This window comes from Paraburkholderia sp. (genome assembly GCF_028283785.1).
Taxonomy (GTDB): Bacteria; Pseudomonadota; Gammaproteobacteria; order Burkholderiales; family Burkholderiaceae; genus Paraburkholderia.
On sequence record NZ_JAPWKB010000012.1, the window covers coordinates 147501 to 205171 of the forward strand.

The 57671-nt window shown below is 62.2% G+C and carries 38 protein-coding genes, 1 tRNA gene, 3 pseudogenes and 2 riboswitches; of the genes and pseudogenes, 26 read left to right on the forward strand and 16 right to left on the reverse strand.

Features of this window, described 5'->3' with window-relative positions:
- Positions 1-236: 236 nt before the first annotated feature.
- Positions 237-1301, forward strand: coding sequence for a glycosyltransferase family 4 protein (locus tag PW947_RS12430; protein ID WP_299632007.1), 1065 nt, complete (start codon positions 237-239; stop codon positions 1299-1301).
- A gap of 252 nt (positions 1302-1553) precedes the next feature.
- Here PW947_RS12430 and PW947_RS12435 read toward each other — a convergent pair whose 3' ends face one another.
- Positions 1554-1856, reverse strand: coding sequence for an H-NS histone family protein (locus tag PW947_RS12435; protein WP_299632936.1), 303 nt, complete (start codon positions 1854-1856; stop codon positions 1554-1556).
- Positions 1857-2159: 303 nt separating this feature from the next.
- Here PW947_RS12435 and aqpZ point away from each other — a divergent pair, with 303 nt between their 5' ends.
- The 3 genes from aqpZ to PW947_RS12450 all read left to right on the forward strand — a co-directional run bounded on the left by aqpZ (position 2160) and on the right by PW947_RS12450 (position 4413).
- On the forward strand, positions 2160-2900 hold the full coding sequence (aqpZ, locus tag PW947_RS12440) for an aquaporin Z (protein ID WP_299632009.1): 741 nt from the start codon (positions 2160-2162) through the stop codon (positions 2898-2900).
- A gap of 211 nt (positions 2901-3111) precedes the next feature.
- A complete protein-coding gene (locus PW947_RS12445) occupies positions 3112-3825 on the forward strand; it encodes a histidine phosphatase family protein (RefSeq protein ID WP_299632011.1) in 714 nt (237 codons plus the stop codon).
- Between the two features lie 315 nt (positions 3826-4140).
- On the forward strand, positions 4141-4413 hold the full coding sequence (locus tag PW947_RS12450; RefSeq protein ID WP_299632013.1) for a PXPV repeat protein: 273 nt from the start codon (positions 4141-4143) through the stop codon (positions 4411-4413).
- Between the two features lie 129 nt (positions 4414-4542).
- Here the strand turns inward: PW947_RS12450 and PW947_RS12455 are convergent, their stop codons facing one another.
- Together PW947_RS12455 and PW947_RS12460 are read right to left on the reverse strand one after the other, a co-directional pair.
- The gene (locus PW947_RS12455; RefSeq protein WP_299632015.1) at positions 4543-5364 is read right to left on the reverse strand and encodes a Cof-type HAD-IIB family hydrolase; all 822 of its coding nucleotides are present in this window, start codon (positions 5362-5364) and stop codon (positions 4543-4545) included.
- A 168-nt stretch (positions 5365-5532) separates the two neighbouring features.
- A complete protein-coding gene (locus PW947_RS12460; protein WP_299632017.1) occupies positions 5533-6417 on the reverse strand; it encodes a BadF/BadG/BcrA/BcrD ATPase family protein in 885 nt (294 codons plus the stop codon).
- A gap of 169 nt (positions 6418-6586) precedes the next feature.
- Between PW947_RS12460 and PW947_RS12465 the strand changes: the two genes are divergently transcribed.
- Both PW947_RS12465 and PW947_RS12470 read left to right on the forward strand, forming a co-directional pair.
- Complete coding sequence (locus PW947_RS12465) at positions 6587-7189, forward strand: DNA-3-methyladenine glycosylase I (protein ID WP_299632019.1); 603 nt, start codon at positions 6587-6589, stop codon at positions 7187-7189.
- 412 nt (positions 7190-7601) lie between these two features.
- Positions 7602-8027: a hypothetical protein gene (locus tag PW947_RS12470; RefSeq protein ID WP_299632020.1), complete on the forward strand. Its 426-nt coding sequence runs from the start codon at positions 7602-7604 to the stop codon at positions 8025-8027.
- Between the two features lie 157 nt (positions 8028-8184).
- Here the strand turns inward: PW947_RS12470 and rpsU are convergent, their stop codons facing one another.
- Together rpsU and PW947_RS12480 are read right to left on the reverse strand one after the other, a co-directional pair.
- Positions 8185-8397, reverse strand: a complete 213-nt coding sequence (gene rpsU, locus PW947_RS12475; RefSeq protein ID WP_074262890.1) for a 30S ribosomal protein S21 — start codon at positions 8395-8397, stop codon at positions 8185-8187.
- Between the two features lie 299 nt (positions 8398-8696).
- A pseudogene (locus PW947_RS12480) lies at positions 8697-9639 on the reverse strand (aldo/keto reductase).
- 314 nt (positions 9640-9953) lie between these two features.
- Here PW947_RS12480 and PW947_RS12485 point away from each other — a divergent pair.
- The 7 genes from PW947_RS12485 (at position 9954) to PW947_RS12515 (ending at position 19240) form a co-directional block, all read left to right on the forward strand.
- Positions 9954-11120, forward strand: a complete 1167-nt coding sequence (locus PW947_RS12485; protein ID WP_299632025.1) for a flagellin — start codon at positions 9954-9956, stop codon at positions 11118-11120.
- 421 nt (positions 11121-11541) lie between these two features.
- Positions 11542-13071 carry a flagellar filament capping protein FliD gene (fliD, locus tag PW947_RS12490; RefSeq protein WP_299632026.1) on the forward strand — a complete coding sequence of 510 codons (1530 nt, stop codon included), beginning with the start codon at positions 11542-11544 and terminating at the stop codon, positions 13069-13071.
- Between the two features lie 14 nt (positions 13072-13085).
- On the forward strand, positions 13086-13385 hold the full coding sequence (locus tag PW947_RS12495) for a flagellar protein FliT (protein ID WP_299632027.1): 300 nt from the start codon (positions 13086-13088) through the stop codon (positions 13383-13385).
- A gap of 281 nt (positions 13386-13666) precedes the next feature.
- Entirely contained in the window at positions 13667-16015 is a 2349-nt protein-coding gene (locus tag PW947_RS12500; protein WP_299632028.1) for a tetratricopeptide repeat protein, read from the forward strand.
- 45 nt (positions 16016-16060) lie between these two features.
- Positions 16061-17215: a DegT/DnrJ/EryC1/StrS family aminotransferase gene (locus PW947_RS12505; RefSeq protein WP_299632029.1), complete on the forward strand. Its 1155-nt coding sequence runs from the start codon at positions 16061-16063 to the stop codon at positions 17213-17215.
- A gap of 49 nt (positions 17216-17264) precedes the next feature.
- Positions 17265-18386, forward strand: coding sequence for an ATP-grasp domain-containing protein (locus tag PW947_RS12510; protein ID WP_299632030.1), 1122 nt, complete (start codon positions 17265-17267; stop codon positions 18384-18386).
- Positions 18383-19240: a class I SAM-dependent methyltransferase gene (locus PW947_RS12515; protein WP_299632031.1), complete on the forward strand. Its 858-nt coding sequence runs from the start codon at positions 18383-18385 to the stop codon at positions 19238-19240. The genes PW947_RS12510 and PW947_RS12515 overlap by 4 nt, the downstream gene beginning before the upstream one ends.
- A gap of 176 nt (positions 19241-19416) precedes the next feature.
- Here the strand turns inward: PW947_RS12515 and PW947_RS12520 are convergent.
- Positions 19417-19492: transfer RNA gene (locus PW947_RS12520), tRNA-Arg, on the reverse strand.
- Between the two features lie 338 nt (positions 19493-19830).
- Here PW947_RS12520 and PW947_RS12525 point away from each other — a divergent pair.
- On the forward strand, positions 19831-20796 hold the full coding sequence (locus PW947_RS12525; protein ID WP_299632033.1) for a c-type cytochrome: 966 nt from the start codon (positions 19831-19833) through the stop codon (positions 20794-20796).
- A 71-nt stretch (positions 20797-20867) separates the two neighbouring features.
- Here the strand turns inward: PW947_RS12525 and PW947_RS12530 are convergent, their stop codons facing one another.
- Both PW947_RS12530 and PW947_RS12535 read right to left on the reverse strand, forming a co-directional pair.
- Positions 20868-21431 (reverse strand): nuclear transport factor 2 family protein, encoded by a 564-nt coding sequence (locus tag PW947_RS12530; protein ID WP_299632035.1) that lies wholly within the window; start codon positions 21429-21431, stop codon positions 20868-20870.
- Between the two features lie 148 nt (positions 21432-21579).
- Positions 21580-23670 (reverse strand): UvrD-helicase domain-containing protein, encoded by a 2091-nt coding sequence (locus tag PW947_RS12535; protein WP_299632038.1) that lies wholly within the window; start codon positions 23668-23670, stop codon positions 21580-21582.
- Between the two features lie 1258 nt (positions 23671-24928).
- On the opposite strand from PW947_RS12535, the gene PW947_RS12540 reads away from it, so the two are divergent.
- From PW947_RS12540 to PW947_RS12575, 8 genes are all read left to right on the forward strand, one after another.
- Positions 24929-25981: an oxidoreductase gene (locus tag PW947_RS12540; protein WP_299632039.1), complete on the forward strand. Its 1053-nt coding sequence runs from the start codon at positions 24929-24931 to the stop codon at positions 25979-25981.
- A gap of 176 nt (positions 25982-26157) precedes the next feature.
- Complete coding sequence (locus PW947_RS12545) at positions 26158-26508, forward strand: hypothetical protein (protein ID WP_299632041.1); 351 nt, start codon at positions 26158-26160, stop codon at positions 26506-26508.
- A 205-nt stretch (positions 26509-26713) separates the two neighbouring features.
- Positions 26714-26815, forward strand: a riboswitch (glycine riboswitch).
- 20 nt (positions 26816-26835) lie between these two features.
- Positions 26836-26987: riboswitch (glycine riboswitch) on the forward strand.
- A 77-nt stretch (positions 26988-27064) separates the two neighbouring features.
- Complete coding sequence (gcvT, locus tag PW947_RS12550) at positions 27065-28186, forward strand: glycine cleavage system aminomethyltransferase GcvT (protein WP_299632043.1); 1122 nt, start codon at positions 27065-27067, stop codon at positions 28184-28186.
- 70 nt (positions 28187-28256) lie between these two features.
- On the forward strand, positions 28257-28637 hold the full coding sequence (gene gcvH / locus PW947_RS12555) for a glycine cleavage system protein GcvH (protein ID WP_299632045.1): 381 nt from the start codon (positions 28257-28259) through the stop codon (positions 28635-28637).
- Between the two features lie 71 nt (positions 28638-28708).
- Entirely contained in the window at positions 28709-31645 is a 2937-nt protein-coding gene (gene gcvP / locus PW947_RS12560; protein ID WP_299632046.1) for an aminomethyl-transferring glycine dehydrogenase, read from the forward strand.
- Positions 31646-31769: 124 nt separating this feature from the next.
- The gene (locus PW947_RS12565) at positions 31770-32927 is read left to right on the forward strand and encodes an alginate lyase family protein (RefSeq protein ID WP_299632047.1); all 1158 of its coding nucleotides are present in this window, start codon (positions 31770-31772) and stop codon (positions 32925-32927) included.
- Between the two features lie 41 nt (positions 32928-32968).
- A complete protein-coding gene (locus PW947_RS12570) occupies positions 32969-34357 on the forward strand; it encodes an L-serine ammonia-lyase (protein WP_299632048.1) in 1389 nt (462 codons plus the stop codon).
- A 138-nt stretch (positions 34358-34495) separates the two neighbouring features.
- Complete coding sequence (locus tag PW947_RS12575) at positions 34496-36220, forward strand: thiamine pyrophosphate-binding protein (protein WP_299632050.1); 1725 nt, start codon at positions 34496-34498, stop codon at positions 36218-36220.
- A gap of 110 nt (positions 36221-36330) precedes the next feature.
- Here PW947_RS12575 and PW947_RS12580 read toward each other — a convergent pair whose 3' ends face one another.
- Together PW947_RS12580 and putA are read right to left on the reverse strand one after the other, a co-directional pair.
- Positions 36331-37479, reverse strand: coding sequence for a branched-chain amino acid ABC transporter substrate-binding protein (locus PW947_RS12580; protein WP_299632052.1), 1149 nt, complete (start codon positions 37477-37479; stop codon positions 36331-36333).
- An 87-nt stretch (positions 37480-37566) separates the two neighbouring features.
- Positions 37567-41515, reverse strand: a pseudogene (putA, locus tag PW947_RS12585) (trifunctional transcriptional regulator/proline dehydrogenase/L-glutamate gamma-semialdehyde dehydrogenase).
- A 290-nt stretch (positions 41516-41805) separates the two neighbouring features.
- Between putA and PW947_RS12590 the strand changes: the two are divergent.
- The gene (locus PW947_RS12590) at positions 41806-42003 is read left to right on the forward strand and encodes a hypothetical protein (protein ID WP_299632054.1); all 198 of its coding nucleotides are present in this window, start codon (positions 41806-41808) and stop codon (positions 42001-42003) included.
- Positions 42004-42032: 29 nt separating this feature from the next.
- On the opposite strand, the gene PW947_RS12595 is transcribed toward PW947_RS12590, so the two are convergent.
- Positions 42033-44276 (reverse strand): primosomal protein N', encoded by a 2244-nt coding sequence (locus PW947_RS12595; protein ID WP_299632056.1) that lies wholly within the window; start codon positions 44274-44276, stop codon positions 42033-42035.
- Positions 44277-44779: 503 nt separating this feature from the next.
- A complete protein-coding gene (gene hemE / locus PW947_RS12600) occupies positions 44780-45883 on the reverse strand; it encodes a uroporphyrinogen decarboxylase (RefSeq protein ID WP_299632058.1) in 1104 nt (367 codons plus the stop codon).
- 191 nt (positions 45884-46074) lie between these two features.
- Here hemE and PW947_RS12605 point away from each other — a divergent pair, with 191 nt between their 5' ends.
- Entirely contained in the window at positions 46075-46890 is an 816-nt protein-coding gene (locus PW947_RS12605) for a transporter substrate-binding domain-containing protein (RefSeq protein ID WP_299632060.1), read from the forward strand.
- A 791-nt stretch (positions 46891-47681) separates the two neighbouring features.
- Here the strand turns inward: PW947_RS12605 and PW947_RS12610 are convergent.
- Positions 47682-49412: an AMP-binding protein gene (locus tag PW947_RS12610; protein WP_299632061.1), complete on the reverse strand. Its 1731-nt coding sequence runs from the start codon at positions 49410-49412 to the stop codon at positions 47682-47684.
- Positions 49413-49661: 249 nt separating this feature from the next.
- Between PW947_RS12610 and PW947_RS12615 the strand changes: the two genes are divergently transcribed.
- Together PW947_RS12615 and PW947_RS12620 are read left to right on the forward strand one after the other, a co-directional pair.
- Complete coding sequence (locus PW947_RS12615; protein ID WP_299632063.1) at positions 49662-52346, forward strand: hypothetical protein; 2685 nt, start codon at positions 49662-49664, stop codon at positions 52344-52346.
- A 350-nt stretch (positions 52347-52696) separates the two neighbouring features.
- Positions 52697-54562 carry a hypothetical protein gene (locus tag PW947_RS12620; protein ID WP_299632065.1) on the forward strand — a complete coding sequence of 622 codons (1866 nt, stop codon included), beginning with the start codon at positions 52697-52699 and terminating at the stop codon, positions 54560-54562.
- A 134-nt stretch (positions 54563-54696) separates the two neighbouring features.
- Here PW947_RS12620 and PW947_RS12625 read toward each other — a convergent pair whose 3' ends face one another.
- The 3 genes and pseudogenes from PW947_RS12625 to atpG all read right to left on the reverse strand — a co-directional run bounded on the left by PW947_RS12625 (position 54697) and on the right by atpG (position 57630).
- Entirely contained in the window at positions 54697-55122 is a 426-nt protein-coding gene (locus PW947_RS12625) for a F0F1 ATP synthase subunit epsilon (protein ID WP_299632067.1), read from the reverse strand.
- Positions 55123-55260: 138 nt separating this feature from the next.
- Positions 55261-56656: pseudogene (atpD, locus tag PW947_RS12630) on the reverse strand (F0F1 ATP synthase subunit beta).
- 86 nt (positions 56657-56742) lie between these two features.
- Positions 56743-57630, reverse strand: a complete 888-nt coding sequence (gene atpG / locus PW947_RS12635) for a F0F1 ATP synthase subunit gamma (RefSeq protein ID WP_299632069.1) — start codon at positions 57628-57630, stop codon at positions 56743-56745.
- Positions 57631-57671: the final 41 nt, after the last annotated feature.

Sequence of the window (57671 nt, forward strand, 5' to 3'; positions counted from 1 at the left end):
TGTTACGGCCGGTGTTTCGCGCTGTAACAACATTAAGTGTTTGAAAAATTGGTCGAATTAGCCACGGCGATAGCCATAATGGATTCTCAGGGATAACCCGAAGCGTTTGCTTCATTATCTTGAGGGCGGCGGCCATACCCCGTTTACCGCGCCCAACCGTCCGACAGGTTTTCGTCCAGCGTTGCGCAATCATCCGTGCGCCGTCGTGCGAAACCTTTATGAACAGGAGAATCCGCATGCGAATCGCACAAATCGCGCCGTTGTATGAAGCCGTCCCGCCGAAGCTCTACGGCGGCACCGAACGCGTCGTGTCTTACCTCACTGAGGCGCTCGTCGATCTCGGCCACGACGTGACGCTGTTCGCGAGCGGCGATTCCGTGACGTCGGCGAAGCTCGAAGCGGCATGGCCGCGCGCGCTGCGCCTCGATCCCACGGTGCGCGACGCGATGGCGCCGCATGTGTTGCTGATGGAGCGCGTGCGTCGTATCGCGCACGAGTTCGACGTGCTGCACTTTCACCTCGACTACCTGCCGTTCCCGCTGTTCTCGACGATGGACACGCCGTTCGTGACCACGTTGCACGGTCGTCTGGACCTGCCGGAACTACAGCCTATTTTCGATACGTTCACGGACGCACCGGTCGTGTCGATTTCCGATTCGCAACGTCTGCCGCTGCAACAGGCGAACTGGCTCAACACGATCTATCACGGTCTGCCGGACCAACTGCTGACGCCGCAGACGCACAAGAAGCCCGAATACCTCGCGTTCCTCGGTCGTATCTGTCCGGAAAAGCGCGTCGATACAGCTATCAAGATCGCTGCACAAAGCGGTTTGCCGCTGAAGATCGCCGCCAAGGTGGACAAGGTCGACCAGGAATATTTCAAGCGCGAAATCGAGCCGCTGCTGTCGCTGGCGCACGTGGAGTTCGTCGGCGAGATCAACGAAGCGCAAAAGCCGGAGTTTCTGTCGGGCGCGAAGGCGCTGCTGTTCCCGATCGACTGGTCGGAGCCGTTCGGCCTCGTGATGATCGAGTCGATGGCGTGCGGTACGCCGGTGATTGCATTCAACCGCGGTTCGGTGCCGGAAGTGATCGACCACGGCGTGACCGGCTATATCGTCGAGGACGTGCAAGGGGCGGTCGCTGCGCTCCAGCATCTCGACGACCTGTCGCGCACGGAAATCCGCGCGCAATTCGAACGCCGCTTCAGCTCGAAGACCATGGCGCAGAATTACGTCGAAGGTTATGAAACCTTGATTCAGGCAAGCAGCCGCCCGGTATTGCGCCAGGTAGCCGTGGGTTGATAGAACGCGTCGAATCGCGCGCCGGTTCTGAAGGAAAGCGTCATGTGAATCGTTTGCGCGACCGCGGTTATTACAGTTGCTGATCTATTCAACGCTTTATACAAAAAAGCCGCCTGTTTAAGGCGGCTTTTTTATTGCGTCAGAATCAGACATATTGCTTGTCTGAATCCGCCAGCGCACTCGTCAATACGATGAATGGTTATAGAACCTTCAAATCGCTTTCGGCTTGCTCGCATCGTTAACGGCGGACATTCAAACCTGGGCAATCAGATAGCGCTCGCGGTTCTTTCCCATGATCCATTTGGGCGGTTTGCCGCGACCGCTCCAGGTATTACCCGACTTGGGATCCTGGTACTTCGGCGGCAACGGCGCCTTCTTGGGCGGCCGGCCGCGCCGCACGGGCGCGGCAAAGCCGAGATCCTGGGCGGTCAACCCATACTCCGCGATCTTGCCGCGGATCTCGTTGATGATGGTGTCCAGCTCGGTGCGCCGAGCTTCGTCGGCTTGCGCCTGCAATCTGGCGATCTGCGCTTTGAGTTCCGCGTATTGCGACATTTCCATCTCCCCTTTCCTGTCGAACGGATTTGGTCGCAGATTAGCGCCAAACCCTGAAATTCGCAATGGCCATTAATACGAATGTTTCGACAAATTGTCTGATAAAAATTATTAGTGTTGAAAAGATGTCTTTCGCACTGTGCTTTAGCGTCCGCATATTCGCTACGGTAGTAGCAATGAGAGGCAAATGACAATTATTGACACCTGATTTCGAGCGCTTTCCTTAGAATTCCGCAGTCGTCGCCGAAATGGATCACGTTTCCGGGCGGTGCCGGCTCGTCGATCTTTTTAGGATACCCAATCATGCAGTTGTCAAAACGCCTGACGGCCGAATTGTTCGGCACATTCTGGCTCGTCCTCGGGGGCTGCGGCAGCGCGGTGCTCGCAGCCAATTTCTCCGGGCCGCTTCACGGTCTCGGCATCGGGTTCGTGGGCGTGTCGCTTGCGTTCGGCCTCACCGTACTGACGATGGCCTATGCAATCGGCCATATTTCCGGTTGCCACCTGAACCCGGCCGTCAGCGTCGGGTTGACGGTCGCCGGGCGCTTTCCGGCGCGCGACCTGTTGCCGTATATCGTTGCGCAGGTCGTCGGTGCGGTGCTCGGCGCCGTGGTGCTCGCCATGATCGCCAGCGGCAAGCCGGGCTTCGATCTGGTCGCGGGCGGCTTTGCCAGCAACGGTTACGGCGATCGCTCGCCGGGTCATTACTCGCTGGTCGCGGCGTTCATCTGCGAAGTCGTGATGACGGCGTTCTTCCTGTTCGTGATACTCGGCGCGACCGACAAGCGCGCACCGGCCGGTTTCGCCCCGATCGCCATCGGCTTGTGCCTGACGCTGATTCACCTGATCTCGATTCCCGTAACCAACACGTCGGTGAATCCGGCTCGTTCGACCGGCCCGGCGCTGTTTGTCGGCGGTGCGGCGATGGATCAACTATGGATGTTCTGGGTCGCACCGATCGTCGGCGCGGTGATCGCGGGTGTCGTGTATCCGCTGCTCGCAGCGGAGCGCCGGATCACGCAGGTGAGCGCGCCGTCGTTCTAGGCTCGCAGCCTCCGGGCGGGTGGTCCGGATAGCCGGATTAACCGATTTATCGACAGGAAAAGCGAATGCCCCGGCATTCGCTTTTTTCATTTCGGTCACATGAATCCGCTCTGGATTTAGCGTGATCCGCGCATCTGCTGCGCGCGCCGAGCCGTGCGTCAATCGGCCGCTGCTAGAATCGTCAGCCTCTATTCCTTGCCCAGGTGCCGTGATGAACCGTTCCCGCGTCTCGCTTCGTCGCGTTGTCTGCCTCGCGGCTGCGCTCGTTATCGTTGCCGTCGCCATCGCGCCGATGTCTGTTCAGGCGGCTCAAGCGACTCAAGCAAATGAAGCGACCGGAGCAGCAACGGGTAGCGTCGAAACGCTGGTGTTCGTCCGGCACGGCGAAAAGCCCACGGGCGGGTTCGGCCAGTTGAATTGCCAGGGACTGAACCGGTCGCTCGCGCTGCCGGCGGTGATTGCCGCCAAATTCGGCAAGCCGGACGCGATTTTCGCGCCCAATCCGGGCCAGGAAAAAGACGATAACGGTCAGCCCTATAACTACATTCGCCCGTTGGCGACCATCGAACCGACCGCAATTCAATATCAGATGCCGGTTCAAACGCCCTATGGCTTCCGGCAGATCGACAAGCTCAGCGACACGCTGCTGAAGCCCCGCTACCACGACAAACTCGTGGTGATCGCGTGGGAGCATCGACTGATCGAGAAACTGGTGCGGCAGATGGTCAGCGCGCACGGCGGTGCGGCCAGTGACGTGCCGAAATGGGAAGGCAGCGATTTCGACAGTATCTATATTGTGAAGCTCGACTGGCAAAACGCTTCGCCACACGCGACTTTCCGGCATGAACAGCAGGGTCTCGACGGACGGTCGGCGGAATGTCCGCGCGCGTCGTTGCCCGACGCCGCGTCGGGCGTTGCTCACTAATTGTGCAACCGGAGCCGGCCGGCGTATTAAGCGGATGGTTCAGATGTAAGGGCGGATTACGGTTGCGTAACACTCGCGGCCAACAAATCAGCCGGTCACGGCGCTCGCAACGCCGCGCGCACATCGTTGAAAGCCTTCTGAAATAGGGCTGCGAGCGATTTTTAGCGCGCAATCATCAAAAGCGGATCGGCAAAACGGCCGGCCGACGCGCTTCCGGCGATGCTTGCAGTCCGTAACAACTCGTCGCAGTGCGACGCCGCCTCGTTGCGTAGATTGGACCTGTACGACAAACACGTCGCCAACAGGAGAACCAACATGAAGCGCATCGTTACCCAATTGCTCGTTGCAGCAGGTCTGGCCGTCGGCGTGTGTGGTGTCGCGCAGGCACATACGGATCTGAACATCGGCCTGTCGCTCGGCGCACCCGCCTATGTTCGCCCGGCGCCGGTCTATGTCGCGCCGGAGCCCGTCTACTACGGCAACCCCGGTTGGGACCACGGATACCATCGCGATCACGGCTGGCATCGTGGCTGGGATCATGGTGATCGTCGTCACGGGGATCATGGTCGTGACGGCTGGCACGGCTAAGCATGTGGGTACTGATATGGTCGCGGTCTGGCTGATTGGCGCGGCGTACGCCGCGCGGTCAGACCGGCGGCGGGCCGCTGCGGCCCGCCGTAAGACCGCATCGGATCGCGGTCAGTAAGCCAGACGCGCTCAGGGCGTCAGTTCGTCGGTCAGGTCGAACAGCTTGCGCAGATGATGCGCAACGCCCGCTTCGAAGTTATTGCCGATTCTCGGCACGTTGGGCAAACGCGTGATCAGGTCGGGGTTGGCGTTGTTCATCATGAACGGGTGACCGGCCGTTTCGAGCAGATCGATATCGTTCATGTTGTCGCCGAACGCGACGCACTCCGACGCCGACATCCCCAGCCGATGCAACACGAATTGCAACGCGCGTCCCTTCGACACATCCGACGTCATCACTTCGAGACAATCCGGTAGCGAGTACGTCACGTACAGCGCGTCGCCGAATTCGCGCGCGAGATTGGCGGATACCACGGCGAGATCGGCCGGATCGCCGATATACAACGCTTTGGCGATGTCCGAGCCGTCGTGCTGACGGAGATCCGTGACCTCGTACGTGAAGCCGGAATCCTGATGCAGCCGAAGCAATTCCGGCGCATCGCGATCGATCAGCCACGCGTCGTCGGCGAACAGATTGACGATCACGCGACCGTGCGCGCCGGCAATCTCCGGCTGCACGAGACGTTTCACGCTTTCCGGCGACAGATTGTTCGCGTAGACCATTTCGTCGTCGGGCGAATGCACGCGCGCGCCGTTCGACGTAATCAGATAAGGACGGATGCCGAGAAGATCGCGAATACCCGCGACGTCGCAATAATGGCGGCCGGTCGCGATTACGAACTTCAGGCCGTCGGCCTCCAGTTTGCGCACCGTCGCGACGGTGAAGGGATCGACCTGATGATCCCCATTGAGCAGGGTTCCATCGAGATCACTGGCAATGACTGTGTACATGGATAGGCCGAGGGCAGCGTCAAACCATCTATTCTAAAGGCGCACGAACACCGATTTTCGCGATAAGGCGCGTATTCGACGTCATTGCACTGTATTTCGCGACATGGAGAGGTGCGCCGGTGAAGGCAGCGCAATGCTGATACCGGCGTAATTCCGGCGTCCGCCAGCTCACGCGACGCCGATTTTCACCGCTTCACGCTGCGCGAGTTGAAGCGCGCCCTGCGCCGAGTCGGCCAGCGGCGCGCGTAGCCGCGCCTGATAACGCTGCGGCACGTATTCCTGCATCAACGGACCGAGACCGCCGCACATCGCGACCGGCAAGCTGTCGGACGCATCGAGCGCGCCGATCATCTTTCCGACGTCAGCGCCTGCTTCGTTCAGCAGCCGCGCGGCGAATGGATGCGTGCGGTATTTGATAACGAGCGGCGCGAGGCTCGCGTATGCCGTCTGATTGGCCTCGCACAACCACACGACGAGGCTGTCGCGATCCGACGCGCCGACATGCGCGAGCAACGCGCGCGCGAAATCGTCGTCGGCCGCGCGGCCGTCCAGCACCTGTTGCGCGTGGACGATTGCGCGCAATCCCAAGCCCGCGCCACTCGCTTCGTCACCCGACGGAAAACCGTAGCCGCCCGCGATCCGGCACTCGCCGGATGCGTCCAGCGACGCGGCTATGCTGCCCGTTCCCAACGCGACGATCACGCCTGGCGCACCGCCGTGCGCGCCGAGCAAGGTCGTGTACGCGTCGCTTTCGACCGCGAGGCCGCTTACGTTCGGCGCCTGCGCACGGAACGCCGCGAGCCAGTCGCGATTGTTGACGCCCGCGAGGCCGCATCCCAATACACAGCGCGACCAGTCCTGTTCGATGCCGGCGCGCTTGAATGCTTCGGCAGCCGCCGCGCGGATGGACGACCACGCGCGTTCGATGCCAAGGCCGAGGCCGGACGGGCCACCCGCACCGCGCGCGAGTTCGCGGCCGTGAAGATCGCCAAGCACGACGCGCGTGCCGGTGCCGCCGCCGTCTACGCCAATCAGGAAGTGAGCTGAAGTCATCGGGTCAATATCAGTGGACGATTGCGTTAGCGTCGCAGGTTGCCGCCGTTCCGGCAACTAGCCGAATGGCCAGCTTGCGGCGAACCGGCGTTCCGCTATGCTGGCGATGCCGCGCGTCGCGGGCAAATTCGCGCGCGACGCGCCATCAAAAACCCGAGCAGGAGCCGATGTGACACAGCGATGCAACTGGGCGTCGAGCGAAGCGCTCGCACAGTATCACGACGCCGAATGGGGCGTGCCTTCCCACGACGACCGTCATTTGTTCGAGATGCTTACGCTGGAAGGTGCGCAGGCGGGTCTGTCGTGGTCGACCATCCTGAACAAGCGCGCGGGTTATCGCCGCGGATTCGCCGACTTCGATATCGACGCCGTGGCGCGTTTCACGCCGGCGCGCGTCGACAAACTGGTGGTGGACGAGGGCATCGTCCGGCATCGCGGCAAGATCGAATCGACCATCACGAATGCGCGCGCGGTTCAGCAGATTCAGGCGAAACACGGCTCGCTCGCGGCGTTCGTGTGGTCGTTCGTCGACAACACGCCGATCGTCAACGAATGGGATTCGTACACGCACGCGCCCGCATCCACGGCGGTGTCGGATGCGCTGAGCAAGGCGTTGAAGCGTTACGGCTGCAAGTTCGTCGGCACGACCATCTGTTATGCGTTCATGCAGGCAGTCGGCATGGTCAACGATCACGAAATCTCGTGCAGTTGCCGGGCTAAATGCATTGCGCTCGGTAAGCCTGCGGCGCGAAAAAAGAAGCAAACCGCGTAGTTCGCTTAGCGCGATGTCATGAACGGAAAGACAAACGACACGCGTCGGTAAAAATCCTGGGAACGTGCCATATCGGGGCGCTGTGCCTTGCTGCGTAAGGCTGTGCGCGATTTCCAGGCATATGGACGGCTATTTGTGACGTGGCAAAATCGACTGCCGTCGTTGATCGATGGCTTCGTTTTTACCGGTATTAGCCGTTATTGAGTGCAGCAGTGGCGAGTGGACGCGCCGCAGGCCGCCGGATGAGGCGTTATGCGTGCGTCGGATCGTTGGTGAACGTGTCGGCAAACCTCTGAATTAGACGCTTTTTCGCGTTCTAGTCGTAGGATTGCAAAACGTGAATCGTTCGATACTGCTGAACACGCACTCTACATATGAATGACCGCTGCGCGCCGCGCAGAGGAGAACCGATATGAACACTCTGCAATTCCTGACGCGGCAAGAGATTTTTGACCGGGCGGTCGGCCACCTGTTCACCCAGAGCCGTGCGGCGCATGTCGCGCGTGGGGCGAGCACCTATCGAGGCTATTGCGGGGGCTGCCCGGTCGGGAGTCTTATCCGTCCAATCGACTACGTGACGGCTATCGACGGTGTGCCGGTGCGGTATGTGTCGCGAAACGTCGAATCGGTGCCGACGTATATGGTGAACGGGGTGTCGGCGCTCAAACGCGCGCTGCTGCGCGCTCGCGTCAATGTCTACGATCCTGTCACGGTCGATCTGCTGAGTTGCCTGCAAAACGTCCACGACATGTCGGGCAAATGGGAATGGACCGAATCGTTGAATTCGATCGCGCGACAATTTCAATTGTCGGCGGATCGCGTTAAATCAGCGGCATAACGCGACGTTACAAACTTTTATCCCGACGACCCAATCGCGGTCGTCGCTAAAGCATCAACACACGAAGCGCACTCGCTTCCGGTTCCCCAAAAAGCAAAACGGCGATGTGACTTCTTTCGAAGCTCACATCGCCGTTCGGCGTGCGAAAAAAGCGTGCTTAGTGCAGCTTCTTCGGCAGTTGCTGGCTGCGCAGGCGCTTGTGCAGGCGCTTCACAGCTGCTGCCTTCTTACGCTTACGAGCCGTAGTCGGCTTTTCGTACGATTGACGTTCACGCAGTTCAGCGATCAGGCCATTTTTTTCGATAGCACGGCGAAAGCGGCGGATCGCCACTTCGAACGGCTCATTTTCTTTCAGAAGAATCGTCGTCATGTAATTCCTAACTAAATCGCTTGATACGGTTAATTGCGTGGCGGATCACACCACTCACGCGCCGGCCGTCCGTTCGTTTCGATTCACGGCGAACCACGAATGAAACGAGAGGCAAAGCGGCCAAGGAGGCCGGAAAAGAGAGGTGGGGAGTTCACCGCTTAACGCGGGCAGACGCATAGTGCAAACGCCGCGTCTGTTGCCGATCCGCCAATACAGGACGACGAAACCGACAAAAATCTCAATTCACTCTCGATCTTATCAGAAAAAAGTCTGGGTCGCCAAGCGTTTGCCGTTTACGTTCAAGCACTTGCGTCGTCCAATTGGCGGATGTCAGCGCCCGTCAACATCAGCTGGACAGCCGCTGCGAGGCTTTCGAGCTGCTTCAGCGATGTCGCGCTGGCGATCGGTGCGGTGACGCCCGGACGCGCGATCAACCATGCCAGCGCAATCGTCGCGGGTGTGCTGCCGTGCCGGTCGGCGACGTCGTCGAGCGCGGCGAGGATGCGCAGCCCGCGCGCATTCAGATACTTCTCCACGCGACTGCCGCGCGCATGCTTCGCGAGATCGTCGGACGAACGGTATTTGCCTGACAAAAACCCGCTCGCGAGACTGTAATACACCACCGACCCCAGATGCCGGTCCATCACCACCGGCTCCAGATCGCGCTCGTATTCCGCGCGATCGTAGAGATTGTATTCAGGCTGGATCAACTGATACGCAGGCAAGCCGTTCTGCTTTGCAACGTCCAGCGCTTCCTCGATCCGCGCGCCCGAGTAGTTAGATGCGCCGATCACCCTCACCTTGCCCGCGTCGATCAGCTTGCTGTACGCGCCGAGCGTCTCGGTCAGCGGCGTCGCCGGATCGTCCTCGTGCGAGAAGTAGATGTCCAGATAGTCCGTTTGCAGACGACGCAGCGACTCTTCGACCGCAGCCTGAATATTCACCGCCGACAACCCACGCCGATCCGGATGCTTCGCCACCTTGGTCGCGAGCACGATCCGGTCGCGCTTGCCGCTCGCCTTCAACCACTTGCCGATGATCGTCTCCGATTCGCCGCCGCGATTGCCCGGCGACCCATGCCGAATAGACGTCGGCGGTATCGATGAAATCGAGGCCCGCGTCGACCAGCGCGTCGAGGATCGAAAACGACGTGGCTTCGTCGATGGTCCAGCCAAATACGTTGCCGCCGAACATCAACGGGACGACGTGCAATTCCGAGCGGCCGATGCGGCGCTTTTGCATGGAGTTCTCCTGGGTTCGATGATGCGATTGACACACAATTCCAGCCAGATTCAGCGCCGCATTCACCTGTTTATTAGTGCCATGCAAACGCTGAAAACCAGAATACGCCGACTTTCCATTACTTGCAGCGAAGCCACCGAGTCAAGCTGGGCAAGGCTTTCGGGCACATTTCAAGAGTTTGTCTGCACAAAGTTCCTCAAGTTTCTTTTTGCCGGGCCGTCATCCTTTACTGAGGCGGCCAGCAATGCACGAGAGTGCTTCCGCCGATGCCAAACTTGGCGTATTGAGCAAAGGCTCATCTAGGAGAATTTTCCATGCTCGGAATTAATAGCAACATCAACTCGCTGGTTGCACAGCAAAACCTCAATGGCTCGCAAAGCGCCCTGTCGCAAGCCATCACCCGCCTGTCGTCGGGCAAGCGCATCAACAGCGCGGCAGACGATGCAGCAGGTCTCGCGATTTCGACGCGTATGCAAACGCAGATCAACGGCCTGAACCAGGGCGTGTCGAATGCGAACGACGGCGTGTCGATCGTTCAAACGGCATCGAGCGCACTGTCGTCGATGACCTCCAGCCTGCAACGTATTCGCCAGCTGGCCGTGCAAGCTTCGAGCGGTTCGCTGTCGTCGAGCGACCAGGCAGCACTGCAACAGGAAGTGACGCAGCAAATCGCCGAAGTGAACCGTATCGCTTCGCAAACGACGTACAACGGCAAGTCGATCCTCGACGGTTCGGCTGGCAGCATCAGCTTCCAGGTTGGCGCGAACGTCGGCCAGACCATCAGCCTCGACCTGAGCCAAAACCTCGGCGCGTCGGCACTCGGTGGCGGCATGGTTCAATCGGGCAACACGCTGGGCACGATCCAGGTTGCTGTCGATGCATCGGGCGCAGCATGGAACTCGAGCAGCTCCGGCTCGGAAACCACGTCGATCAACGTGCTGTCGGACGGCAAGGGCGGCTTCACGTTCACCGACCAGAACAACCAGGCTCTGTCGTCGACCGCTGTTACGGCGATCTTCGGTTCGAGCACGGCTGGTACGGGCACCTCGACGTCGAACGCATTCCAGACGCTGACGGTCGCTTCGGCTGCTACGAGCGCACTGACGGCGGCTCAACAAACCGCGTCGACAGACGAAGTCACGGGCATCAACAAGGTCAACGAACCGCCGTCCGTGTCGAACCTCGACATCAGCACGACGACGGGTGCAAACCAGGCAATGGTCTCGATCGACAACGCTCTGGCAACGATCAACAACGTTCAGGCAAGCCTCGGCGCCGCGCAAAACCGTTTCACGGCTATCGCTTCGTCGCAGCAAGCTAACTCGACGAACCTGTCCTCGGCTCAATCGCAAATCAACGACGCGAACTTCGCGCAGGAAACCGCGAACCTGAGCAAGGCTCAAGTGCTGCAACAAGCTGGTATCTCGGTGCTGGCTCAAGCGAACTCGAACCCGCAGCAAGTTCTGAAGCTCCTCCAGTAAGACTGACGAGGTGGCTTAAGCAACAGGTCCGGACCCGTCGCAACGCATCGCGATGTGTCCGGCAGTGGTACCGGGAGGCTTGCCTCCCGTACTGCTTTCCGTTCCGGCGGCTCGCAGTTTTTAAAAGTCGGTTCGTGGCACGCAGTTTGTAACGCAGCACGCAGCAGATAGTAAGCAGCACGCAGTATCTGCAGTCGTCCACCGCGATTTGAGCGCGCACTTACGACGTCGAAAGACGGCGATTTGCCACAGCGTTGTGGCAGAATCTCCGCGCGATCGTCCCGACGGACCCACTGCACCCGATTGCACCCGCAGTACCTTTTGCTTCGATGCCACCGCCTGTCGCGGTCCGCATCCCAGCCAGAATGTTTCGACCGCTCGTGTCACCACGGGCGGGATTCAGTGACGCACGGAGCGCTCGATGTCCACCATTTCCTCGACCTCAACCGCGGCCTCGACCACCGCCGCCCAAACGGCGCTTCAGGAAGCCGCCCAGTCCGTCATCAGCGGATCGACCGGCAATTCCACGATGGATGTCGGGTCGCTGGTGAGCGCACTGGTCAACGCGAAAACCGCCGGCCAGACCAGCCAGCTCGCAACCAAGACCAACACCGACAACACCAAGCTGTCCGCACTCGGCACGCTGTCGGCGGCCTTGTCGGCATTGCAGGCGGGCATGTCGTCGCTGACGGACGGCTCGTTGGCCTCGACCTACACGACCACCGCGAGCGGCACCGGCATTACGGCCACCGCCGGTACAGGCGCGGTCGCGGGCAACTACTCGGTCACCGTGTCGCAAGTCGCGGCAGCACAATCGCTGACCTCCGGCGCGTTCTCGTCGTCGACCCAGCTGGCAAGCTCCGGCACGTTGACGTTGTCGCTCGGCTCGCAGTCGATGAACGTCGCGATTAACTCCACCAACAACACGCTGAGCGGCATCGCCGCGGCGATCAACGCGTCGGCCAGCAACCCCGGCATCAGCGCGTCGATCGTCACGGGTACGGACGGTCAGCATCTGGTCTTGAGCTCGAAATCGACTGGCGCGTCGAACGTGATCAGCACGTCGGTCAGCAATGTCCTGGGCGAGCCGTCGAGCGGCGGCCTGTCGCAACTCGCGGTGACGTCCACAGCCGGCACCGGCAGCGCCGCGTCGACCTTCACGTCCACCGCCGACACGACTCACGCATGGACCCAGAGCACGGCCGCGCAAGATGCCGAGTTCACGATCGGCAACATCGCCGCGAGTAGTTCGAGCAACTCGGTGAGCACCGCGATTTCCGGTGTGACGCTGAACCTGACTGCCGCCGCGGTGACCAATCCGGCCACCACGCAAACCATTACGGTTGCACAGGACACGACCGCGCAAACCAGCGCAATCACCAATTTCGTCAGCCTTTACAACACGCTGGTGACGACGGTCGGCACGTTGACGTCGTTCACCAGCGGCGCCACCTCCCAAGGCGCGCTGCTCGGCGATTCGACGGTCAATTCGATCAAGAACACGCTTGCCAACATCGTCAGCGGCGGCGTGCAGAACGGCGGCTCGAAGATCACGCTCGGCTCGATCGGCATTTCGTTGCAGGCCGACGGCACGCTGTCCACCGACAGCGCGAAGCTGAGCAGCGCACTGTCGACCAATTCCGCAGGCGTCGCAGCGCTGTTCAACGCGACCAACGGTGTCGGCGAGCAGATCGATTCGAACATCACGTCGTTCCTCGCCACCGGCGGGATCATCGACAACGAAAAGACCACGATCAATTCGGATCTGAAAGCGATCACCGCGCAGCAGACCACGTTGACCAATTACACGGCGCAGTTGACGTCGCAATATCAGGCGCAGTTCACCGCGCTGAATACGCTGATGTCGAGTACCAACCAGAACTCGCAGTATCTGACGCAGCTGTTCGGCGGCACCAACAGCGCAGGCGCGCTGGCCACCGGCAAGTCATAAAGAGGACGCGGAACATGGACCAGAACGTCATCGTCGAACGCCTGCTGTCGCTGACGCAGGATATCGAAGCCGCCGCTTTCATCGCCGACTGGCCGACCGCCGCCGCGCGTTCGGCCGAGCGTGCGCCGCTGGTGCGCCAGTTGAGCCCGCAGCAGTCGCCTGCCGCGCTGGCGATGATTCGCCGGATTCAGGCGATCGACGCGCAGGTGATGAGCAGCGCCAGCGTGACCCGCATGGAAATGGAACGCGAATTCGGCACCGCCATGCAGCGCGTCAGCGCCGTCAGCCAGTATCAGGTGACCGCGCGCCTGTAACGGCGCCGGCCGGCGTGTCTGCCGGATACGTCGCAGCTACCGTATAACCAACAACAAGAACCACGCGCTGATTTCGGGGCGCGATCGTTCCTCAAGCCCGCCTCGTGCGGGCTTTTTTCTTGTCCATCGCACGGCGCGTCCTGCGTGACGCGACCTGCCGATGCGGGTGCGGAACACGCGCCGCCATCGGGCAAACTGGCGGGCCTTTTGCCGCTTTATCCGGGCATCGGCTGCGGATGGCGCCTTCCATAATCTCGTTAAATCGCCACTTTGCCGAGATCATGAGTTCAATCCCCGAGCAGGACACACCGGTCGAACTGACCGCCGAACAGCAGTTCGAGCAGGACATCGCGACCGTGTTGCAAACCGCGCTGGAGCAGCATCACGCGGGCGAGTTCGACGACGCGGAGGCGCTGTATCGCGCCATCCTCGAAGCGAAGGCAAACCACGGCGACGTCAATTACAACCTCGGCGTGCTGCTGGTGCAAACCCACCGTCACGCCGACGCGATTCCGCTTTTCGAGAACGCACTCGGCGTCAATCCGAACAACGGCCAGTTCTGGCTCGCGTATGTCGACGCGCTGGGCTGGACCGGGCAAACGGAAGCGGCCTGGCTGGCGCTCGAAATGGGCCAGCAGCGCGGTCTGAAAGGGCCGGCCGTCAACGGGATGATCGAACGCCTGTCGGACCCGAAGGGCTACGCGAGCGCGGTGGCCGCCGCCACGCTTCACGCACTGAAGGCCAAACAGCGTCAGGACGAGATTACGTCCGCGATGCAACCCGACACGGCCGCCGCCGGTCCGAAAGCCGCCACGTCCGGCTCGGCCAAGGCACCGACGCCTCAGGAGATCAACCAGTTTGCCGGTCTGTTCAACAAAGGCCGCATCGCCGACGCGATCCGCTTCGCGGAGACGCTGACGACGCGCTATCCCGCGCACGGGATGAGCTGGCGCACGCTGGGCGTCGCGCTGTATCGCAACGGCCAGTTGACCGAGGCATTCGAGCCGCTGAAGAAAGCCACCTCGATGCTGCCCGACGATACCGAAGCGCGCACGCTGCTGATCAACGTGCTGAACGTGATGGGCCAGCATGCGGAAGCGGAAACCGTCTGTAGTCGTCTGCTCGAACTGAAGCCGTCGAATGCCGAAGCGCACCGTTTGCTCGGCACCACGCTGACGTCGATGAACCGTTTGTCCGATGCGATCGAAGCAGGTCGCCGCGCGGTCGAACTCGCACCTGCCGTCGCGACCATGCACAGCACGCTCGGCGTTGCACTGCTGATCGACGGCCAGGTCGCGCACGCCGAAAGCAGCTTCCGCAGCGCGCTCGATCTGAACGCCCTCGACGACATTTCGCACAGCAACCTGCTGTTCTGCCTCACCCATCGCGCCGACGTGAAACCCGCGCAACTGTTCGCCGAGCATCGCGAATTCGCGACGCGTCACGAAGCGCCCGTCAAGGCAAACTGGCCGCAACACACGAACTCGCGCGATCTGCATCGGACCTTGCGGGTCGGCCTCATTTCCGGCGACCTGTTCCGCCACGCGGTATCGACCTTTCTCGAGCCCGTCCTCAAGCATCTTGCGGATGATTCGAGCCTGTCGCTGCACGTGTACTACAACTTCGTCCGCGAGGACGACGCGACCCAGCGTCTGCGCGGCTACGCGGCGAAGTGGCATGGCGTTACCGGTATGCCGGACGCGGCGCTGGCCGACACGATCCGCGCCGACGCTATCGACATCCTGATCGACCTGTCCGGTCATACGGGCCGTAACCGTCTGTTGACGTTCGCCCGCAAGCCCGCGCCGGTTCAGGCGTCGTGGATCGGTTATCCGAACACGACCGGCCTCACCGCGATGGATTACTACATCACCAACCGCGCGCAAGCGGGCAACGGTTTCGAGAGCCAGTTCACCGAGAAGCTCGCCTATCTGCCCGCCGCCGCGCCGTTCCTGCCGGACGACGCATCGCCGCCGGTCAACGCGTTGCCCGCGTCGCACAAGGGTTACGTGACGTTCGGCAGCTTCAACCGTCTGACCAAGCTGCGTCGCGACGTGATCACGCTGTGGGCCGAATTGCTGCGCGCCGTGCCGAACTCGCGGATGTTGATCGGCGCGATGCCGGAGAACGGCGATTTCGGCGATCTGCTGACGTGGTTCGACGAAGAAGGCATCAGCCGCGATCGTCTGGATCTGCGCAAGCGTTCGGGCATCTCGATCTACCTGCAGCAGCATCATCAAGTGGACATCTGTCTGGATACGTTCCCGTATGCAGGCGGCACGACCACGCTGCACGCGCTGTGGATGGGCATCCCGACGTTGACGCTGCGCGGCGACACGATGCCGGGCCGCGCCGGCGAAACGATCCTGACGCAAGTGGGATTGCAGGATTACATCGCCGCCGATCACGCCGACTTCGTGAAAAAGGGTGTTGCGTTCGCCACCGACATCGCCGCGTTGACGCAACTGCGTAACGGCATGCGTGCGCGCTGCGAGAACTCGGCGCGGTTCCAGCCGGAAGTGATCGCCGACAGCCTGAGCCGCGCGCTGCGCACGATGTGGCACCGCTACTGCGACGGCCAGCCTGCCGCCTCGTTCGACGTGACGCCCGACAGCGTCACGGTGCTGTGAGCGGCGTTTGCTGATCACGCCGCTTATTCAGAGAGACTCATCGTCATGAATGCCATTCCCCACCTTCGCGCCGTAGAAACGCCGGTCGACGAACGTATCTACGTCACGCAACCGCATCTGCCGCCGCTGAGCGAGTTCATGCCGTACCTGGAAGAGATCTGGGAAAGCAAGGTGCTGTCGAACGGTGGGCCGTTCCATCAGCAACTGGAAAAGGCGTTGTGCGAATACCTCGGCGTCGAGCATCTGGCGCTGTTCACCAATGGCACGCTCGCGCTCGTCACTGCGTTGCAGGCGCTGCGGGTGACCGGTGAAGTGATCACGACGCCGTATTCGTTCGTCGCGACCGCGCATTCGCTGCTGTGGAACGGCATCAAGCCGGTATTCGTCGATATCGATCCGCGCACGCTGAATCTGGACCCCGCGCGCATCGAGGCCGCGATCACGCCGCAAACCACCGCGATCATGCCGGTGCATGTCTACGGTCATCCGTGCGACGTCGAAGCAATCCAGAAGATCGCCGACAACTACAACCTGAAGGTGATCTACGACGCCGCGCATGCATTCGGCGTGCAGACCAAAGGGCAAAGCGTTCTGAAGCACGGCGATCTGTCGATCCTGAGTTTCCACGCGACGAAAGTGTTCAACACCTTCGAAGGTGGCGCGATCGTCTGTCCGGATGCGAAGACCAAGCAGCGGATCGATCATCTGAAGAACTTCGGTTTCGTCAACGAGACGACCGTCGTGGCTGCGGGCATCAACGGCAAGATGAGCGAAATCAATGCGGCGTTCGGCATGTTGCAACTGAAGCATGTCGATGGCGCGATTGCGCGGCGCAAGCAGATCGACACGCTGTATCGCAGCCTGCTCGCCGATGTCGACGGCATCCGCTGCCTGTCGGGCATGGGCGCGGACGACGTGCCCAATCATGCGTATTTCCCCGTGCTGGTCGAAGGTGGATACGGCCGTAGCCGCGACGATCTTTATCAGTTGCTGCGCGATAACGAGGTCTTTGGCCGTCGCTATTTTTACCCGCTGATCTCCGAATTCCCGATGTATCGCGGCTTGCCGTCGGCTGCGCCGAGCAATCTGCCGACCGCCTCCGACGCATCGGGCAAGGTGCTGTGCCTGCCGATGTATCCGGCGCTGACCGACCACGACGTCGAACGGATCGTCCGCGTGATCGCGGACGGTGCGCAGTAAAAGGCCGGCGCGCGAACCCGTTTCGACGCGCGGACCACGGAGTTTCCGCATGCACGTTTTTCTGATTTTCAGCGGCACCAACGACCGCGCCGTGATGGCGCTGCTTCGCGCGATGACACGGCTCGGCGAGCGGGTTGCGATTGTCGCGCGTTCGCGCCACGACCATATCCTGTCGAGCGCCTACCGCAAACACGTCCTCGCGACACGCGAGAACGACGTGCTGTCCGTGCCGCTGATCGAACACTATGTGGAGCAGGCAAAGCGCACCACACACGCCGGCGCCGTGACGCTCGTGCCGATCTCCGAATACTTCAATACGTTTCTGTTGCAGAACAGGGCCGCGATCGAAGCGATCGACGGTTGCCGCGTGCCGCTCGTCGATCCGGCGACGTACGCCAGCGTCTCGAACAAGCGCAGCGCAATCGATTATTTTGCGCGGTTCGGCATCAATTATCCGAAGGCGCTGGCGCGTTTCGACGCGGCGTCGGTGCCGTTCGTCGCCAAGCCGCACCGGAACGTCGAAGGCAGCAAGGTGCTGTATCCGGTGCTGGTCAAAACCGCCGCGGACCTGACAGCGTTCGAAGCAGATCAGAACCCGGCGCACTACTTTTATCAACAGTTCGTCACGGGACAGAGCTTTTACCTGCTGTGCTATTTCGCGCGGTCGGGCAAGGTGTATTCGACCTCGCAGCACAATCTCGCGCAGCAACCGGGCGGCAAGTCGATCGTGTATGCGAAGACCAGCGATTTTCATACGCACCCGGTTTCGCTCAGAACGATCGATGCGCTGAAAAGCGCCGGATTCCACGGCTTCGCGATGGTCGAATTCATCGTCAACGATCGCGGTGCGTTTTTCATCGAAATGAATCCGCGTCCGTGGGGTCCACTCGATCTTTGCCTGAACCACGATTGCGGGCTCGTCGAAGCCTTTGTCGGCGACTGGGCGACCGGCGACCCGCAGACTTACCAGACTCAGCGGCTCAGCACATCGAAGCGCGCCGCGTATCTGTGGACCGGCGGCATCGTCGACACCTGGCGCAAACGCCGCAGCGTGGTTCATCAGTACGGCAGCGAACGCTCGCTGATCCGGGAAGTCATCAACAACATGCGCCACGATGTCTATCTTGGGAAAGACAGCTGGAGAATTCTCTGCAAGGAGTTAGTCAAATGAGCAGTTCGAACATCAACACAGCCAGGGAGCGCCTGGTTGCGTTGTACGGCGAGGTTTCCAAACACTCGGCGTATCAGACCATTCCGGACTTCGTGTCGCGGGAGTTGGGCTATCAGGAAACCATCCAGAGCAACTGGCGCGGCGATCGCAACCGTCTCGACTACATCCTGAAGAAACTGTCGCCGGCAGCGGGCCAGCGTTGGGGCGATTTCGGCGCGAATACCGGCTTTTTCACGTACACGCTCGCGCACGGCTTTCCGCAAACGCATTTCACCGCGATCGAAGCGAACGACAAGCACGCCACGTTTCAGCGTGAGATCAAGGCGATCTTCGAAGTCGGCAATGTGGATATGCTGAACAAGGCGGTGTCGTTCGACGATCTGCCTGCACTGCCGGAATTCGACGTATTGCTTCATCTGAATGTGCTGCATCACGCGGGCGCGGATTTCGACCGGCAGTATGTGTCGGGCGAAGCGGATTTTCCGGCTTATGCGGTCAACTATCTGCGTCAGTTGCGGGCGACGAATCGCGCGATGGTGTTCCAGATCGGCAGCAATTTATGGGGTGACAAGACGCATCCGCTGGTCGCCTCGACGGACGACGATAACAAGATCGTGTACGTCTCGAAGCTGATCACCGACGCTGGGTGGAAGATCAGGCATCTGGCGTATGCGAAGGCGGGATCGGACGAGATCGTCTATCAGGATATCGCGCCGACGCTGATCGATGCGCTGAATACGCCGGGCGTGCGGCCTGATGCAAAAGCGATCGCCGATGCGCTGGCGCCGTTTAACCTGACACAGCATGTCGGTGAGTTTTATCGGCGCGGACTTTATATTCTCGAGCGTGCGTGAGGGAGTTTGAGCGGTCCGGAACGTGCGTGAACGTTCTGGAGCGGCGAAGATTCTTACGATCTACTTTCGCCCTAGGCTTTGGTCGGCCGCGCGGGTGAACGCCGCGTGCAACGTGCAAAACAAAAAGGGCTTAGCGCGTGACCGCGTTAAGCCCTTGATATTTTCAGCTGAATTCTTGGTGCGCCCGGCTGGGATCGAACCAGCAACCCCTGCCTTCGGAGGGCAGTACTCTATCCATTGAGCTACGGGCGCTTATGACGAAAGCGCCGCAGCCGGAGGCAGCAGCGCTAAATCGAGACCGAGAGAATACCGTGTTTCCGCCGATCCGTCCACCGAACGGCCGCCGCAGCGCGCCCACGGCCCGCTGCCACGCCGTTACGACGCATTTTCGGCGCCGATCCGGGTGCGATCCACGCGGGTAAGCCGCACATCCGCGATCGCCGCCGATGCGGGTAAACGACTCCTGAACAGCCGATTCACCGGGTCGCCGCGGCCGAAACCTTGCGACTATAATCGTTCGTGCTCGAACAAGAATACGTTGTTGCCGTCACGCTGTACCGCTCACAATACCCACGGGAGACGAGACAAGCATGAGCGAAGCACCACACGAAGCCCCGATCAAAACCCCCGGGCAACTCATCGCCGCGATCATCGCCAGTTTCGCTGTTCCGATCGTCGTCATCGTCCTGCTTGCGGTCTACGTCAATAATTCGACCCGCACCGGCGCCGGCACCGACAGTCTGTCCGAAGCCGCCGTCAGCGCCCGCATCAAACCGTTCGCCCAGATCGAGATCCGCGACGCCAATGCGCCGCGCGTCTACAAAACCGGCGAGGAAGTCTACAAAGCGGTCTGTTCCGCGTGCCACGCGGCCGGTACGGCAGGCGCACCCAAATTCACCAATACCGACGACTGGGCGCCGCGCATCGCCCAAGGCTTCGACACGCTCTGGCACACGGCGCTGACCGGCAAGGGTGCGATGCCCGCGCGCGGCGGCACCAGCCCCGACGACTACAGCGATTACGAAATCGGTCGCGCGGTCGCGTACATGGCGAACAACGCGGGCGCCAAATTCGACGATCCGCCCGCACCCGTGCCCGGCCAACCGGCTGCAGGTCCGGCCGTCGCTTCGGGCGCGGTCGCGGCGTCGGGCGCCGATGCGGCCGCTGCCTCGGGTGCGGTCGCCGCATCGGGAACGCCAGCGGCATCGCCCGCCGATGCCGCCAGCGCGCAAGCCGCCGCCGCCATGGCCGCAATGGCGAGCGTTCCGCAAACCGCCGCCGCTCCGGCTGCCGGTGCGACGCAGAGCGCGGACGCATCGCAGGCGGGCAAGGCGTTGTACACGCAGGTGTGTCAGGCGTGTCATGCGGCCGGCGTGCTGAACGCGCCGAAATACGGCGACAAGGCCGCATGGGCGCCGCGTCTGAAGGAGCCGATGGACACGGTCTACAACTACGCGTTGCACGGCAAGGGCGCGATGCCCGCGAAAGGCGGGTCGAATGCGTCGGATGCGGACGTGAAGGCCGCCGTCGATTACATGGTCAGCGCCGCGAAATAAGGCGTGGAATAACAAAAACCCCAACCCGCGCATTGCGCCGGTTGGGGTTTTTGATTTTCTGACGACCGCTTTCAGCGCGGCGCGGCAAGCGCGTCGGTAAATCCGTCGATAAACGCGAGTTCAGGCCGCGCGTTCGATACCGCGTCGAAATGCGCGCGCAACACGGCCGGCGACAGCCACGGATAGTCGAGTCCGTCTTGCAGCGCCGCCAGCCGTTCACCGTCGGCGTCGGGCACGACGTCCATTCGTGCGATGGCGATATGCAGGCGCGTCACGCGCAACGCCCCGCCGTCGTCGCCGAAGTGCCAGCGATACGTGCCGTGCCCGACCCGCAACGCACCGGCTTCCGGTTCACGCATGATCACGAGCCACGGCAACGCGTCGATCGTGTCGTCGGTCACGCTCAACGCGTCGCACACGTAATACGTGCGGCACTGCGTATAGTGCGCACCGAAATCGCTGACCAGCGTTCTGGCGATGCCGTCGATGCCTTCGACGCGGGACGGAAAATCGATTGCGGATGTCGCGAGCGAAAACGTCAGCACAGCGTCGGGCGCGAACGCGTCGGCGATGCGTTCGGCGCGCGTGTTGTCCTTCGCGTCGAGATAGGTGTCGAGCGCGATGCGATACGGCATGAGCGGCGGTGGCGTCATTGTCGGAGAACGGGTAGTCGGCGGGCCGCGAAACTGTAGCGCGTCGCGCCCGCAAAAACGCGATGCACCTGCGACGCGCAAGGGATTGCGTCCCGCCGCGCGCCGTTGTCCGAAGCCGCCCGGCGACGGATCAGCTGCCCGGTTTTTGCAGCAGCGCCTTCAGGCTCGCGAGCCGGTCTTTCGGCGACATCGGCGCTTCTTCGGGCGTCGGCGGCGGCGCATCGTCGAGCAGCATTTCGGGGATAAACCGCGACGGCTCGCAGACGATCGTCTCGCGCGCCCGCTTGCGCTTCTTGCACCAGTTCAGATGCAGACTCCGCTGCGCGCGCGTGATCGCGACATACATCAGGCGCCGCTCTTCCTCGATGCGCGCGTCATCGACCGGCGCGTCGTCGGAACCGCCCCGATGCGGCATGATGCCTTCCTCGACGCCGACCAGAAACACGTGCGGATATTCGAGCCCTTTCGATGCGTGCACGGTGGAAAGGCGCACCGCGTCCGGATCTTCTTCCTTGCCTTCGAGCATCGACATCAGCGCGACCGTCTGGATCAGACCGAGCAGATTCTTGCCGGTATCGGCGAGACCGTCGGCGGTGTCGTAGCCGGTCGCCTCGGCGCCCGCAGCCGGTTCGGGCTTGGTGCCCTTGCGCTTGAGCCACTCCAGGAATTCCAGCACGTTCTGCCATTTCGACTGCGCCTGGCGCTCGTCGAACGCGTCGTACAGATACGCTTCGTAGTGGATCGCGTCCATCAGGTCGTCGAGCACTTCGGTCGCCGGATCCTTGTCCGCGCGGTCGGTGAGGCGCTGCATGAATTCGCAGAACACGCGCAGCGGTTCGACCTGTCGCGCCGACAGACGCGCCTCGATGCCGCCCATAAACACCGCCTCGAACAGCGACACTTTGGCCTGACCCGCGAACGAGCCGAGCGCTTCGAGCGTCGTGTTGCCGACACCGCGACGCGGCGTGGTGATCGCGCGAATGAACGCGGGGTCGTCGTTCGCGTTCGCGATCAGGCGCAGATACGCGCAAATATCCTTGATTTCGGCTTTATCGAAGAACGACTGGCCGCCGGACAGCACGTACGGAATCCGTTCGCGGCGCAGCACCTGCTCGAAGATCCGCGCCTGGAAATTGCCGCGATACAGGATCGCGTAGTCGCGGAATTGCGCGCGGCGTTCGAACTTGTGCGCGGACAGGCGAAACACCACCGATTCCGCTTCGTGTTCTTCGTCGTTGCAACCGGTGACGGTAATCGTGTCGCCCATTCCGTGTTCGGACCAGAGCTTCTTTTCGAACAGTTTCGGGTTGTTGGCGATGACGTTGTTGGCTGCCGTCAGGATGCGGACCGTCGAACGATAGTTCTGTTCGAGCTTGATCAGGTGCAGCTTCGGGAAGTCCTTGCTGAGCTGCCCGAGGTTTTCGAGGGTCGCGCCGCGCCAGCCGTAGATTGCCTGATCGTCGTCGCCGACCGCGGTGAATGCGGCACGCGGTCCGGCGAGCAGTTTGACGAGTTCGTACTGACACGCGTTGGTGTCCTGATACTCGTCGATCAGCAGATAGCGCAGCTTGTTTTGCCAGCGCTCGCGCACCTGTTCGTTCATCGCGAAGAGTTCGGCGGGCAGTCGGATCAGATCGTCGAAATCGACCGCCTGATACGCGTGCAATGTCGCGACGTAGTTGCGATAGACGATCGCCGCCTGATGTTCGTCCTCATTGGCGGCGAGCGTCATGGCTTCGTCGGGCATGATCAGGCCGTTTTTCCACAGCGAGATGATCGACTGGATCTTGCGGATAAAGCCTTTATCCGTCGAACCGACCTGTTCCTGGATCATGCCGAAGCAGTCGTCGGAATCCATGATGGAGAACTGCGGCTTGAGGCCGACGTGCTCCGCTTCCTGCCGAAGAATCTGCACGCCGAGCGAGTGGAAGGTACAGACCGTCAACTGATTGACGGGCACCTTCCGGCCTTCCTTGCCGGGCGCGGTGAGCGTCTTGCCTTCGAGCAGCTTGCCGACGCGTTCGCGCATTTCGGCCGCCGCCTTGTTGGTGAAGGTGACAGCCGCGATGTGGCGCGGCTCGAATCCTTTCGCCTCGATCAGGTGCGCGATTTTCTGGGTGATCACGCGCGTCTTGCCGCTGCCCGCGCCTGCGAGCACGAGACAGGGACCATCGAGGTAGCGGACCGCTTCGTTTTGAGCGGAATTCAGGCCGGCGGACATCAGGGTGGCGTCTTGGAGTTGGTGTAGTGCTGGCGCCGGGGGCGCGGGGATTTTTTGCGGCTGAAGTGGGGTCGGTTTTTCCGTCCCGGCGGGGATGTTAACACGGATGATTTGGGGGCAAGGTGAGGGTTGGTTTTTGGTGGGCTTGTGTTTGGGTGTCCCGTTTTCGCGCTGGTCTGCCTGGATCGTCCCTGTGCGGGACCGCACCTACTTTTCTTTGCTCGCGAGGGGGGGGGTGGGGGGGGGGGGGGGGGGGGGGGGGGGGGGGGGGGGGGGGGGGGGGGGGGGGCGGGGGGGTGGGGGGGGGGGGGGGGGGGGGGGGGGGGGGGGGGGGGGGGGGGGGGGGGGGGGGGGGGGGGGGGGGGGGCAAAGAAAAGTAGGCAAAAGAAAGCGCGTTTACACCGACACTTCGTAGCGAGTGGCGTCCTTCCAGAACGGGTAGTGGACCGCGCACGTTTGGAGTTGCCGGTCCGTTTTTCCCGGTGGTCCGCGCCCGCACATCCCGCCCGCTTCGCGGCGGTAGCCCACTTCAAAACCCCATCTGCGCCTCGTCACTGGCCCGCCCTCACGACGGTTCCGGCGTGGGATCAAAGCCCGTTTTTCCCTCTCGAATTGCCAGCCCCGCGACGGTCCCCGCATCGGCTCGAAGCCCGGTTTGCGCCTCTCGATTTGCATGCCCCCACGACCGTTCCAGCCTCCGGCTCAAGGCCCGATTTGCGCCACGGCACTCACCCGACTTCACGATGGTTTCGACGGCCTGATTGGCCTGGAATTTTGCGCGCGAGAACAGACCGGCGCACGCCAGGAAAATGGGTGTTGTGACGGACGAAGTGCAGCGCGCGGATGGCGCCAAGAGATAAAGACGGGGCTGTGCCCGTCGGCTGTCGCGGAGCGAACAGCCGGAACGAATGACTGCCTTGTCACCGAGCTAGGTGGTGCGACAACTCAAATCGTGCGCGGACCACTACCCGTTCTGGAAGGACGCCACCCGCTACGAAGTGGTGGTGTAAACGCGCTTTCTTTTGCCTACTTTTCTTTGCGCGAGCAAAGAAAAGTAGGTGCGGTCCCGCACAGGGACGATCCAGGCGGACCAGCGTGAAACCGGGACAAGCGAACGCAAAACCGGGACAAGCGAACGCGAAACAACGACAAGCAGCAGCAAACCCAAGACACCCAACCCAAACCCACTACAATCACCCCAAACAAAAAAACCGAAACCCCTCGCCCCACCTCAACCAGCCTGAGAGAAGGAAGCCCCATGTCCGAACCACTAAAAATTGGCCTGATGGGTTACGGCTTCGCCGGCGCGACATTCCACGCGCCCGTGATCGAACATTGCGGCCGCGCCACCGTCGCGGCTATCGCGACCGGCCAGCCCGAACGGGCGCACGCCGACTTCCCGGGCGCCACCATCGTCGCCGATATGGGCGCGCTGCTCTCGCTCGATAACGTCGAATGCATCGTCATCGCCACGCCCAACGACACGCACTTCGACCTCGCCAAGCGCGCGCTCGATGCGGGCAAACACGTGGTCGTCGATAAACCGGTCACGCTCAGCGCGGCCGACGCGCACACGCTGCGCAATATCGCCCTCGCCCGCAGCCTCACCTTCGCCCCGTTCCATAACCGTCGTTGGGACGGCGATTTCCTCACCGTGCGCGATCTCATCGATAGCGGCGAGCTCGGTCGTGTCACCCACTTCGAATCGCATTTCGACCGATTCCGACCCACCGTCCCGCAACGCTGGCGCGAAGAAGCGGCGCGCGGCGGCGGTCTGCTGTTCGATCTCGGGCCGCATCTGATCGATCAGGCGCTCGCCCTGTTCGGCACGCCCCTGACCGTCTCGGCCGCGGTCAAGAACATGCGCGACAACGCCACCGCGCCCGATTACGTCCACCTGCAACTCGGCTACGAAAACCTCGAAGTCGTGCTGCACGCCACCGCGCTGTCGGCCATCACGCCGCCGCGCTTCGCTATCGACGGCACGCGCGGCAGTTACGTCAAATACGGTCTCGATACCCAAGAAGACCAGCTCAAGCAGGGACTGCGCCCCGGCGACGCCGGATTCGGCGGCGGTAATCCCGACGGCCTGCTGCGCACGCTCGACACCGCCGGCCAGGAAGCGCAGCGCGACCTGCCCACCCGCGACGGCGACTACATCGGCTTCTATCAGGCGCTCGCCGCGACCATCCAGGACCGTCAGGCATTCCCGATCAAGCCGCAAGATGCCGTCGACGTGATGACAATCATTGAACTCGCGCAACGCAGCGAACTCGAAGGAGTCCGCGTGCCGTTCGAACGCCTGCGTTAAGCGCACAGCGTCCTGAACAGGCGCTAACGGTCCGCTGACAGCGTCGAAAGAAAGCCCTCGCTTCACCCTCGCCGGCTCGTCGGGTCACCGCTTCAAGGTGGCCGGGCGCGGCCGGTTTGCGTCTGTGAAAGCGAGCACCGTCGTCGCCCCGATTGAACACAAGGAGAGTAGTCACAATGCAACGCCTGATTCGCGCGCTCGCTGGAATCGCGCTGGTTTCGTCGCTGGCCGCGTGCGTGGTCACCCCGCCGCAACCCGCCACGCCGCGCCCCAATGCGCATCAGATCGCAGAACATCGTCTCGGCCAGGTCGACGGCCGGATCGACAACCTGCATCGCCGTATCGACAAACAGGTGAATAAGGGCGCGTATCCGCCGCCGCAAGGCGCGTCGCTGCATCATCGTCTGGACACGATCCGCCAGGAAGCGCACGACATGGCCGGACAACACGGCGGCGGCCTGTCGTCCGACGAACAGCGCGTGCTCAACGGCGAACTCGACAACGCCGCTCACGCGATCGGCGAATAAATCGTCGGTTTCGCTGAGGTTCGGCGCCGTTCGGCGTCGAACCCCGTCGATCCACACTCATGCATCCTCCGGCGAACACCAAGCGCGCGGGCACGGCGTCAAACCCGTCCCGCGCTTTTTTTTGATGCGGCTAAACCCGCTGCGCCAATGCTGGCGCCGCTTCCCGGCCTTTAATTGACAAGGCCCTAGCCGTCGCGTAAATTCGCCGCACGCGTCGGGAGAGCGTGCTGGCCGCAGTTTTTCGCAGGCCGCGCCGCCGAAGGGGCACACCCGCAAACTCTCAGGCAAAAGGACCGACCGCGTCGAAAAACCCGTTTAACCGCAGGTTTTTCGCACTCTGGAGAGCGGCAGTAGCCTTCGCATCCGCATTCGCGTCGATGCAGGCAGGCTGCCCACCGAAGGGGCGCGCGCACTTCGCGGCATCGTGACATCACGCTGCCCGGCGCAATCTCTCAGGTATCGAGGACAGAGGGGCCGTGTATCGCATCGCTCGCCATTACCGGCGTCGCGTGGCGCCGCATGGCCTTTTTTGTTTCGCGAGACGCCTGAGGCCCTGATGACCGAACTCAAACACACCCCGCTCAATGCCACGCACCGCGCGCTGAATGCACGCATGGTCGATTTCGGCGGCTGGGACATGCCTGTCAACTACGGCTCGCAAATCGACGAACATCGCGCCGTGCGCACCGACGCCGGCATGTTCGACGTGTCGCACATGTGCGTCGTCGACTTCACCGGCGAGCGCGTGCGCGCATTCTTCGAATTCGCGCTGGCCAATAACGTCGCAAAGCTTCAGACGCCGGGCAAGGCGCTCTACTCGTGCCTGCTGAACCCGAACGGCGGCGTAATCGACGACCTGATCGTCTACTACTTCTCCGAAGATCACTTTCGCGTGGTCGTCAACGCCGGCACCGCCGACAAAGACATCGCGTGGTTCAACCAGCTCAACGCCGAGCACGGCTTCGACGTGACCATCGCGCCGCGCCGCGACTTCGCGATCGTCGCGGTACAAGGCCCGAACGCACGCGAAAAACTCTGGGCCACCGTGCCGACGACGCGCGGCGCCACCGAGCCGCTCAAGGCCTTCAACGCCGCCCGCATCGACGACACGCCGTTCGGCGAACTGACGGTCGCGCGCACCGGTTACACCGGCGAAGACGGCTTCGAAATCATCGTACCGGCACGTCACGTCGAAGCGTTGTGGAACGCGCTGCGCGACAACGGCGTGCGTCCGGCCGGCCTCGGCGCGCGCGACACGCTGCGCCTCGAAGCAGGCATGAATCTGTACGGCCAGGATATGGACGACGACGTCTCGCCGCTCGACGCCGGTCTCGCATGGACCGTCGATCTGCTCGCGCCGCGCGATTTCGTCGGCAAGGCCGCACTCGTCGCCAACGGTTCGCGCGCTGCGTTCGTCGGTCTGATCCTGCACAAGGACAACGGCAAGGCAGCGGGCGTGCTGCGTGCTCACCAGAAAGTCGTCACGCCGCATGGCGAAGGCGAAATTACCAGCGGCACTTTTTCGCCGTCGATGCAGGAGTCGATCGCGTTCGCGCGCGTGCCTGCCGGCGTGCAGCCGGGCGACATCGTGCACGTGCACATCCGTGACAAAGCGCTGCCCGCAAGCGTGGTAAAAATGCCTTTCGTGCGTCAAGGCAAGGTGCTGGCGGCCGTCTGACGACGTCACGCCGCTGTCACGCGCGAACTCCCTTCAAGCTAAACGAACAACACCGCATCAGGAGCATCCAATGAGCATCCCGGCCGATCTGAAATACACCGAATCGCACGAATGGGTCCGCACCGAAGCGGACGGCACGCTGACGGTCGGCATCACCGACCACGCGCAGGAAGCGCTCGGCGACATCGTCTTCTTCGAAGTCCAGGAACTGGGCAAGACCGTGACCGCCGGCGACACCGTCGCGGTGATCGAATCGGTAAAGGCCGCCTCCGATATCTACGCGCCGGTTTCGGGCGAGATCATCGAAGCGAATCCGGCCGTGTCCGATTCGCCGGACAGCGTGAACAGCGCGCCGTACGAGAGCTGGCTGTTCAAGATCAAGCCGGCCGCCGACGCCACGCACGATCGTCTGATCGACGCCGACGCGTACACGAAATCGATCGGCGCGTAATTCCCATTTGAACGACAGGCGCGGGCGCTCGCAACGCGATTGCGAACCCGCCCGCACCCGCAGGAACTTTCATGAAGCTCGAACACCCGGATCGTCTGATGAACCGCACTCCTCTCTCGCTCGCCGCGCTCGAAGTGCACGACGCCTTCGCCGAACGGCATATCGGCCCGGACGCGGCCGACCAGCAGGCGATGCTCGAAGCCCTCGGCTTCGACACGCGCGCCGCGTTGATGGACGCGGTGATTCCGCCGTCGATCCGCCGCACCGAGACGCTGCCGCTCGGCCCCTTCTCGCAACCGAAGAGCGAAGCCGAAGCGCTCGCCGCGCTGCGCGAACTCGCGGACAAGAATCAGGTGTTCCGGACGTATATCGGCCAGGGCTATTACAACGCGCACACGCCGACGGTCATCCTGCGCAACGTGCTGGAAAATCCGGCGTGGTACACCGCGTACACGCCGTATCAGCCGGAAATTTCGCAAGGCCGTCTGGAAGCGTTGCTGAACTATCAACAGATGATCATCGACCTGACCGGTCTGGCGATCTCGAACGCGTCGCTGCTCGACGAAGCGACCGCGGCCGCTGAAGCGATGACGCTGCTGCAACGCGTCGGCAAGCCGAAGTCGAACATCTTCTATGTCGCCGACGACGTGCTGCCGCAAACCATCGAAGTCGTCAAAACGCGCGCAACGCCGGTCGGTATCGAAGTGAAGGTCGGTCCGGCCGCGCAAGCCGCTGAAGCGAATGCGTTCGGCGTGCTGCTGCAATATCCGGGCGTGAACGGCGATGTGCGCGACTACCGCGCGCTCGCCGACGCGATCCACGCTGCGGGCGGCCATGTCGTCGCCGCCGCCGATCTGCTCGCGCTGACCGTGCTGACGCCGCCCGGCGAATGGGGCGCGGACGTGGCCGTGGGCAACTCGCAACGCTTCGGCGTGCCGGTCGGTTTCGGCGGCCCGCACGCGGCCTATCTCGCCGTGCGCGACGAATTCAAGCGTCAGATGCCGGGCCGTCTGGTCGGCGTGACGGTGGACGCGCAAGGCAATCCGGCGCTGCGTCTCGCGCTGCAAACCCGCGAGCAACATATCCGCCGCGAAAAAGCGACGTCGAACGTCTGTACCGCGCAAGCGCTGCTCGCGATCATGGCCAGCATGTACGCGGTGTATCACGGTCCGCGCGGCCTGAAGACCATCGCGCTGCGCGTGAACCGCCTCGCCGCGATCCTCGCCGAAGGCGCGAAGCAGCTCGGTTACGCGCAAGTCAACGACACCTTCTTCGACACGCTGACCTTCGAGACCGGCGCGCGCACGCAAGCGCTGCTCGACGCGGCCACCGCGAAGCGCATCAACCTGCGCCGCGTGTCGGATACGCAAGTCGGCCTGTCGCTCGACGAAACCACCACGCGCGGCGATCTCGCCGATCTGCTCGCCGTGTTCGCGCAAGCCGCGTTCGTCAGCGACGTGCCGCAAATCGATGCGCTCGACGCGGCGCTGGCGGCCGCGAATACGTCGTCGGTGCCGGCTTCGCTCGAACGCACCAGCGCATATCTGACGCATCAGGTGTTCAACCGTCACCATTCGGAGACGGAAATGCTGCGCTATCTGCGCAGCCTGTCGGACAAAGACCTCGCGCTCGACCGCTCGATGATTCCGCTTGGCTCGTGCACGATGAAGCTGAACGCAACGTCGGAAATGCTGCCGGTCACGTGGCCCGAATTCGGCCAGATTCACCCGTTCGCACCCGCCGAACAAACCGTCGGTTATCGCGAGATGATCGATCAGCTCGAACAGATGCTGGTCGCGGCAACCGGTTACGCGGCGGTGTCGCTGCAACCGAATGCCGGCTCGCAAGGCGAATACGCCGGTCTGTTGATCATTCACGCGTATCACGCATCGCGCGGTGAAGGTCATCGCAACGTGTGTCTGATTCCGGCTTCGGCGCACGGCACGAATCCGGCGTCCGCGCAGATGGCCGGGATGCAGGTGGTCGTGGTGGCTTGCGACGCGCAAGGCAACGTCGATATCGACGATCTGAACAAGAAGGCCGCGCAGCACGCCGACAAGCTCGCCGCGATCATGATCACGTATCCGTCGACGCATGGCGTGTTCGAAGCCAACGTGCGCGAAATCTGCGAGATCGTGCACGCGCACGGCGGCCAGGTTTACGTGGACGGCGCGAACATGAACGCGATGGTCGGTCTGACCGCGCCGGGCCAGTTCGGCGGCGACGTTTCGCATCTGAATCTGCACAAGACGTTCTGCATTCCGCACGGCGGCGGCGGACCGGGCGTCGGTCCGGTTGCCGTCGGCGCGCATCTCGCGCAGTTCCTGCCGAACCAGACGTCGTCGGGTTACGAACGCGCGCCGCAAGGCATCGGCGCGGTATCCGGCGCGCCTTACGGCTCCGCGTCGATCCTGCCGATCTCGTGGATGTACATCGCGATGATGGGCGCGAAGAATCTGACCGCCGCCACCGAAACCGCGATCCTCAACGCGAACTATGTCGCGAACAAGCTCGCGCCGCACTATCCGGTGCTGTATTCGGGCCCCGGCGGACTGGTCGCGCACGAGTGCATTCTCGATTTGCGTCCGATCAAGGACACCAGCGGCATCACGGTGGACGACGTCGCGAAGCGCCTCGCCGACTTCGGTTTCCACGCGCCGACCATGAGCTTCCCGGTGCCGGGCACGCTGATGGTCGAGCCGACCGAATCGGAGTCGAAAGACGAACTCGACCGTTTCATCGCCGCCATGATCGCGATTCGCGATGAAATCCGCGCGGTCGAGGAAGGTCGGTCGGATCGCGAAGACAATCCGCTGAAGCACGCGCCGCACACGGCCGCCGTCGTGATCGCCGACGACTGGAAGCACGCGTATTCGCGCGAAACCGCCGCGTATCCGCTGAAGTCGCTGGTGGCGAACAAGTACTGGCCGCCGGTCGGCCGTGCGGACAACGTCTATGGCGACCGCAACCTGTTCTGCTCGTGCGTGCCGGTCTCCGACTACGCGTAACGCCCGACGTTCCAACGCGACGGGCACGCCGCCTTCAGCCGGTCGAAGGCGGCGTGCGTTTCTGTCGCTGATGCCTGGGAACGGCTAACATCACACACCGAACAAGCCAAACAGGGAGTGTTGCATGGCGCGACAGGTGCGAACGATGCAAAGCCGGATCCTTACGGCGCAAGCGCCGCTTTCCTCATTGCGACAGGCGTGGCGCAAGCCGCAACGCATGGTGGGCACGTTAGCCGCATGCGGCGCAGTCTTGCTGACCGCGCAATCCGCGCATGCAGCGATGAATTTTTGTGCAGCGCCCGCGCTCCAGACCAGTGAACGGACCAATGCCGATCCGGGCGTCAAGGCGCTCGTCAGCTATGTCCAGAGTCATCTGAACGAACCCGCTCACGCGCTGCCGAAGTTGCATACGGAAGGCACGCTGCCGCACGAAGGCATTTACGACCAGAGCGTCGAAGCCGAAAAAGACCTCGATCTGTTGCGCGATGCCGCGCTCGCGTGGCGCGCCACCAGCGACGACCGTTATCTGAAGCTGGTCGATCGTCTGCTGTTCGCGTGGGTGACGACGTATCAACCCAGCTTCAATCCCATCGACGAAACCCATTTCGACGGCCTGATCCTCGCGTACGACATGACGGCAAGCGCGTTGCCGGTCAAAACGCGCAATGCGTCGATGGCGTTTCTGACGAAACTCGCCAACGGCTACATCGCGCAGGTCGATGCGCAACCGCGTCCGCTGCAAGGCACGTTTCGCAATAACTGGCAGAGTCATCGCGTGAAGCTGATTGCAATGGCCGCGTTCACGCTCGACAACCGCAAGTTGATCGATGCTGCGCAGCGACTGTACATCGAGCATATCGGCGACAACATCGCGCCGGACGGCGCCACGATCGACTTCACCGAGCGCGACGCGTTGCATTACGTCACATACGACCTGCAACCGCTGGTCACGGCCGCGCTCGCCGCGCGCCGCCACAACCGCAACTGGTTGCCGGAAAAGGCGTCGAGCGGCGCATCGCTGCAAGCCGCGCTCGACTGGCTCGCGCCGTATGCCGCGGGTATCAAGGCGCATGAAGAATTCGTGCATTCGAACGTCGCGTTCGATACAAAACGCCGCGAAGCCGGATTGCCAGGCTACGCGGGTCCGTGGGATCCGAAAAACGCAGCGGAACTGTTTCACCTCGCAGCACGGCTCGACGGACGCTATGCGCCGGTCGCGCTGAAGCTTGCACCGACACCCCCCGCGTGGCTCGCCGTCTGTCTGCCTTTACAGGCACGCTGACGCGCACGAGTCGCGCTTAATTTCAGAAAGCAGGAGCAGTAATGGCAGTCAGCGTGTTCGACCTCTTCAAGATCGGCATCGGTCCGTCCAGTTCGCATACGGTCGGTCCGATGCGCGCGGCGTTGCTGTTCGCGCAAGGTCTCGAACGCGACGCGCTGCTCGCGTCGACGGCATCGGTCAAGGTGGATCTGTACGGCTCGCTCGGTGCGACCGGCAAGGGCCACGGCACCGATCGCGGCGTGATGCTCGGTCTGATGGGCGATGCGCCCGACACCGTCGATCCCGATACGATTTCGGAGCGGCTCGAAGCGGTGCGCACGAGCCGGCAACTCGCGCTGCTCGGCACGCACATCGTGCCGTTCGTGCTGAAAGATCAGATTTCGTTCTACCGGCAGGCGTTGCCCGAGCATCCGAACGGCATGAAACTGCGTGCGTTCGACGCGAACGGCGAAATCCTTCGCGAAGCGACGTATCTGTCGGTCGGCGGCGGTTTCGTGGTGACGGCGGGCGCGCCGAACACGAAGGTGCTGAGCGCGGTCGATCAACTGCCGTACCCGTTTCGCAGCGGCAACGAAATGATGGCGATGTGCAAGCAGACCGGCAAAAGCATCGCGCAACTGATGTGGGACAACGAGCGCGCGTGGCACACGGAAGAAGAAACGCGCGAAGGCTTGCTGAAAATCTGGAACGTGATGCAGTCGTGCGTCGCGCGCGGTTGCGGAATCGGCAATCCGGCCGCCGAAGGCAATTTGCCCGGACCGTTTCAGGTGAAGCGCCGTGCGCCGCAGTTGTATCGCGCGTTGTCGGGCAATCCGGAAATGGCGTTGCGCGATCCGCTGTCGATGATCGACTGGATCAACCTGTACGCAATCGCCGTCAATGAAGAGAACGCAGCGGGCGGGCGCGTGGTCACGGCGCCGACCAACGGTGCGGCCGGCATCATTCCCGCCGTGCTGCATTACTACACGCGCTTCATGGCGGGCGCGAACCAGCAAGGCGTGTTCGATTTCCTGATGACGGCGGCTGCGATCGGCATTCTCTACAAGCTCAACGCATCGATTTCCGGCGCGGAAGTGGGCTGTCAGGGCGAAGTCGGCGTCGCGTGTTCGATGGCGGCAGGCGCGCTGGCCGCGGTGATGGGTGGCACGCCGGAGCAGGTCGAAAACGCCGCGGAAATCGGCATGGAACACAACCTCGGGCTGACCTGCGATCCGGTCGGCGGGATGGTGCAGATTCCGTGCATCGAGCGCAACGCGATGGCCTCGGTGAAAGCCGTGAACGCGGCGCGGATGGCTTTGCGCGGCGACGGCAGCCATTACGTCTCGCTGGATTCCGTCATCAAGACGATGCGCGAAACCGGCGCCGATATGAAAACGAAGTACAAGGAAACCTCGCGCGGCGGACTGGCCGTCAATATCGTCGAATGCTGACAGCGGCGTCGCGCCGCTTGGCCGACGACGATCGTCCACGTCGCATTCGCGCATGACGTCGGCGCGGCGGTCGTCGTAAGCTGTCGGCAGATGCAATGGTCCCGTTCGCCGCTCGAAACGACAGGAGATGCCCAAGCAATGCCGCAGCCGATTTCTTCCCCTCAAGCCGGTCACCCCGATCACCCGCATCAAACCACCGGCGCGCGCCTGATTGTCGATGCGATGCTGACGCACGGCGTCGAGCGCGTGTTCTGCGTGCCTGGCGAGAGTTTCCTCGCCGTGCTCGATTCGCTGCACGACGAAACCGCGCACATCCAGACGATCGTCTGCCGGCATGAAGCGGCGGCCGCGAATATGGCCGAAGCCGTCGGCAAGCTGACCGGCAAACCGGGCATCGCGATCGTCACGCGCGGGCCGGGCGCGACGCATGCGTCGATCGGCGTGCACACCGCGTTTCAGGATTCGACGCCGATGATCCTGCTGATCGGCCAGTGCGCACGCGAGCATATGGATCGCGAGGCGTTTCAGGAAATCGACTATCGGCGGATGTTCGGGCAAATGGCGAAGTGGGTCGCGCAAATCGACGATCCGCGCCGGATTCCCGAGTACATGAGCCACGCGTTTCACATCGCGACGTCCGGTCGTCCGGGTCCGGTCGTGCTGGCGTTGCCGGAAGACATGCTGAGCGACGCGTGCGAGGCCGTGCCGGGCGCGCCCGCGTATCAGCGGGTGGCGGCATCGCCGTCGGCGGCGCAGATGGGGCGCGTGCGCGAGATGATCGAAGGCGCGCAACGGACGTTCGTGATTGCGGGCGGCAGTGGCTGGACGTCGCAAGCATGCGACGACTTCCGGCGCTTCGTCGAGCAATGGCAATTGCCGGTCGGGCTCGCGTTCCGGTTTCAGGACACGTTGAACAACGATCATCCGAACTACGCGGGCGATGTCGGGCTCGGCATCAATCCCGCGCTGGCGCAGCGCATCCGCGAAGCCGATCTGTTGCTGGTGCTCGGCCCGCGCATGGGCGAATCCACGACCGGCGGCTACACGCTGCTCGACATTCCGAAGACGAAGCAGACCTTGATTCACGTGCATCAAGGCGCGGACGAACTCGGACGCGTGTATTCGGCGGATGTGCCGATCGTCTCCGGGATGCCCGAAATAGCGTCGATGCTCGCCGCGTTGCCGGCGCCGGCGTCACCGTCATGGGCGGGAAGCGCCGCCGCCGCGCACGACGCCTATCTGAACTGGCGCGCACCGCGTCCGATGCTGGGCGACGTGCAATACGGCGAGGTAATGCAGCAATTGCGCGCGCACGTCCCGGACGACACGATCGTGACGAACGGTGCGGGCAACTACGCGACGTGGCTGCATCGTCACTTTGCTTACCGGCATTTCCGTTCGCAGCTCGCGCCGACCAGCGGCGCGATGGGCTACGGCGTACCGGCTGCGATTGCAGCGAAGTCGCTGTATCCGGAGCGGACCGTGATCGCGTTTGCCGGCGACGGCTGTTTCATGATGGCCGGTTCCGAACTCGCGACCGCGATGCAATACGGCCTTGCGGTGATTTTTATCGTCGTGAACAACAGTCAATACGGCACGATCCGGATGCATCAGGAGAAGACCTATCCGGATCGGGTTCACGGCACCGGGCTGACCAATCCTGATTTCGTGGCTTATGCGAAGGCGTTCGGCGCACATGGCGAACGCGTGACGACGACCGAGCAGTTCATGCCTGCGTTCCAGCGGTGCGTGGAAAGCGGGAAACCGGCGCTGATCGAGATTCAGTTGCCGAAAGACGCGAGCACGCCTGGCGCAACGCTCGCGCAGATTCGTGAAGCCGGAAGGAAGGCGCGCGGCGAGTAGTCCGCCGCCGCAAACGAAAAAGCCCCGCAAGGCAACTCACCTTGCGGGGCTCGAAATAACCGTGCCGACAGCGCCCTGTACCTGCCAGGGCGCGACCCGGCGGTTAAACCTTACTTGCCACCCACGCTTTGCAGCGTCGTCCACTTACCGTCGACAACCTTGTACAGCGTGATGCCGCCGTTCTTCAGATCGCCCTTGGCGTCGTACGCCAGGCTCGCCGACGTCACAGACGGCATCGCCGTCTTCGCCAGGAACGGCAGGTACTTCGCCGGATCCGTCGAGTTTGCCTTCTTCATCGCGTCGAACATGGCCATTGCGCCGTCGTAGGCGTACGGCGAGTACGTTTGCACGTCTTCACCGAAACGCTTCTTGTACTTCGTGATGTAGTCCTTGCCGCCCGGCATTTCTTCCAGCGGCAGACCCGCCAGCGATGCCACCGTGCCATTCGCCGCGTCGCCCGCGATCTGGATGAACGTCGGCGTGTGAACCATTTCGCCGCTCATCAGCGGTGCCTTGATACCCAGCGACTTCATCTGCTTGACCATCGGCGCTGCCTGCGAGTCCGCACCACCGTAATAGATCAGTTCCGGCTGCATCGACTTCAGCTTCGTCAGGATCGACTTGAAGTCGACAGCCTTGTCGTTCGTGAATTCACGGTCGACGATCGTCGCGCCCGATGCCTTCGCGGCCTTCTCGAACTGGTCAGCCAAACCCTGGCCGTATGCGGTGCGGTCGTCGACGATCGCAATCTTCTTCATGCCCAGGCTCTTCACGGCAAACGTGCCTGCAACCGAACCTTGCTGCGTGTCGGACGTCATCATCCGGAACGTGGTCTTGAAGCCTTGTTGCGTGTACTCAGGCGCCGTCGCCATCGCGATTTCGGGGATGCCCGCATTCGCGTAGATGCGCGATGCCGGAATCGTCGTGCCCGAATTGAAGTGGCCGAGCATGCCCTTGATGCCGTCGTCCACCAGCTTCTGGGCCACGGTCGTGCCGGTGCGCGGGTCAGCCTGGTCGTCAGCGGAGTCGAGCACGAAGTGAACCGGCTTGCCGCCGATCATCGGCTTGGTCGCGTTCATTTCTTCAACAGCCAGCGTAATGCCGTTCTGGAAGTCCTTGCCGTAGTGAGCCTGGGCACCCGTCATCGGACCGGCAAAACCGATCTTCACGTCTTCAGCCGTCTGTGCCTTCGCAGTCCCCGCCAGCGACAGAGCCGCAACCAGCGTCGCGCCTGCCAGCTGTTTCATCGTGTGTTGCATAGCTTCTCCTTGATACCAGGTTTGAGTGGAGCGGCATCAGGATCGCCGTGCCGCTTCCGTTTTTTTGAATCGACCGATGAGGCGTGCTCAACCGATCGTCATCAAATTCGCATTACCGCCGGCTGCCGCCGTATTCACGCTGACCGAGCGCTCCGTCAACAAACGCTCCAGCGCGTAGTCCTCGTCGCCGCTGTCCAGTGCCCCCGCCGCCACGCCCTGCACCGATACGATCGGCCCCGGACGCTTTGCCACTTCCTTCACCAGCGCCAGCAATTCGTCGCTGTCGCCTTCGAACAGCACGGCATCGAACAGCGCATCCGCACCCTTCCGGACGCTCGCGAACGGCTTCAGCGATGCCGGCAACGCCGCCACCAGTTGCTCGCCCGCCGCGCCGCTGAACAGCGCGCGGTTGCCGGTCGCCAGTGCCGCCGCGAACTGCACGCGTGCGCCGGATACCGTCGTCGCCACGCACAGCACCGTGCCGCGTGCGCCGAGCGTGTACGTATTGCGCTCGCCGGTCGGACCGGCCAGCACGGCCGTCGCGCCCGCCAGGCCTTGCGACAGATACCCGTCGCAACGCGCGGCCAGGCTTGCCTGACCTTCGGCGATCAGCCAGTCACGCAGGGTCGTCAGCGCCGCGGACGGATTGTCTCCCAAATTCTGCGAACCGCCCACATTCTGGGCAGCTTGCGGCGCGTCGGACACCAGGACCTGCGCCAGGGACTTCGGCAAACCGGCCGAACGTGTCGCCAGCAGACGCTGCAGATACAACGCGCCGCCCGCCTTCGGACCCGTACCCGACAAGCCTTCGCCGCCGAACGGTTGCACCCCGACCACCGCGCCGATCACGTTGCGGTTCACGTAGATGTTGCCGACATGCGCACGGCTGATCACGTGAGCGATCGTCTCGTCGATCCGCGTGTGGATGCCGAGCGTCAGCCCGTAACCGGTTGCACGGATCTGCTCCAGCAGCTTGTCCAGCGCGCTGCGGCGATAACGGACCACGTGCAGCACCGGACCGAACACTTCGCGCTTCAGTTCGTCGATGCTGTCGAGTTCGATCAGCGTCGGCGGCACGAAGGTGCCTTGTGCGCAACCTTCCGGCATCGCCAGTTGCTCGACGTTGCGGCCCTTGTCACGCATCGCCGCGACGTGCGCGTCGATGCCGCGCTTCGCGTCCGCGTCGATCACCGGTCCGACATCCACCGACAGCCGGTCCGGATTGCCGATCGCCAGTTCGCGCATCGCGCCCGTCAGCATTTCCAGCGTGCGGTCTGCAACGTCGTCCTGCAGACAAAGAACGCGCAGCGCCGAACACCGTTGACCGGCGGAGTCGAAAGACGACTGCAACACGTCCGCCACGACCTGTTCGGCCAATGCCGACGAATCGACGATCATCGCGTTCTGGCCGCCCGTTTCGGCGATCAGCGGAATCGGCTTGCCATCTGCATCGAGGCGTTCGGACAGCGTCTTGTTGATCAGACGCGCCACTTCGGTCGAGCCGGTGAACATCACCGCACGCGTGCGCGCGTCGGCCACCAGTGCCGCGCCGACGGTTTCGCCGTCGCCCGGCAACAATTGCACCGCGCCGGCCGGCACGCCGGCTTCGCGCAGGATGCGCACGGCTTGCGCGGCGATCAGCGGCGTCTGTTCGGCGGGTTTCGCGAGCACCGTGTTACCGGCAGCCAGCGCGGCCGCGACCTGGCCCATGAAAATCGCCAGCGGGAAATTCCACGGGCTGATACAGACGACCGGACCGAGCGGACGATGCGTGTCGTTCGAGAATTCGGTGCGTATCTGCGTCGAGTAGTAACGCAGGAAATCGACGGCTTCGCGGATTTCGGCAATCGCGTTCGGCAGCGACTTGCCCGCTTCACGCACGATCAGGCCCATCAGCGTATGCATCTGCGCTTCGAGCAGATCGGCTGCGCGCGACAGGCAATCGGCGCGCGCCTCGACCGGCGTGGCTTGCCAGATCGGCGCGGCGGCGATGGCATTCGCCAGCGCGGCGCCGACGTGCTCCGACGTCGCTTCGATGACCGTGCCGACCAGATCGCGATGATCGGCCGGGTTGCGGACGTCGCGCGCGACGCCTTCGACGGTTGCATCGGTTTCGAGCATCGGCGCGGCGCGCCACGGGTGATTCGCGCTCGCCAGCAACGCCGACGACAGCGACGCCAGACGATGCTCGTTCGACAGGTCGAGACCGGCCGAATTGGCGCGCTCGGCACCGTACAGGTTGCGCGGCAGCGGAATCTTCGCGTGCGGCGCGCCGAGCGGCGTGAGCTTCGACGCTTCATCGACCGGATCGGCGATCAGGTCGTCGATCGCGACGTTTTCGTCAGCGATACGGTTCACGAACGACGTGTTTGCGCCGTTCTCAAGCAGACGGCGCACGAGATACGCAAGCAGCGTTTCGTGCGTGCCGACCGGCGCGTACACGCGGCACGGGCGGTTCAGCTTGTCGCGGCCGGTGACTTCTTCGTACAGCGGCTCACCCATGCCGTGCAGGCACTGGAATTCGTACTGGCCAGGATAATAGTTCTGTCCCGCGAGGTGATAGATCGCCGACAGCGTGTGCGCGTTGTGCGTCGCGAACTGCGGATAGACCGCGTCCGGTGCGCCGAGCAGCTTTTTAGCGCAAGCGAGATAAGACACGTCGGTGTAGATCTTCCGCGTATAGACCGGATAACCTTCCAGGCCGTCTACTTGAGCACGCTTGATTTCGGTATCCCAGTACGCGCCCTTCACGAGGCGAACCATGATCCGGTGACGGCTGCGGCGCGCGAGATCGATGATGTACTCGATCACGAACGGGCAACGCTTCTGATACGCCTGCACGACGAAACCGATGCCATTCCAGCCCGCCAGCTCCGGATCGAAACACAGCGCTTCGAGCAGATCGAGCGAGATTTCGAGGCGGTCGGCTTCTTCGGCGTCGATATTCAGGCCGATGTCGTAGCGGCGCGCGAGAATCGCCAGCGCGCGCACGCGCGGCAGCAGTTCGTTCATCGTGCGTTCCTGCTGCGAACGCGAGTAGCGTGCGTGCAGCGCGGATAGCTTGATCGAGATACCGGGGCCTTCGTAGATCCCGCGTCCGCCGGCCGCCTTGCCGATGGCGTGGATGGCCTGTTCGTACGACGCGTAGTAACGCAGCGCGTCGGCTTCGGTGGTCGCGGCTTCGCCGAGCATGTCGTACGAGTAGCGGAAACCGCGCGCTTCGTACTTGCGGCTGTTCGCCAGTGCTTCGGAAATGTTTTCGCCGGTGACGAACTGCTCGCCCATCAGGCGCATCGCCATATCGACACCCTTGCGGATCAGCGGCTCGCCGCCGCGTCCGATCAGACGCGTCAACGCCGACGACAAACCGGCTTCGCTATTGGTCGTGACCAGCTTGCCGGTGATCATCAAGCCCCAGGTCGCGGCGTTGACGAACAACGACGGCGCCTGGCCGACGTGCGATTTCCAGTCGCCCTTGCTGATCTTGTCGCGGATCAGCGCATCGCGCGTGGCGCGGTCGGGAATGCGCAGCAGCGCTTCGGCCAGACACATCAGCGCGACGCCTTCCTGGCTCGACAGCGAGAATTCGTGGATCAATCCTTCGACGCCGCCGCCCTTGCTCTTGCCGCGCAACGTGGACACCAGCTTGTGCGCCATGCCCTGCACGTCGCCGGCGAGATTCGCGGGCACCCGCGCCTGACCGACCAGGAACGGCAAACATTCCGGCTCCGGACGACGGTAAGCCGCCGTGATCGCCGCGCGCAGCACCGATTGCGGCTGCACGTTCTGCGCGAATTCGAGGAAAGGATGGGACGCGCTGTCGTCGTCGGATTCGGCGTGGTTGCCGTCGGCGAGATCGGCCGAACCGCTGACGCCCGACAGTTCAGCCGGAAGCTGGCCGTGCTCGATTTTTTCGAGGTAGGCAAAGATCGCCTGCTTGATCAGCCAGTGCGGGGTGCGTTCGAGACGGGTGGCGGCATCTTTGAGCCGGGCGCAGGAGGTCATCGACCTTGACGCCAAGAGTGGTGCTAGCCATGTTTCCTTCTTCATATGCCAGCTGACCTGCGCTGGCCAAAGACTAAAAAGTTGCCGAATCATATGCCTCCCAATAAAAAGGTGCAACCGGACGAGCGACACGGTTGCACCATCTTGGAACCCTTACGCAGCAAGGCTTTGTGCCGAATTGGAACATCGCCGTGCACCACCGTCGATCTCAGTAGTTTCCCTGGCATTTTCTTTTCGGGTTGCCCCTTATCCAAACGCGCGGCGCGCCGTTATACAGCTATGCGGCCGCACTGACGGCGCGCGCACGACGGGGTCAGGAAAATGGAAAAGTGGCTGGTAGTGGGAATGGGCGTGTGGATGTTCTTCGCGCTTGGCGCGGTGCTGTTCATCCGCGGTGCAACCGGCGGTGTCCGCCCGGGCGATGGCGACGGCCGCGCGTTGCGCCGGTCGCCGTTGCTGGTGCCGATCAGCACGCGTGAGCAGGAAATCCGCGAATCGATGCGCGACGCGCGCGGCTGATTGCGGCGCGTCGCGCGTTGGCGGCTCGATCAGATATCGAGCGGATCGACTTCGACGTTCCAGCGCAGCACGCCTTTGAGGCTGCGCAACATCGGTTGCCACGCGTGCAGGGTTGCCTGAAGCGCGCCGCGCGACGCGCTTTCGATCAGCAATTGCGCGCGATGAACGTGCATCACCTTCACGATCGTCAGCGGCACGGCGTCGTAGACCGTCACGCGCTCGGCGGCGGGAATGGTTTTGAGCGCCTCGCCGGCCTGCTGTAGAAAATCGAGCGCGGCTTCGAGCGTGCGGCCTTCCGCGCGCAACAACGCCTGATAGATGAAGGGCGGCAAATGCGCGTCGCGTCGTTCGGCGATTTGCGAGTTTGCGAAACCCACGTAATCGTGACGCGCGAGCGCGTGATACAGCGCGTGGCGCGGATAGCGCGTTTGCACCAGCACTTCGCCGGGCAAGCCCGAGCGGCCGGCGCGGCCGCTGACCTGCATCAATTGCGCGAACAGCCGTTCGCTGGCGCGGAAATCGTGCGAAAACAGCGCCGTGTCGGCGTTCAATACGCCCACTAGCGACACGCGCTGGAAGTCGTGCCCTTTCGCGATCATCTGCGTGCCGACCAGAATATCGACCTCGCCCGCGTGCACGTCGGAGAACAGCGCCTGCGCGCTGCCTTTACGGCGCGTGCTGTCGGCATCGATCCGCAGGATTCGCGCGCCCGGCACGGCGCTCGCCAGCGTTTCTTCGACCCGTTGCGTGCCACGCCCCATCGGCGCGATATCGACATTGCCGCACTCCGGGCATGACCTCGGAATGCGCGCTTCCCAGCCGCAATGGTGGCAACGCAGCGTGCGTTCCTGCTTATGCAGCACGACATAGGCGCTGCATCGCGGACAACCGGCCACCCAGCCGCAAGAATCGCACGCGAGTTGCGGTGCATAACCGCGCCGGTTCAGAAACACGAGACTCTGTTCGCCACGCTCGACGCGCGCGCGCAGCGCCGCCAGCAACGGGCCCGACAGACCTTCGACGGATGCGCGTCCTCGCCGCCGCTCCTCTTCCAGATCGATCAGGCGGACGGTCGGCAACACCGCGTCGGCGACCGCGCGACGCGACAGCGTGAGCTTCGTATAGCGGCCTTGATCGGCCTGCCACCAGCTTTCCAGCGACGGCGTCGCCGAGCCGAGCACGACCGGCAAACCGTGTTGCTTCGCCCGATAGATGGCGAGGTCGCGCGCGGAATAGCGCAAACCTTCCTGCTGCTTGTACGCCGGATCGTGTTCTTCATCGACGACGATCACCGCCAGTTTCGGCAGCGACGCGAGCACTGCGAGCCGCGTACCGAGCACGATCCGCGCGCGCCCGGTGTGCGCCGCGAACCAATGGCGAGCGCGTTCGCCTTCCGCGAGACCGCTGTGCAACGTGACGATCGCGGTGGCGTCGAGCGCGGCGAAGCGCGCGCGAAATGCCGCTTCGAATTGCGGCGTCAGATTGATTTCCGGCACCAGCACCAGCGCCTGCGCGTCCGGCCGGCTTTCGAGGATCGCTGCCAGCGCGCGCAGATAGACCTCGGTTTTGCCGCTGCCGGTCACGCCGTGCAACAGGAAAGGCGCAAAGCCTTGCGCGCCGCGGATGGCGTCGACGGCGTCGGCCTGTTCGTCGGTGAGCGTCGGCAGACGCACGGCTTCGATCGACGTCGGTTGCGGTGCCGGTACGTGCGCGGCGTCGATGATGTCGAGCGCGACCCAGCCTTGTTCGCACCACGCGTCGAGCGTCGCGACCGCTTTGGGATGAAGCGCGCGGGCGTCGGCGGCGACGAGAAACTCGACTTCCGCGAGCGCGTCGGCGAGGCGGCGCAATGCGCTCGCGCGTGCAGGCAATTCGCGCGGCAACGCGTCCCGACCGGCGGGCAACAATCGATAGCGGGATTCGGGCGCGAACAGCCTCGACCAGCGCGACGCGTCGCGCAATGCTTGCGGCAACGCGGGCAACGCGACTTCACCGATGCCCCGCTGATAGTAGTCGGCGGCGAAGGTCACGAGCCTGATCCACTCGGCCGACAACGCCGGACACGCGCCGCAAAAGTTATCCACCGCTCTGATGCGCTCCGCAGGCACCTCACTGTGAGCAACCACTTCGCAGATGAGGCCCACGATATGCCGACGTCCAAAAGGCACGCTGACGAGCGTGCCGACGGATGGCGGAATAGGACTATCCCAGCGGTAGTCGAACAATGTCGGCAGCGGATGATCGAGCGCGACGCGGACGAAAAGCGCGCTCACGTCGGAGAAACGGGGCAGTTGGCGAACGCCGCTGCGGCGCACCGTGCGACGCCGGAAAATGACCGGAAGTTAAAGTAAACCTTCAGTTTTCGCGGTAACTTTTGGATTCGACTGATGAATTGCACCCGACCGCGCGCCCTGTGGATAACTTTGTTGAGAACTTCGTCCGGCTGGCCCAAAAACCGTGAGAGCCTTGCCCTGTGTGGGTTTCCGCACATTTCCGGGCAATTCCCTGGAAGCCTTGCCAGACAAGGCTTAGATCAAGTGCGCACATAACTTGCAAGCTTTTTCGTACGCGCCAACGCTCTACTGCGACGCAACGTACTTAATGTGCATAAGTCAAGTCTTGACATCGCCGGAAAGGGCCACGGACGGGCCAAAGACCCCGAAAGCTGCCCTTAGACCGAGAGCCCAGCCTAGTGCGCTGCAGCAAAAAATAATCGGGGCACGAAGCGTCCGCCACCCCGGTTTTTGCCTGTTTTTCAGGCTGTCGGATGACCGTGTCAGGACCCGCTGACAACGTTTCCAGCGCGGATCGCGCGGCTATGACGATGCACTTCATCCACCAGTTCCGCGACGTTTTCGGGCGGCGTGAATTGCGAGATGCCGTGGCCGAGGTTGAACACGTGTCCCGGATGATTTCCGAAGCTGTCGAGCACCGCGCGCGCCTGCATGCGGATCGCCGACGGCGGCGCAAACAGCACGGACGGATCGATATTGCCCTGGAGCGCGACTTTGCCGCCGACCCGCTCGCGCGCCTTGCTCAGATTGACGGTCCAGTCGAGCCCGACCGCATCGACGCCGATCTCGGCGATCTCGTCGAGCCACAGACCGCCGCCCTTCGTGAACGTGATGACCGGCACTTTCTGGCCGTCGTGCTCGCGCTTCAACTGGCTGACGACCATCTGCGTGTAGTGCAGCGAAAAGCGTTGATAGATCCCGTCGGCAAGCGCACCGCCCCACGTGTCGAAGATCATCACGGCTTGCGCGCCGGCTTCGATCTGCGCGTTCAGATAGGCCGCCACCGATTTCGCGTTGATCTCCAGAATGCGGTGCATCAGATCCGGGCGCGCGTACAGCATCGACTTGACGGTGCGGAAGTCGGGCGAGCCGCCGCCTTCGACCATGTAGCACGCCAGCGTCCACGGACTGCCCGAGAAACCGATCAACGGCACGCGTTGACGGCCTTGGGCATCGACCAGCGCGCGGCGGATTTCGCTGACGGCGTCGGTCACGTAACGCAGCGTCGCGTCGATATCCGGCACGGCGAGGCGCGCAACGTCGTCTTCCGTGCGAACCGGCCGCGCGAATTTCGGACCTTCGCCCGTGACGAATTCGAGGCCGAGGCCCATCGCGTCGGGCACGGTCAGGATGTCGGAGAACAGGATGGCGGCGTCGAGCGGATAGCGGTCGAGCGGTTGCAACGTGACTTCGGTTGCATAGGCCGGGCTTTTCGCGAGGCCGAGGAAACTGCCCGCGCGACTGCGCGTGGCGTTGTATTCCGGCAGATAACGCCCCGCCTGACGCATGAGCCAGATCGGCGTGTAGTCGGTCGGCTGGCGCAGCAGCGCGCGCAGGAAAGTGTCGTTCAGGAGGGTATGGGCCACGTTGCGGTCTGCTGGAGGCAAAGGGGCATTTTACCGGACGCGACGCGCCTTATCGCGATAGATGAACGGTATAGGACCGGCTCGCGGCCTCGCGCCACCGCATTTTCGCGAATATTCAACGGCAACTGGCCGGGCTATCATCGGCCGCCGTAATGCCTCGAAAAACCTATCACCACGGGATTGGAGCGTCGATGAAGCACACCGCAATTGCAGCCGGACTGGTTCTGTCAGCCGTGTTCACGGGCGTATCCACGTTATGCGCGAGCAGCGCGGCGTTTGCGCAAAGCGCGCCGGCCGCCGCAACGCCATCGCACCTGGACGACATACTCGCGCGCGGCACGCTGCGCGCCTGCACCACGGGCGACTACAAGCCGTATTCGTACTACAAACCGGACGGCACGTTCGAAGGTATCGATATCGATATGACGGAGTCGCTGGCGAAGTCGCTCGGCGTGAAGGTCGAATTCGTCAAAACGTCGTGGTCGAACCTGATGAACGACTTCATCGCGAAGTGCGATGTCGGCGTGGGCGGAGTTTCACCGACGCTCGAGCGTCAGAAACGCGCATTTTTCACGCAAGCCTATATGGTGGACGGCAAGACGCCGATCGCACGCTGCGACGACGTGAACAAATATCAGACGGTCGCGCAGATCGACCAGCCGTCCACGCGGGTGATCGTGAACCCCGGTGGAACAAATGAACGTTTCGCGAAACAGTTTTTCCCGCACGCGAATCTGACCGTTTATCCCGACAACGTGACGATTTTCAAGCAGATCCTTGCCGGAAAGGCCGACGTGATGGTCACCGACGCATCTGAAACGCTGTTGCAGCAGAAACTGAACCCGGGCCTGTGTTCCGTGCATCCGGACAAACCGTTCCAATACGGCGAAAAAGCGTGGCTGCTGCCGCGCGGCGACGTCGCGTTCCAGCAATATGTCGATCAGTGGTTACATCTGGCGCGCGCAACCGGCGAATATCAGGCGATTTCTGACAAATGGCTTAAATAAATCCGATATATAGCTTCAAACGGTCGTACGTCGCGTCTCGCGAATCCTGTAACCGGCCGGAAAGCCCGCCGACTCGCTATTCGGCCGCCGTTTCAACACTTTTCCCGCAGACGAAACGGACGACGTAGGTGAAAGCAAACGTGTGCACTGCAGCAATCCGTCGCACACGTTGCGTGAAAATTACGCGAAGCGCGAACTCGCCGCAATTCCCCGATCCCGCCACTGTATTTGCGGGACAAGCGGCACAAAGGTGATATTTAACGCCGCCTAGGAGCCTGGACGCGCTGCAATACATGTGTGAAGCACTTGCCGAATACTGTCGATCTGGACCGGTAATTTTGACGTTTCATACGTTTCAAAATCGCAAAAAATCCCGGAGAGCCTTATCTGGCGGGCGTTACAACCTGAAACACTTTGTTACCGCGTACACCGATCATTTCGCCCACAATGCCCTCAACGGTATCAACACGGATGTGGCTGTGTGCGTAGTGTGAGCGGATGCAAAGCACGCAAGTCGGTCGGCAAAACGCCGGAGCCCTGAAACGGGGCATCCCTGTTGGAGCCGTGGTCGACGTCGGGACGTCAACCATGCGGTTCCTCCATTGGTCTCCTCGCGCTAACCCCGTAGCGTGTGGTTTTTAGCGGGCTCCAGGCCCGCTTTTTTTTCGCCTGTGAAACGTTTGCGCACCTTTTTGGAGCATGCGCAGGCCGGCGAAAGTGCCTCCTTCCTCCCTTCTCTGTCTTCCCCTGCTATCGGCGTCAGGCGTTTTCGCCGGACGCCATGCGTCGTATCAAGCCGTCCTATCCTGCTTGAGTTTCAGTTCGTCGATCATCCGGTCGCGCATCACGAATTTCTGGACCTTACCGGTGACGGTCATCGGCAGTTCGTCCACGAAGCGGATGTGCTTCGGCACCTTGTAGTGCGCAATCTGATCGCGGCAGAACGTCTGCACGTCTTCGGCGCTCAGATGCTCGCCGGGACGAACGACGATCCACGCGCAGACCTCCTCGCCGTATTTCGAATCCGGCACGCCGAACACCTGCACGGTTTGAATCTTCGGATGACGGAACAGGAATTCCTCGATTTCGCGCGGGTAGATGTTTTCGCCGCCGCGAATCAGCATGTCCTTCAGCCGTCCGACGATGTTGCAATAGCCTTCCGCGTCGAGGGTGGCGAGGTCGCCGGTGTGCATCCAGCCATCGACGATGCTTTCGCGGGTTTTCGTGTCGTCGCCCCAATACCCTTGCATCACCGAATAGCCGCGCGTGCACAGTTCCCCCGTCACGCCGACCGGCACGATCTCGCCCAACGGATCAACGATCTTCACCTCCAGGTGCGGCTGGATGCGCCCGACGGTCGTGGTTCGCTTGTCGAGCGGATCGGTGGTCGAGCTTTGGAACGAGACCGGGCTGGTTTCCGTCATCCCATACGCGATCGTGATCTCGCCGAGATGCATCGTCGAGACGACTTTTTTCATCGTTTCGATCGGACACGGCGAACCGGCCATGATGCCGGTACGCAAGCGCGACAGATCGAAGCGCGCAAAGTCCGGATGATCGAGTTCGGCGATAAACATGGTCGGCACGCCGTGCAGCGCGGTGCATTTTTCGTCGGCGGTCGCGGCGAGTGTGGCGACCGGATCGAAGGCTTCGCCGGGAAACACCATGTTTGCCCCTACCGACACGCATGCGAGCACCGCCAGCACCATCCCAAAGCAGTGATACAGCGGCACGGGAATGCACAGGCCATCCTGTTCGCCCAGACGCATCGCCATCGCGATATAGCGGGCGTTGTTGACGATATTCCGGTGCGTCAGCGTCGCGCCCTTCGGATTGCCGGTCGTGCCGCTGGTGAACTGGATATTGATCGGCTCGTCGGCGTTCAGGGTGGCGCCGATCGCGTCGAGCTTCGCGACATCGAGGCTCGCGCGGCCCTGCTCGATCACGTCCGAGAACAACAGCATGCCGGGCGTGTCGGTGTCGCACATCCGGATCACGATGCGCAGGTCCGGCAGACGCGCGGCGTGCAGATCGCCGGGCGTGTGGCTGGCAAGCTCGGGCGCGAGCTCCTGGAGCATCTGTAGATACATCGACGACTTGAACCGCTCGGCCGCGATGATCGCCTTGCAACCCACCTTGTTCAGCGCGTATTCGAGCTCCGCAAGGCGGTACGCGGGATTGATATTCACGAGCACCGCGCCGATCCGCGCGGTCGCGAATTGCGTCAGCAACCATTCGACACGATTCGGCGACCAGATGCCGACACGGTCGCCCTTCACGATGCCCAGCGCGGCCAGACCCGACGCCATCGTATCGACTTCGTCCGCGAACTCCCGCCATGTCCAGCGAATGTCCTGCTCGCGAAATACCACGGCGGGACGCGTCGGAAAGCGTTCGACCGTGTCGCGCAGAAAATCGGCGACGGTCGCGTCGCTCAACGGAATGTCGGTGGAACCGCGAACGTACGACTGGTTATCGCGGGGTTCGATGATCGCGCCGTCGCTTTTGGCCTGCGTTGTCATGGTGGTGTCTCCTGAAGAGGAATGCCGGTTCTAGAGTCGGTCTGCCGACGATTGTGCCATCCAGCCCGGGTCGAACGGCATCAAGTGATACCCGCCCAGGCCGCCGCGTCTCATGTCGCTTCATGCCAGCCAGACCGGATATATCCAGATGACACCCGTGACCCGCCGTCAGCGGAAATGATTCGGCATGCGCTGTCGAGTCACTCGACCCCGCGCGAATACACGGAGCCGTGGCAGACGACACGGCAGATGGCACTGAGAAAGGGAGCGCTGAAGATGGACGTGAATATCAACAGACCGGATCTCGCCGGGACCACCGGACAAGGCATGTCGCGGCTAAGTAGCGGGAAACCGTTACCGGAGTCGAATCCCAAAGGACCCTCGCTCACCGAAAACGTACCAGCGCCGATCAATGCCGCTGAACTCAAAGACCTCGATTCCCTGTACGCCAAGGTCTACGAAGTCCGGGCCGGATCGCTGGCCGCCGCGAACATCAGGAAGTTGGAACGCAATGTGGCGCAGTCGCTGACTGGCTATCCGCAGCACGTTGTCGCGCGCGAGCAGCGTCTCGCGGCGATGGCCGCCAGCCTGCAAAACTCGCCGCCATCCGTTCGCGAGTACTTTGCGGGCGCGGGCGCGATCCTCCGCGCGGTCGGTCGCGAGACAACCGATCCCCGAGTCCTCGACGCGCTGGCCGGTCAAATGAATGCGCTGGAACGCGCCGTACTCGACGAACATAACCGCGTGCTCGCCGATCCACCGGATGAAGTCCTCGGCGTGTTCAATTCTCCGGCGAACACGGGCTCGACTGGCGAGCAAGACGGGTCTACCGGCGTTTCCCTCGGCGATTTGCGTCAATCGTTTCTGGTCCGCGGCAAGACGCCCGCGCAACGGGAACAGGTCTTCAAACAGGCCTCGACGCTCAATGCCAGCTTGCAGCAACAGACGGGCGCGACGCTCGACGCGCAGTATCAGCGCGAGGCCGTCAAATGGAACGAGGCCAATACACGCGTGGACCAGATTCTCGCGACTGCGGGCGCGCAGAAAGAGCCCGGTCTGCGCTACGAAACGATAGGCCGGCAGTTGTTTACGAATACGCCGGGCGAGGACAGCGATCGGGCCGTTCTGGCGTTCACGGACCGCTTGCGCAACGATCCGGGCGTTCACGACACGCTCACAAAATGGTACGGCGACGCTGCGGGCAAGCTGAACAAAGCGGGCGTCGATGCCGGCAAACGCTACGAGCAGATCGTCGGCCATCTGCCGGCGGCAGGACCGGACTACGTGCGCGATCTCTCGGACCAGTACAACACCGTTCTGAAAGACAACACGACGAAAGACATCTCGATCACGCCGAAGGCCAAAGCCGAACGGCTCGCCGGGCAAATCGTCGAGGGTGTCGCGCGCTTCATGATGGATATGTTTCCGCTGACGGCGCCATTTGTCGACCGGTTAATGCCGCGCAGCATGCTGCCCGCCAACGCGCGACTCGGCATCGACGTCGGCACCGCGCTGCTGGCGGCGGCCTTACCTGGCGGAGACATCGAAGCGCTGGCGCGCGAAATTCCACAGGCGCTCAAAGGCATCGGCGCGGTGGCGGCGGACGCCACCAGGACCGCTGGATTCGCCGTACACGGCGAAGCCGCGACAGCCGGCGTGGCGAAAGCGGCGGGCTTTGAGATCGACCGTGGCAGCCAATTGCTGCACGAGCAGACGGGTACACCGCTGGCCATTCCATCGTCCTACGCCGTACATCGTCCACCCGACTTGTCGCAGGTCGCCGGACAACGCAATCTCTACCGCGATCCTGCTGGCGCGCAGTACATCCACGACGGCTCCAACTGGTTCGCCGCCCGCTACGACGCCGACAACGGCACACTACGCATCTGGCAACCCGATAACGCGTATAAGCCGCAATACCCTGTCCGGCCCACTGCCGACGGCGGCTTCGAAATCCACAACAACGTGGGGCTCAAGGGCGGAATGATGTCGGATAGCGATGCGGCGTCGTCATCGGCCAGTCCGTGGTGGACATGGACGATCCCGACGTCCAGCGCGGAGCAACCGCTACCGCGGCTCGCGCAAGGCTTCACCGTGACCTCATCGAGCGGCGCGCCGGTATCGGGCGAAATGACGAAGGCTATGGATGTGCTCGGCTGGAAGTCACCCGCCAATCGCGCGATGGACGACACCGCGTTCAAAGCGCAATACCGGCAGGCGTATGACGCGATGCCGGCGAAAAACAGAAACGCCCTGCGCTCGTGGACAGCGGCGGGAGACTCCGATATCAGTTCGGAGGACAGCTACGAAGCAATCAACTATCGGCTCAACAGCAGTTTGTACAACCGCGAACCTAAGCCGTTCACTGCAACGCTGAGAGACAACGTCGCGGCCGCGCTCGATACGCTTCCGGTGCCCGAAGGCGGGCCGCACAAGCTGCTGCGGACGGCGCAGGTCCCCGCCGGCTATGCCGCCCGATTCAACGTTGGCGATCTGGTGACAAACTCGCCCGCCTTCATGTCGGCGTCGAGCGCGAATAACTTTGCAGACCAGGCGATCGAATCGGTCGGTGGCGTCTTCAGAAATAGATCACCCGCGGTGGCTATCTACGATATAGAAGGGACCACGGCAAAACCGACGATAGAAGGTGTGTCTACCAATCTTGGCTCGGAGCGCGAATGGATATTCAAGCCGAATACTGTGTTTCGCGTCGTGGAAATTGGCAGTGCGACGCCTAATGACGTGGGTGCTGCTGCACGCCTTCCCCCGCGGATCGGTATGCGTCTGGTCGAAGAAACCTTCAATGGCGAGGATTCGGTATTCGCGAAAAATATCTATTCGGGCGAGATGGAACTCGTCTATGCACCGAATGTGAAACCGACCTATACGCCGCTGCTGCGACCGGCTAGCGGCGGACCCTCGACGCAGGCTTGAGTGGTTTGCGGATCGCGGATTTGCCGAGGGCTTTAGTAGCGCAGTCTTTCGCGGATCGTCCTGGGTGATTCTTAAGTGGCGTGGGCCAACGCGTTGAGTGGCTCGGAATCAGATGAAATTCGATCGTTTTTAATCAGCATTCTAAAAATAATTCTCTAATTAAACAGAGTGATCTTAAGAAATGGCTGTTTTCAATTTATTTAAATTTCATTGAAAATCGACACTGCGATTATGTTGATTTACGACAATGCTTTTGGCTCTTATCAGGATAACGACTCGGTAGACTTTTATTGAATTCGCAAATCCGTTGCAATTCATGTTGCCTGGTTTATCGAAACAGGAGTCTCGCTTTGAATCAAACAGTCTTAAGCGGCATCGAGTTATCGAAGAAAATCTGGGCCAATGTACCGGGCGCCGATGCAAACGGCTATTCGAACCCCGGCGACACCATCGCGTACGCGTTCGGTGTCGTCGATGCGAAACTGGATTTTGGCGACATCCTGGGTCCAGATGGCTATGTCATCGAGTCGAAGTTGATCGGGGGCGTGATCACGTTGATCGGCGCGAACACGGTCACCCGCCAGTTGCCGCCGGGCGACTACCAGTTGTTCGAGTTCGTGATCGCGCGCGACGCGGACGGCGTGACGTTGCGCTACGGTCGGCGCACAGGCTCGGATTTCACGGCAGCCATCAACGGCGTCCGCAAATCGCCGGATAACGACGAAGACGGCGGAATCGGGTTCACGGTCAGCGCGAGCGGTGGCATCGTGCCGGTCGTGTGCATCAACAAATCGGTTTCGGTATTGATCGACAAGCACGTCGGCGATTCGAGTCCGTCCGAGCGAAAAGGCGTCCTGTTCTTCGGCACGAGTTCCTATCTCGGACTCACCCAAGACGGCTACAACTGGAATTCGACGTCTATCGTCCGCCTGGGGCTGACTGACGCAAACGGTGCGCTTCGCCTCGACGGATTCACGTCCGGCAATAACGTGTTTCTTCACGAAGTCGTGCCGAAAGCTGCGTACGACGCCGGGCTTCGTCCGAAGCAAATGACGGTCTACAAGCTCGACGGTTCGGTCTGGTACACGGCCGGCTTTCCCGATTTTCATCAGGTGACGCGCGACGAACTGGATACGCTGCTGAAGGATCCGAAAGTCACGCCGGTTGGGCGCGAACTGATTCGCGCGAATCTGAACGTCGGCGATTATCTGTTTACCAACCAGAATTACTTCTACGAGCGTCAGGGCGTGATTCCTGTCACCGTATTGAACGAACGTCTGCCGAAAGGCGGTATCGAGCTAAGCAAGAAAATCTGGGCACATGTGCCGGGCTCGGATTCAAAAGGACGCTCGAATCCGGACAACACCATCCAGTATGCGTTCGGCGTCGCCAATGCGTCGGCACACTTCGCGGACATCGCTCGGGCCGACGGTTATGTCGATCCGTCGAAACTGATTGGCGGCGTGCTGATGGTCACAGGCGCGAGCAAGGCCACGCTTCAGCTTGCGCCCGGCAGCTACAAGCTGTTTGAGTTCACCATCGTTCGCGATGCGGACGGCGCGACACTGCTATTCGGCAAACGCACGGGCTGGGACTTCACAGCGGATTTCGACGGCGTTCTGCAGACACCGTCGGATGACGGCGATGGAGCGATCGTTTTCGAAGTCAGCAACCAGACGCGTGTCATTTCGGTCGTTGCGGTCAACAAGTCGCTTTCGGTGCAGATTCGCAACCAGGTCAGCGATGTTCGCCAGACGGGACAAACGACCGGCAGGATGTTTTTCGGAACGAGTTCGTATCTCGGTTTGACTCAGGACAGCCAGAACTGGAACGGTGGGGCGATCGTCCGGCTGGGCGTCACCGACGCCGAAGGCATACTGCGTCTGGACGGATTCGTGTCCGGGAATAACGTGTTTATCCACGAAGTCATCCCAAAGGACACGTATGACGCCGGCGTGCGCCCGAAGGAAATGACCGTGCGGAAACTCGACGGGTCGGTCTGGTTCACGACGCCGTTTTCCGCGCAGCATCAAGTCACGCAAGATGAGCTCGACATGCTGCTTAAAGACCCGAAGTTCACCGGCGAAGGTCGACAGTTGATTCGCGCCCATCTGAAGGTCGGCGACTATCTGTTCTCCGCTCGCGACTACTTCTACGAGCGCCAGGGCGTGATCGACGTGAGCGTACTCAACGATTTCAGCAACGTAGGCAAATAACGGTTCGACGGCACGGTCATGCTGGACATCACCAGCGCTAAGCGCGCATAAAAAAACGGGCGCCTTTGCAGGTGCCCGTTTTCAATTCTTCGACGTTTGACGAGTCCTTATGGCACTCGAAAAACGCTTGCTGCCTAGTTCTGACCGCGCAGCTTCCGCAGACGCTGGATTGCCGCGAGTTGAGCCGTCGCATACGCGAGTTCCGCTTGCGCGGTTGCGTATTCGAGGTTCGAACCCGTGTTTTGCAGCGCCTCTTCAGCACGCTGACGCGCCTGTTCGGCTTTGGCTTCGTCGAGGTCTTTGCCGCGGATTGCGGTGTCGGCGAGAACCGTCACTGCGCCCGGCTGAACTTCGAGAATGCCGCCAGCGACGAATACGAACTCTTCATCGCCGTTTTCAGCTTCGATGCGAACCGCACCCGGACGAATCCGCGTGATCAGCGGTGTGTGGCCTGGCAGAATGCCCAGTTCACCCGCTTCGCCCGGCAGCGCGACGAATTTCGCCTGGCCCGAGAAGATCTGCTCTTCCGCGCTGACGACGTCTACTTTAATGGTTGCCATATCGACTCCTGTCGACGGGAGCGAGCGCTTTAGCGCTTGCCCTCGTCCCATGCAAGGCGGGTTGAGCGTGTTGCGTACGGCGCGACGGTCAGTTCAGACTCACCCGACGATCGCGCCTCGTTGCCTACACTCGAACCTTTACTGGATCTTCTTGGCCTTTTCGAAGGCTTCGTCGATGGTGCCGACCATGTAGAACGCCTGCTCCGGCAGATGATCGCACTCGCCTTCGACGATCATCTTGAAGCCGCGGATCGTTTCCTTCAGCGGAACGTACTTGCCCGGCGAACCCGTGAACACTTCCGCAACGTGGAACGGCTGCGACAGGAAACGCTGGATCTTACGAGCGCGCGCGACCGACAGCTTGTCTTCCGGCGACAGTTCGTCCATACCCAGAATCGCGATAATGTCGCGCAATTCCTTGTAGCGTTGCAGCGTTTGCTGCACGCCACGCGTGATCGAGTAGTGCTCTTCACCGATCACATTCGGGTCGATCTGACGCGAGGTCGAATCGAGCGGATCGACTGCCGGGTAGATGCCCAGCGAAGCGATGTCACGCGACAGCACGACGGTTGCGTCCAAGTGGCCGAAGGTCGTAGCCGGCGACGGGTCGGTCAAGTCATCCGCAGGGACGTACACGGCCTGCACCGACGTGATCGAGCCAGTCTTGGTCGACGTAATACGCTCTTGCAGCTTGCCCATTTCTTCAGCCAGCGTCGGCTGATAGCCCACTGCCGACGGCATACGGCCGAGCAGTGCCGACACTTCCGTGCCTGCCAGCGTGAAACGGTAGATGTTGTCGACGAAGAACAGCACGTCGAGGCCTTCGTCACGGAAGTGCTCAGCCATCGTCAGACCGGTCAACGCAACGCGCAGACGGTTGCCCGGCGGCTCGTTCATCTGGCCGTACACCAGCGCGACCTTGTCGAGAACGTTCGAGTCCTTCATTTCGTGATAGAAGTCGTTCCCTTCACGGGTACGCTCGCCAACACCCGCGAACACGGAGTAACCGCCGTGTTCTTTAGCGATGTTGTTGATCAGTTCCATCATGTTCACGGTCTTGCCGACGCCGGCGCCACCGAACAGACCCACCTTGCCGCCCTTTGCGAACGGGCAGATCAGGTCGATAACCTTGATGCCCGTTTCGAGCAGTTCGGTCGACGGCGACAGTTCGTCGAATGCCGGAGCCTTCTGGTGAATGCCACGCGTGACTTCCGTGCTGATCGGGCCAGCTTCGTCGATCGGGCGACCCAGCACGTCCATGATCCGGCCGAGCGTCGGCTTGCCGACCGGCACGCTGATCGGCTTGCCGGTGTTCTTCACCATCGTGCCGCGGCGCAGACCGTCCGATGCACCCAGACAGATGGTACGGACAACGCCGTCGCCCAGCTGCTGCTGGACTTCGAGGGTCAGTTCCGAACCTTCGAGAATGAGCGCGTCGTAAATCTTCGGCATGTGATTCACGCGGGAATTCCACGTCGATCACCGCGCCGATGCACTGTACGATCTTGCCTTCTACCAAAGCAGTAGTACTCATCGCTTTTCCTTTAGATACTCAATTCTTCACTCGCGCAACGGCGCAGTTTCGAGGGGCGGCCACCAGCGGCTCGCTGATCGTGACGATCAGACCGCAGCGGCGCCACCGACGATTTCCGACAGTTCTTTCGTGATCGCGGCCTGGCGGCTCTTGTTGTACACGAGCTGCAATTCGTTGATCACAGTCTTCGCGTTGTCCGAAGCGGCCTTCATTGCGACCATTCGTGCCGACTGCTCCGATGCCATGTTTTCCGCGACGGCCTGATAGACCAGCGCTTCGACATAACGCACCAGCAGTTCGTCCACCACTGCCTGAGCGTCCGGCTCGTAGATGTAGTCCCACGAAGTCTTCGGCGTGGTGTTGACAGCCTCTTCCTTGTTCTCGAACTGGTCTGCCGCGAGCGGCAGCAGTTGCTCGATCACCGCTTCCTGCTTCATCGTGTTGACGAAGCGCGTGTACGCGAGGTACACAGCGGAAATCTTGCCTTCCGAGTACAGATCCAGCTGAACCTTGACCGCGCCGATCAGCTTTTCCAGATGCGGCGTATCGCCCAGTTGCACGACGTTCGACACGACTTTCGCGCGCAGACGGTTCAGGAAACCCAGACCCTTGCCACCGATCGCAGTTGCTTCGATGGTCTTGCCCTGGCCTTCCAGTTCCTTGAACTTCTGCAGCGACGCACGCAAGATGTTCGTGTTCATCCCGCCGCACAGACCTTTATCGGTCGTGACCAGGATGATGCCGGCCGTGTTCACGCCTTCGTTCGACACCATGAACGGGTGACGATACTCAGGATTCGCACGGCTCATGTGTGCGGCGATATCGCGGACCTTGTCGGCATACGGGCGAGCAGCACGCATGCGCTCCTGAGCGCGGCGCATCTTCGATGCGGCCACCATCTCCATCGCTTTGGTGATCTTTCGCGTGTTTTGCACGCTCTTGATCTTGCCGCGAATTTCCTTCATTCCAGCCATTGCTTGCTCCTTGATCGAAGCGGTACGGGTGCATCTGCATG

Excerpts from the sequence above, each read along its gene's own strand:
- PW947_RS12615 (WP_299632063.1), top strand. The coding sequence starts at position 49,662 with ATGGCACTGAGAAAGGGAGCGCTGAAGATGGACGTGAATATCAACAGA.
- gcvH (WP_299632045.1), top strand. The coding sequence starts at position 28,257 with ATGAGCATCCCGGCCGATCTGAAATACACCGAATCGCACGAATGGGTC.
- gcvT (WP_299632043.1), top strand. The coding sequence starts at position 27,065 with ATGACCGAACTCAAACACACCCCGCTCAATGCCACGCACCGCGCGCTG.
- PW947_RS12530 (WP_299632035.1), bottom strand. The coding sequence starts at position 21,431 with ATGCCGTATCGCATCGCGCTCGACACCTATCTCGACGCGAAGGACAAC.
- PW947_RS12525 (WP_299632033.1), top strand. The coding sequence starts at position 19,831 with ATGAGCGAAGCACCACACGAAGCCCCGATCAAAACCCCCGGGCAACTC.
- PW947_RS12505 (WP_299632029.1), top strand. The coding sequence starts at position 16,061 with ATGAATGCCATTCCCCACCTTCGCGCCGTAGAAACGCCGGTCGACGAA.
- PW947_RS12485 (WP_299632025.1), top strand. The coding sequence starts at position 9,954 with ATGCTCGGAATTAATAGCAACATCAACTCGCTGGTTGCACAGCAAAAC.
- PW947_RS12580 (WP_299632052.1), bottom strand. The coding sequence starts at position 37,479 with ATGCAACACACGATGAAACAGCTGGCAGGCGCGACGCTGGTTGCGGCT.
- PW947_RS12455 (WP_299632015.1), bottom strand. The coding sequence starts at position 5,364 with ATGTACACAGTCATTGCCAGTGATCTCGATGGAACCCTGCTCAATGGG.
- aqpZ (WP_299632009.1), top strand. The coding sequence starts at position 2,160 with ATGCAGTTGTCAAAACGCCTGACGGCCGAATTGTTCGGCACATTCTGG.
- gcvP (WP_299632046.1), top strand. The coding sequence starts at position 28,709 with ATGAAGCTCGAACACCCGGATCGTCTGATGAACCGCACTCCTCTCTCG.
- PW947_RS12430 (WP_299632007.1), top strand. The coding sequence starts at position 237 with ATGCGAATCGCACAAATCGCGCCGTTGTATGAAGCCGTCCCGCCGAAG.
- PW947_RS12610 (WP_299632061.1), bottom strand. The coding sequence starts at position 49,412 with ATGACAACGCAGGCCAAAAGCGACGGCGCGATCATCGAACCCCGCGAT.
- PW947_RS12535 (WP_299632038.1), bottom strand. The coding sequence starts at position 23,670 with ATGTCCGCCGGCCTGAATTCCGCTCAAAACGAAGCGGTCCGCTACCTC.
- PW947_RS12435 (WP_299632936.1), bottom strand. The coding sequence starts at position 1,856 with ATGTCGCAATACGCGGAACTCAAAGCGCAGATCGCCAGATTGCAGGCG.
- PW947_RS12575 (WP_299632050.1), top strand. The coding sequence starts at position 34,496 with ATGCCGCAGCCGATTTCTTCCCCTCAAGCCGGTCACCCCGATCACCCG.
- PW947_RS12495 (WP_299632027.1), top strand. The coding sequence starts at position 13,086 with ATGGACCAGAACGTCATCGTCGAACGCCTGCTGTCGCTGACGCAGGAT.
- PW947_RS12565 (WP_299632047.1), top strand. The coding sequence starts at position 31,770 with ATGGCGCGACAGGTGCGAACGATGCAAAGCCGGATCCTTACGGCGCAA.
- PW947_RS12515 (WP_299632031.1), top strand. The coding sequence starts at position 18,383 with ATGAGCAGTTCGAACATCAACACAGCCAGGGAGCGCCTGGTTGCGTTG.
- PW947_RS12540 (WP_299632039.1), top strand. The coding sequence starts at position 24,929 with ATGTCCGAACCACTAAAAATTGGCCTGATGGGTTACGGCTTCGCCGGC.
- PW947_RS12470 (WP_299632020.1), top strand. The coding sequence starts at position 7,602 with ATGAACACTCTGCAATTCCTGACGCGGCAAGAGATTTTTGACCGGGCG.
- PW947_RS12545 (WP_299632041.1), top strand. The coding sequence starts at position 26,158 with ATGCAACGCCTGATTCGCGCGCTCGCTGGAATCGCGCTGGTTTCGTCG.
- PW947_RS12570 (WP_299632048.1), top strand. The coding sequence starts at position 32,969 with ATGGCAGTCAGCGTGTTCGACCTCTTCAAGATCGGCATCGGTCCGTCC.
- rpsU (WP_074262890.1), bottom strand. The coding sequence starts at position 8,397 with ATGACGACGATTCTTCTGAAAGAAAATGAGCCGTTCGAAGTGGCGATC.
- PW947_RS12450 (WP_299632013.1), top strand. The coding sequence starts at position 4,141 with ATGAAGCGCATCGTTACCCAATTGCTCGTTGCAGCAGGTCTGGCCGTC.
- PW947_RS12590 (WP_299632054.1), top strand. The coding sequence starts at position 41,806 with ATGGAAAAGTGGCTGGTAGTGGGAATGGGCGTGTGGATGTTCTTCGCG.
- atpG (WP_299632069.1), bottom strand. The coding sequence starts at position 57,630 with ATGGCTGGAATGAAGGAAATTCGCGGCAAGATCAAGAGCGTGCAAAAC.
- fliD (WP_299632026.1), top strand. The coding sequence starts at position 11,542 with ATGTCCACCATTTCCTCGACCTCAACCGCGGCCTCGACCACCGCCGCC.
- PW947_RS12445 (WP_299632011.1), top strand. The coding sequence starts at position 3,112 with ATGAACCGTTCCCGCGTCTCGCTTCGTCGCGTTGTCTGCCTCGCGGCT.
- PW947_RS12510 (WP_299632030.1), top strand. The coding sequence starts at position 17,265 with ATGCACGTTTTTCTGATTTTCAGCGGCACCAACGACCGCGCCGTGATG.
- PW947_RS12625 (WP_299632067.1), bottom strand. The coding sequence starts at position 55,122 with ATGGCAACCATTAAAGTAGACGTCGTCAGCGCGGAAGAGCAGATCTTC.
- PW947_RS12460 (WP_299632017.1), bottom strand. The coding sequence starts at position 6,417 with ATGACTTCAGCTCACTTCCTGATTGGCGTAGACGGCGGCGGCACCGGC.
- PW947_RS12605 (WP_299632060.1), top strand. The coding sequence starts at position 46,075 with ATGAAGCACACCGCAATTGCAGCCGGACTGGTTCTGTCAGCCGTGTTC.
- PW947_RS12500 (WP_299632028.1), top strand. The coding sequence starts at position 13,667 with ATGAGTTCAATCCCCGAGCAGGACACACCGGTCGAACTGACCGCCGAA.